Annotated in this window: 53 protein-coding genes and 3 tRNA genes (2 of these 56 running past the window's edge); 27 read left to right on the top strand and 29 right to left on the bottom strand. The window is 63.2% G+C overall.

Translation table 11 applies throughout. The features are described from left to right. Nucleotides 1-1,018: the 5' portion of an aldo/keto reductase gene (locus tag AC1D1N_RS15185; RefSeq protein ID WP_477349526.1), read on the bottom strand. 5 nt of this gene lie to the left of the window's left edge; only the first 1,018 of its 1,023 coding nucleotides appear in the window; it begins with the start codon at nucleotides 1,016-1,018; its stop codon lies beyond the left edge, outside the window. A 176-nt stretch (nucleotides 1,019-1,194) separates the two neighbouring features. Here AC1D1N_RS15185 and AC1D1N_RS15180 point away from each other — a divergent pair, with 176 nt between their 5' ends. The 3 genes from AC1D1N_RS15180 to AC1D1N_RS15170 all read left to right on the top strand — a co-directional run bounded on the left by AC1D1N_RS15180 (nucleotide 1,195) and on the right by AC1D1N_RS15170 (nucleotide 3,071). Next, entirely contained in the window at nucleotides 1,195-1,761 is a 567-nt protein-coding gene (locus AC1D1N_RS15180) for an SIS domain-containing protein (protein WP_477349396.1), read from the top strand. A 5-nt stretch (nucleotides 1,762-1,766) separates the two neighbouring features. Beyond that, on the top strand, nucleotides 1,767-2,510 hold the full coding sequence (locus tag AC1D1N_RS15175) for a creatininase family protein (RefSeq protein WP_477349394.1): 744 nt from the start codon (nucleotides 1,767-1,769) through the stop codon (nucleotides 2,508-2,510). A gap of 78 nt (nucleotides 2,511-2,588) precedes the next feature. After that, on the top strand, nucleotides 2,589-3,071 hold the full coding sequence (locus tag AC1D1N_RS15170; RefSeq protein WP_477349392.1) for a hypothetical protein: 483 nt from the start codon (nucleotides 2,589-2,591) through the stop codon (nucleotides 3,069-3,071). An 18-nt stretch (nucleotides 3,072-3,089) separates the two neighbouring features. Here the strand turns inward: AC1D1N_RS15170 and AC1D1N_RS15165 are convergent, their stop codons facing one another. The 3 genes from AC1D1N_RS15165 to AC1D1N_RS15155 all read right to left on the bottom strand — a co-directional run bounded on the left by AC1D1N_RS15165 (nucleotide 3,090) and on the right by AC1D1N_RS15155 (nucleotide 6,889). After that, a complete protein-coding gene (locus AC1D1N_RS15165; RefSeq protein ID WP_203279388.1) occupies nucleotides 3,090-4,007 on the bottom strand; it encodes a carbohydrate ABC transporter permease in 918 nt (305 codons plus the stop codon). A 9-nt stretch (nucleotides 4,008-4,016) separates the two neighbouring features. Further along, on the bottom strand, nucleotides 4,017-5,132 hold the full coding sequence (locus AC1D1N_RS15160) for a carbohydrate ABC transporter permease (protein ID WP_142868055.1): 1,116 nt from the start codon (nucleotides 5,130-5,132) through the stop codon (nucleotides 4,017-4,019). 92 nt (nucleotides 5,133-5,224) lie between these two features. Continuing rightward, entirely contained in the window at nucleotides 5,225-6,889 is a 1,665-nt protein-coding gene (locus tag AC1D1N_RS15155; RefSeq protein WP_477349389.1) for an ABC transporter substrate-binding protein, read from the bottom strand. Between the two features lie 271 nt (nucleotides 6,890-7,160). On the opposite strand from AC1D1N_RS15155, the gene AC1D1N_RS15150 reads away from it, so the two are divergent. Genes AC1D1N_RS15150 through AC1D1N_RS15135 form a run of 4 tightly spaced genes read left to right on the top strand, consistent with a single transcriptional unit; the run spans nucleotide 7,161 to nucleotide 10,114 of the window. Further along, on the top strand, nucleotides 7,161-8,213 hold the full coding sequence (locus tag AC1D1N_RS15150; protein ID WP_477349387.1) for an ABC transporter ATP-binding protein: 1,053 nt from the start codon (nucleotides 7,161-7,163) through the stop codon (nucleotides 8,211-8,213). 41 nt (nucleotides 8,214-8,254) lie between these two features. Beyond that, nucleotides 8,255-8,707, top strand: a complete 453-nt coding sequence (locus AC1D1N_RS15145) for an RbsD/FucU family protein (RefSeq protein ID WP_477349385.1) — start codon at nucleotides 8,255-8,257, stop codon at nucleotides 8,705-8,707. Between the two features lie 4 nt (nucleotides 8,708-8,711). Next, the gene (gene rbsK, locus AC1D1N_RS15140) at nucleotides 8,712-9,641 is read left to right on the top strand and encodes a ribokinase (protein ID WP_477349383.1); all 930 of its coding nucleotides are present in this window, start codon (nucleotides 8,712-8,714) and stop codon (nucleotides 9,639-9,641) included. 26 nt (nucleotides 9,642-9,667) lie between these two features. Then, nucleotides 9,668-10,114 carry a hypothetical protein gene (locus tag AC1D1N_RS15135; RefSeq protein ID WP_477349381.1) on the top strand — a complete coding sequence of 149 codons (447 nt, stop codon included), beginning with the start codon at nucleotides 9,668-9,670 and terminating at the stop codon, nucleotides 10,112-10,114. A gap of 131 nt (nucleotides 10,115-10,245) precedes the next feature. On the opposite strand, the gene AC1D1N_RS15130 is transcribed toward AC1D1N_RS15135, so the two are convergent. From AC1D1N_RS15130 to AC1D1N_RS15120, 3 genes are all read right to left on the bottom strand, one after another. Next, entirely contained in the window at nucleotides 10,246-10,629 is a 384-nt protein-coding gene (locus AC1D1N_RS15130; protein ID WP_477349379.1) for a hypothetical protein, read from the bottom strand. A gap of 459 nt (nucleotides 10,630-11,088) precedes the next feature. After that, nucleotides 11,089-11,151, bottom strand: a tRNA-Asp gene (locus tag AC1D1N_RS15125). Nucleotides 11,152-11,268: 117 nt separating this feature from the next. Further along, a tRNA-Asp gene (locus AC1D1N_RS15120) sits at nucleotides 11,269-11,345 on the bottom strand. A 218-nt stretch (nucleotides 11,346-11,563) separates the two neighbouring features. Between AC1D1N_RS15120 and AC1D1N_RS15115 the strand changes: the two genes are divergently transcribed. Beyond that, nucleotides 11,564-11,639, top strand: a tRNA-Val gene (locus tag AC1D1N_RS15115). A 124-nt stretch (nucleotides 11,640-11,763) separates the two neighbouring features. Here AC1D1N_RS15115 and AC1D1N_RS15110 read toward each other — a convergent pair. Continuing rightward, nucleotides 11,764-12,381 carry a hypothetical protein gene (locus tag AC1D1N_RS15110; RefSeq protein WP_352559807.1) on the bottom strand — a complete coding sequence of 206 codons (618 nt, stop codon included), beginning with the start codon at nucleotides 12,379-12,381 and terminating at the stop codon, nucleotides 11,764-11,766. A gap of 117 nt (nucleotides 12,382-12,498) precedes the next feature. On the opposite strand from AC1D1N_RS15110, the gene AC1D1N_RS15105 reads away from it, so the two are divergent. Continuing rightward, nucleotides 12,499-13,341, top strand: a complete 843-nt coding sequence (locus AC1D1N_RS15105; protein ID WP_477349377.1) for a M15 family metallopeptidase — start codon at nucleotides 12,499-12,501, stop codon at nucleotides 13,339-13,341. 76 nt (nucleotides 13,342-13,417) lie between these two features. Here the strand turns inward: AC1D1N_RS15105 and AC1D1N_RS15100 are convergent, their stop codons facing one another. The 6 genes from AC1D1N_RS15100 to AC1D1N_RS15075 all read right to left on the bottom strand — a co-directional run bounded on the left by AC1D1N_RS15100 (nucleotide 13,418) and on the right by AC1D1N_RS15075 (nucleotide 18,730). Next, nucleotides 13,418-13,618 (bottom strand): hypothetical protein, encoded by a 201-nt coding sequence (locus tag AC1D1N_RS15100; protein ID WP_436259693.1) that lies wholly within the window; start codon nucleotides 13,616-13,618, stop codon nucleotides 13,418-13,420. A gap of 170 nt (nucleotides 13,619-13,788) precedes the next feature. Continuing rightward, nucleotides 13,789-14,559 (bottom strand): SDR family oxidoreductase, encoded by a 771-nt coding sequence (locus AC1D1N_RS15095; protein WP_436259694.1) that lies wholly within the window; start codon nucleotides 14,557-14,559, stop codon nucleotides 13,789-13,791. Nucleotides 14,560-14,572: 13 nt separating this feature from the next. Continuing rightward, nucleotides 14,573-15,568, bottom strand: coding sequence for an ABC transporter permease (locus AC1D1N_RS15090; protein ID WP_436259695.1), 996 nt, complete (start codon nucleotides 15,566-15,568; stop codon nucleotides 14,573-14,575). A gap of 152 nt (nucleotides 15,569-15,720) precedes the next feature. Beyond that, nucleotides 15,721-16,761 (bottom strand): sugar ABC transporter substrate-binding protein, encoded by a 1,041-nt coding sequence (locus AC1D1N_RS15085; protein ID WP_112561391.1) that lies wholly within the window; start codon nucleotides 16,759-16,761, stop codon nucleotides 15,721-15,723. A gap of 41 nt (nucleotides 16,762-16,802) precedes the next feature. Further along, nucleotides 16,803-17,567 carry an ATP-binding cassette domain-containing protein gene (locus AC1D1N_RS15080; RefSeq protein ID WP_112561392.1) on the bottom strand — a complete coding sequence of 255 codons (765 nt, stop codon included), beginning with the start codon at nucleotides 17,565-17,567 and terminating at the stop codon, nucleotides 16,803-16,805. Further along, nucleotides 17,564-18,730, bottom strand: a complete 1,167-nt coding sequence (locus AC1D1N_RS15075) for an ROK family transcriptional regulator (RefSeq protein WP_477349374.1) — start codon at nucleotides 18,728-18,730, stop codon at nucleotides 17,564-17,566. Before AC1D1N_RS15075 ends, AC1D1N_RS15080 begins: the two co-directional genes overlap by 4 nt. A gap of 209 nt (nucleotides 18,731-18,939) precedes the next feature. Between AC1D1N_RS15075 and AC1D1N_RS15070 the strand changes: the two genes are divergently transcribed. Beyond that, on the top strand, nucleotides 18,940-20,121 hold the full coding sequence (locus AC1D1N_RS15070) for a M24 family metallopeptidase (RefSeq protein ID WP_477349372.1): 1,182 nt from the start codon (nucleotides 18,940-18,942) through the stop codon (nucleotides 20,119-20,121). A gap of 45 nt (nucleotides 20,122-20,166) precedes the next feature. On the opposite strand, the gene AC1D1N_RS15065 is transcribed toward AC1D1N_RS15070, so the two are convergent. The 8 genes from AC1D1N_RS15065 to AC1D1N_RS15030 all read right to left on the bottom strand — a co-directional run bounded on the left by AC1D1N_RS15065 (nucleotide 20,167) and on the right by AC1D1N_RS15030 (nucleotide 27,659). Continuing rightward, the gene (locus tag AC1D1N_RS15065; protein ID WP_436259697.1) at nucleotides 20,167-20,922 is read right to left on the bottom strand and encodes an ABC transporter permease; all 756 of its coding nucleotides are present in this window, start codon (nucleotides 20,920-20,922) and stop codon (nucleotides 20,167-20,169) included. After that, on the bottom strand, nucleotides 20,919-21,719 hold the full coding sequence (locus tag AC1D1N_RS15060; RefSeq protein WP_477349370.1) for an ABC transporter ATP-binding protein: 801 nt from the start codon (nucleotides 21,717-21,719) through the stop codon (nucleotides 20,919-20,921). Before AC1D1N_RS15060 ends, AC1D1N_RS15065 begins: the two co-directional genes overlap by 4 nt. Nucleotides 21,720-21,787: 68 nt before the next feature. Beyond that, nucleotides 21,788-22,816, bottom strand: coding sequence for an ABC transporter substrate-binding protein (locus tag AC1D1N_RS15055; RefSeq protein WP_477349524.1), 1,029 nt, complete (start codon nucleotides 22,814-22,816; stop codon nucleotides 21,788-21,790). Nucleotides 22,817-22,903: 87 nt separating this feature from the next. Continuing rightward, nucleotides 22,904-23,341 carry a VOC family protein gene (locus AC1D1N_RS15050; protein ID WP_112561397.1) on the bottom strand — a complete coding sequence of 146 codons (438 nt, stop codon included), beginning with the start codon at nucleotides 23,339-23,341 and terminating at the stop codon, nucleotides 22,904-22,906. A gap of 2 nt (nucleotides 23,342-23,343) precedes the next feature. Beyond that, nucleotides 23,344-24,087 (bottom strand): FadR/GntR family transcriptional regulator, encoded by a 744-nt coding sequence (locus tag AC1D1N_RS15045; RefSeq protein WP_477349368.1) that lies wholly within the window; start codon nucleotides 24,085-24,087, stop codon nucleotides 23,344-23,346. Continuing rightward, complete coding sequence (locus AC1D1N_RS15040) at nucleotides 24,084-25,520, bottom strand: FAD-binding oxidoreductase (RefSeq protein ID WP_477349366.1); 1,437 nt, start codon at nucleotides 25,518-25,520, stop codon at nucleotides 24,084-24,086. The genes AC1D1N_RS15045 and AC1D1N_RS15040 overlap by 4 nt, the downstream gene beginning before the upstream one ends. A 250-nt stretch (nucleotides 25,521-25,770) precedes the next feature. After that, the gene (locus AC1D1N_RS15035) at nucleotides 25,771-27,048 is read right to left on the bottom strand and encodes a M23 family metallopeptidase (protein WP_477349364.1); all 1,278 of its coding nucleotides are present in this window, start codon (nucleotides 27,046-27,048) and stop codon (nucleotides 25,771-25,773) included. Nucleotides 27,049-27,191: 143 nt separating this feature from the next. After that, entirely contained in the window at nucleotides 27,192-27,659 is a 468-nt protein-coding gene (locus tag AC1D1N_RS15030; RefSeq protein WP_192253484.1) for a peroxiredoxin, read from the bottom strand. Nucleotides 27,660-27,754: 95 nt separating this feature from the next. Here AC1D1N_RS15030 and AC1D1N_RS15025 point away from each other — a divergent pair, with 95 nt between their 5' ends. Beyond that, nucleotides 27,755-31,138 (top strand): hypothetical protein, encoded by a 3,384-nt coding sequence (locus AC1D1N_RS15025; RefSeq protein WP_436259703.1) that lies wholly within the window; start codon nucleotides 27,755-27,757, stop codon nucleotides 31,136-31,138. A 6-nt stretch (nucleotides 31,139-31,144) separates the two neighbouring features. On the opposite strand, the gene tyrS is transcribed toward AC1D1N_RS15025, so the two are convergent. Continuing rightward, the gene (gene tyrS / locus AC1D1N_RS15020) at nucleotides 31,145-32,398 is read right to left on the bottom strand and encodes a tyrosine--tRNA ligase (protein WP_436259704.1); all 1,254 of its coding nucleotides are present in this window, start codon (nucleotides 32,396-32,398) and stop codon (nucleotides 31,145-31,147) included. Nucleotides 32,399-32,665: 267 nt separating this feature from the next. Here tyrS and AC1D1N_RS15015 point away from each other — a divergent pair, with 267 nt between their 5' ends. From AC1D1N_RS15015 to AC1D1N_RS15000, 4 genes are all read left to right on the top strand, one after another. Further along, entirely contained in the window at nucleotides 32,666-33,400 is a 735-nt protein-coding gene (locus AC1D1N_RS15015; RefSeq protein WP_436259705.1) for a glycosyltransferase family 2 protein, read from the top strand. After that, entirely contained in the window at nucleotides 33,393-33,728 is a 336-nt protein-coding gene (locus tag AC1D1N_RS15010) for a lipid-A-disaccharide synthase N-terminal domain-containing protein (protein WP_112561406.1), read from the top strand. Before AC1D1N_RS15015 ends, AC1D1N_RS15010 begins: the two co-directional genes overlap by 8 nt. A gap of 35 nt (nucleotides 33,729-33,763) precedes the next feature. Beyond that, nucleotides 33,764-35,407, top strand: a complete 1,644-nt coding sequence (locus tag AC1D1N_RS15005) for an ArnT family glycosyltransferase (protein WP_436259706.1) — start codon at nucleotides 33,764-33,766, stop codon at nucleotides 35,405-35,407. A gap of 143 nt (nucleotides 35,408-35,550) precedes the next feature. Then, entirely contained in the window at nucleotides 35,551-36,273 is a 723-nt protein-coding gene (locus tag AC1D1N_RS15000; protein WP_477349361.1) for a phosphatase PAP2 family protein, read from the top strand. Nucleotides 36,274-36,315: 42 nt separating this feature from the next. On the opposite strand, the gene AC1D1N_RS14995 is transcribed toward AC1D1N_RS15000, so the two are convergent. After that, complete coding sequence (locus AC1D1N_RS14995; RefSeq protein ID WP_477349359.1) at nucleotides 36,316-36,966, bottom strand: FMN-binding negative transcriptional regulator; 651 nt, start codon at nucleotides 36,964-36,966, stop codon at nucleotides 36,316-36,318. Nucleotides 36,967-37,123: 157 nt separating this feature from the next. Next, nucleotides 37,124-37,798 carry an alpha/beta hydrolase gene (locus AC1D1N_RS14990; RefSeq protein ID WP_477349357.1) on the bottom strand — a complete coding sequence of 225 codons (675 nt, stop codon included), beginning with the start codon at nucleotides 37,796-37,798 and terminating at the stop codon, nucleotides 37,124-37,126. 240 nt (nucleotides 37,799-38,038) lie between these two features. Between AC1D1N_RS14990 and AC1D1N_RS14985 the strand changes: the two genes are divergently transcribed. From AC1D1N_RS14985 to sufA, 7 genes are all read left to right on the top strand, one after another. After that, nucleotides 38,039-39,202, top strand: coding sequence for a cysteine desulfurase family protein (locus AC1D1N_RS14985; RefSeq protein ID WP_436259709.1), 1,164 nt, complete (start codon nucleotides 38,039-38,041; stop codon nucleotides 39,200-39,202). A gap of 188 nt (nucleotides 39,203-39,390) precedes the next feature. Next, nucleotides 39,391-40,908, top strand: coding sequence for a Fe-S cluster assembly protein SufB (gene sufB / locus AC1D1N_RS14980; RefSeq protein ID WP_192253508.1), 1,518 nt, complete (start codon nucleotides 39,391-39,393; stop codon nucleotides 40,906-40,908). A gap of 27 nt (nucleotides 40,909-40,935) precedes the next feature. Next, the gene (gene sufC / locus AC1D1N_RS14975; RefSeq protein WP_112561411.1) at nucleotides 40,936-41,691 is read left to right on the top strand and encodes a Fe-S cluster assembly ATPase SufC; all 756 of its coding nucleotides are present in this window, start codon (nucleotides 40,936-40,938) and stop codon (nucleotides 41,689-41,691) included. A gap of 19 nt (nucleotides 41,692-41,710) precedes the next feature. Next, complete coding sequence (sufD, locus tag AC1D1N_RS14970) at nucleotides 41,711-42,979, top strand: Fe-S cluster assembly protein SufD (RefSeq protein ID WP_477349354.1); 1,269 nt, start codon at nucleotides 41,711-41,713, stop codon at nucleotides 42,977-42,979. A 103-nt stretch (nucleotides 42,980-43,082) separates the two neighbouring features. Further along, a complete protein-coding gene (locus tag AC1D1N_RS14965) occupies nucleotides 43,083-44,324 on the top strand; it encodes a cysteine desulfurase (protein ID WP_436259711.1) in 1,242 nt (413 codons plus the stop codon). 5 nt (nucleotides 44,325-44,329) lie between these two features. Continuing rightward, nucleotides 44,330-44,722 (top strand): SUF system Fe-S cluster assembly protein, encoded by a 393-nt coding sequence (locus tag AC1D1N_RS14960; RefSeq protein WP_477349352.1) that lies wholly within the window; start codon nucleotides 44,330-44,332, stop codon nucleotides 44,720-44,722. Between the two features lie 105 nt (nucleotides 44,723-44,827). After that, on the top strand, nucleotides 44,828-45,208 hold the full coding sequence (gene sufA, locus AC1D1N_RS14955) for a Fe-S cluster assembly scaffold SufA (RefSeq protein ID WP_013532156.1): 381 nt from the start codon (nucleotides 44,828-44,830) through the stop codon (nucleotides 45,206-45,208). 191 nt (nucleotides 45,209-45,399) lie between these two features. Here sufA and AC1D1N_RS14950 read toward each other — a convergent pair whose 3' ends face one another. Beyond that, complete coding sequence (locus AC1D1N_RS14950) at nucleotides 45,400-45,897, bottom strand: GFA family protein (RefSeq protein WP_436259712.1); 498 nt, start codon at nucleotides 45,895-45,897, stop codon at nucleotides 45,400-45,402. Between the two features lie 82 nt (nucleotides 45,898-45,979). Between AC1D1N_RS14950 and AC1D1N_RS14945 the strand changes: the two genes are divergently transcribed. Continuing rightward, nucleotides 45,980-46,303 carry a TfoX/Sxy family protein gene (locus AC1D1N_RS14945; protein WP_112561415.1) on the top strand — a complete coding sequence of 108 codons (324 nt, stop codon included), beginning with the start codon at nucleotides 45,980-45,982 and terminating at the stop codon, nucleotides 46,301-46,303. A gap of 204 nt (nucleotides 46,304-46,507) precedes the next feature. On the opposite strand, the gene AC1D1N_RS14940 is transcribed toward AC1D1N_RS14945, so the two are convergent. Both AC1D1N_RS14940 and AC1D1N_RS14935 read right to left on the bottom strand, forming a co-directional pair. Then, nucleotides 46,508-47,425: a pseudouridine-5'-phosphate glycosidase gene (locus AC1D1N_RS14940; protein WP_436259713.1), complete on the bottom strand. Its 918-nt coding sequence runs from the start codon at nucleotides 47,423-47,425 to the stop codon at nucleotides 46,508-46,510. 70 nt (nucleotides 47,426-47,495) lie between these two features. Next, entirely contained in the window at nucleotides 47,496-48,440 is a 945-nt protein-coding gene (locus AC1D1N_RS14935; RefSeq protein WP_436259714.1) for a carbohydrate kinase family protein, read from the bottom strand. Between the two features lie 381 nt (nucleotides 48,441-48,821). Here AC1D1N_RS14935 and recA point away from each other — a divergent pair, with 381 nt between their 5' ends. The 4 genes from recA (at nucleotide 48,822) to AC1D1N_RS14915 (ending at nucleotide 54,648) form a co-directional block, all read left to right on the top strand. Next, nucleotides 48,822-49,922, top strand: coding sequence for a recombinase RecA (recA, locus tag AC1D1N_RS14930; protein WP_112561417.1), 1,101 nt, complete (start codon nucleotides 48,822-48,824; stop codon nucleotides 49,920-49,922). Between the two features lie 259 nt (nucleotides 49,923-50,181). After that, a complete protein-coding gene (alaS, locus tag AC1D1N_RS14925; protein WP_477349349.1) occupies nucleotides 50,182-52,848 on the top strand; it encodes an alanine--tRNA ligase in 2,667 nt (888 codons plus the stop codon). A gap of 10 nt (nucleotides 52,849-52,858) precedes the next feature. Then, nucleotides 52,859-54,172 (top strand): SDR family oxidoreductase, encoded by a 1,314-nt coding sequence (locus AC1D1N_RS14920; RefSeq protein WP_477349347.1) that lies wholly within the window; start codon nucleotides 52,859-52,861, stop codon nucleotides 54,170-54,172. After that, nucleotides 54,169-54,648, top strand: coding sequence for a DUF2269 family protein (locus tag AC1D1N_RS14915; protein WP_436259717.1), 480 nt, complete (start codon nucleotides 54,169-54,171; stop codon nucleotides 54,646-54,648). Before AC1D1N_RS14920 ends, AC1D1N_RS14915 begins: the two co-directional genes overlap by 4 nt. Nucleotides 54,649-54,669: 21 nt before the next feature. Here AC1D1N_RS14915 and AC1D1N_RS14910 read toward each other — a convergent pair whose 3' ends face one another. Next, nucleotides 54,670-55,210 carry the 3' portion of a glutathione S-transferase family protein gene (locus AC1D1N_RS14910; RefSeq protein ID WP_477349344.1) on the bottom strand. Its footprint extends 86 nt past the window's final position, so only the last 541 of its 627 coding nucleotides appear in the window; the start codon falls outside the window, past its right edge; the stop codon is at nucleotides 54,670-54,672.

Raw genomic sequence — 55,210 nt, 5'->3', positions numbered from 1 at the left:
CCACCGGCGCGTCGGCCCTCATCAGGCCTTCCTGCTTGAGATCGGCCCAAAGTGCCGCGGGCAGCTTGGCGTCGAGCAGTGCGCGGTTGCTTTCAACCTCGGCCGGCCGCTGGCCGCCGGGGATGACCGACACCACGGACGGGTGCAGCAGCGGGAACTGCAGCGCTGCCTCGATCAGCCTGATGCCATGGCGCTTGCAGACCGCCTCGATGCGCCCGACACGATCCATGATGTCGTGTGGCGCCTCGGAGTAATTGTAATAGGCGCCTGGCTTCGGCCCGGTCGCCAGTATGCCGGAATTGTAGGGGCCACCGAGCACGATGCCGATGCCGCGCTTTTCACAGAGCGGCAGGAAGGTGGCAAGCGCTTCCTGCTCGAGCAGCGTGTAGCGCCCGGCCAGCAGGAACAGGTCGAAATCGCCGCGCTCGGCCAGCGTCTGGCAGACCTCCCATTCGTTGATGCCGCCGCCGAACGCCTTGATCACACCCTGGTCGCGCAGCGCAAGCAGTCCGTTGTAGCCCGAGGCCATGAACTCCTCGATACGCTGGTCGGACGCTTCCTTGCTGCCATGGGTGAAGATGTCGAGGTCATGGACGAAAAGGATGTCGATGCGGTCGACGCCGAGCCGTTCCAGCGATGCCTCGAACGAGCGCATGACGCCGTCATAGCTGTAGTCGTAGATTTCGCGGCGCGTCGGCGTGTCGAAGAACTTGCCGATGCCGGTGCGCTCTTCCGGTGGGCAAACGCTTAACAGGCGGCCGACCTTGCTCGACAGCACATAGTCGTCACGGCTTTTGCCGCGCAGGAAGGCATTGAGGCGTGTTTCGGCGAGACCTAAGCCATAGAGCGGCGCGGTGTCGTAGTAGCGGCAGCCGGTCGCCCACGCCGCTTCCAGCGTGGCATTGGCATCCGCGTCGGGGACGGCGCGGTAGAGGTTGCCGAGCGGCGCGCTGCCGAAGCCGAGTTCGGTGAAGTCGATGCCGCCATTGCCGATGCGGTCGAAATGCCGTGTCTTCATGTCGCTTGAGATTTCCTGGATTGATTTGTCTGACATGACACTATCACGCCGGTGGCACAGCAAAAGCCGCGGCGGCTGTTGGACACGCATTTTCGCGGTGATAGCATGAACAAAAACAAGCCTTTCCCGGCAAATGCGCAACCGGAAATCCCGGCCACAACCCTGGCGGAACCCTGATGACGAATGCCGGCTCGGATATGTTCGCGACCGCCCTGCAAGAGCTGGGCGCCGTGCTGGCGCGCGTCGACGAAGCCGGCATCGACACTGCTTGCGCAACGCTTGCCCGCGCGCAAAAAATCGTCGTCTATGGCTGCGGCCGCGAGGCCTTGCAGCTCAAGGGCCTCGCCATGCGGCTCTATCACCTTGGGCTCGACGTGTCGGTGGTCGGCGACATGAACACGCCCCCTCTTGGCCCGGGCGATGTCTTCCTGGTCAGTTCCGGCCCGGGCGAGACCACGACGGTGCTCACCTTGATGCAGGTTGCCCGCCAGGCCGGCGCGACGGTGCTGCTGCTCACCGCCGAGGCTGCGGGCAGTGCGGCCGCACTTGCCGACTTCACCTTGCTCATCCCGGCGCAGACCATGGCCCGCGACCAGGGGCCGCAAAAGACATCGCTGCTGCCGATGGGCTCGGTCTTCGAAGGCGCTTTGTTCCTGCTGTTTGAGGTGATGGTGCTGAAGCTCAAGGGGCTGACCGGCCAGTCGTCCGAAGCCATGCGCGCGCGCCACACCAACTTGGAGTAGGCGCGATGCGCTACGAATTGATGCTGCCGCACCAGATCCGCAAGGCGATCGCCGAGAACTGGCCGGTCGCCCTCCCGCTCGGCGTGCTCGAATATCATGGCGAGCACATGGCCGTCGGCATGGACACGCTGGCCGTCATCAAGACGCTGGAGCTCTACGAAAAGGAAGCCGACATCGTCATCCTGCCGTCCTTCTATTACGGCGCGGCGAGCTATGCGGTGGCAGCACCCGAAGGCAGCGGTTCGGTGCAGGTTGGCGGCAATCAGCTGGCGCCGTTCGGCGAGGAACTGTTCTACAGCCTGCTACGCATCGGCTTTCGCAACATCCACGCGATCATCCACCACCAGACCGAGAATTTCGCGGCGGGGATGCCGACCGATCTCGCCTTCAAGACTGCCGGCCGCCAGGCGATCTTCCGCTTCCTCGAGAAGCAGCGCGGCGAGGGCTGGTGGGGCTCGAACGAGATGGCCGACTATTATTCCGAGCACGCCGCGGGCGAGAATTTCTTCAACTGGGTGCAGGTGCATTCGCTGATGTCGGCCGCCATGAACGGCAAGTACCCGTTCGACCATGCCGGCATCGGCGAGACCTCCCTGATGCTGGCGCTGTGCCCGGAAGCAGTCGATGCCGGACATTTCGCAGACAACACGAGCTGGTACACGGCAAGTGCGCCGGAGGCGTCCGCCGAACTCGGGCAAAAGGGTGTCGCCATGATCCTCGATCACCTGCGCGCCATTTTGAAGCCCTGACCAATAGCCGGGCGTGCAGGCTTAGCATCGTTACGGCTTTTTCACCTTCCGCCGCCATCGTCGGCTTGGAGGCATGGCATGGACGAGATCAGCAGGGACGGGCGGTTGCGGCACGACATTCCGATGCATGTCGCCAAGCGCCTGTTTCTCGGGCTTGCCGGCCTGTTCTGCATTGTCATGCCGACATGGGAGCTCTATCGCGGCGTCTGGCCGTTGAGCGTCGCCAGCCCGTTCTTTCTCTTCATTATTTTCGGCGCCTATGCCGTCGGCATTCCGCTTGTATATGCGGCCATCTTCAGCCCGGCGGTGCGCTGGATCGTCCGCCGCGGGCGTATCGACATCGTGCTGCGCAACCCGATCTTTCTGCGCCGGCATCATGTGCTGCCGGGCGACATAGCCAGCTTCAGTCTGCGGACAATCGAATGGGACAGTGGAGGTCCAACCTACACGGTCGTTTTGACGACCGTGAACGGCGAGCGATTTGAGACGCGCGACTTCGAAACTACCAAGACCGCGGAGATGTTCCGAGACCGGATAAAATCGGTGCTCACGGGAGCATAGGCCCGCCTCAGCAACGGCTTACTTCACCGCGCCCGCCGTCATGCCCATGATAAGATACCGCTCCAGCGCAATCCCGATCACCGCCAGCGGCGCGATCGCCGCGGTGGCGAGCGCCGCCATCGACCACCAGTTGATGCCTTGCGAGCCGGTTTGGCTCGCCACCATCACGGGGATGGTCTTGGCATCGGTCGAGGTCAGCAGCGCGGCGAAGAAGTACTCGTTCCAGCACAGCACCATCGCCAGGATAAAGGCAGCGACCATGCCAGGGAGCGCAATCGGCATGACTATGCGGAAAAAGGCGCCCCAGATCGACAGCCCATCGACCAAGGCGGCTTCCTCGAGCTCGACGGGGATCGAGTTGAACTGGTCGCGCATGATCCAGATGACGATCGGCAGCACCATCAGCGTGTAGAGCAGGATCAGCCCGATGCGGGTGTCGAGCAGGCCGACTTCGCGGTAGAGCACCAGGAAGGGCAGGGCCAGCACCACCGGCGGCAGGATCAGCTGCGACAGGAAGAAGAACGAGATGTCCTCGTTCTTGAACCAGGCGAACTGGTAGCGGTAGCGGGTCAGCCCGTAGGCAGCGAGGCTGCCGATGACGATCGCAAGGCTCGATGCACCGACCGAGGTAATGACGGAATTCATGAAGCGCTTGAAGAATTCCTCGCGCACCGTCGAGGTCTGGAAGATCGAATCCGGCGACAGGCCGAGCGAGCGCCAGCCCTTCCAGTCCGGCTGGAAGTCGACGAACGGGATGAGGTGGCCCTGGGTGACGTCGACGGCCGTCTTGAACGAGGTGGTGATCGTCCAGTAGATCGGGAACAGGCAGATGAAAGCCCAGAACGCCAGCGCGCCGTAAATGAACACGCGATTGGCCAAAAAGCCCACCGGCGAGCGGATTTCGGAAGCGACATAGTCGGTGGTCTGGACGCTCATGATCCCCTGTCAGTTCACGTTGCGCACGAAGCGGTTGGCGAATTTCAACAGCCAGGTCACGAACACGACGATGATGACGAGATAGGCCATCGCCAGCATGGTGCCGTAGCCGACATTCGAACGGTCGCGGTACTCGCGGTAGATGAAGCTCGAGACCGAATCCGTGGCGCCGCCGGGGCCGCCGGAGGTGACGGTGATGATGATATCGGCAAGCTTCAGCTTGAAGATGATGCGCAGGATCACCGCCGTCACCGACACCGGCAGCATCAGCGGGAACGTGACCTGCCAGAAGGTCTGCCAGGTCGTGGCGCCGTCGACGCGTGCCGCTTCCAGCACGTCGCGCGACATCGCCTGCAGGCCGGCCAGCAGCATGATCATCATGAACGGGATGAAGGTCCAGGCATCGAGCACCATGATCGAGATGCGGGCGGTGATCGGGTTGGAGAAGAAGGCGGGGTTTTCCCAGCCGAGATGACGCGCCAGTGTCGCCGCCGGTCCGAAACGGTACTCCATCAGCGATTTGCCGATCATCCACGACACCGCCACCGGCGACAGCATCAGCGGCATCAGGAAGACGACGCGGAAGAACTTGCGTGCCCGGATCTGCGCGTTGAGCAGCAGCGCCAGGCCGAAGGCGATGACGTACTCGACCAGCACGGCGAGCACATAGAGCACCATGTTGAACAGCGCATTGCGATAGTAGGGGTCGGCCAGCATCTGCCAGAAATTGTCGAGGCCGTTGAACTTGCGGCCGGCGAAGGACGACAGGTTCCAGTCGGTCAGCGCGATGTAGAAGCCGAACAGCGTCGGGAAGATCACCATGGCGATGGTGAACAAAAGCGCCGGCAGCAGGAACAGCGCGCGCTGGCCGTCCTCGCCGCGCGTCAGCACCTGGCCGACGCCAAGCGCCACGCCCCACAGAATGTAGGCGTAGACGATGGGGCGCCAGGTCTCGAAACCGAGCGTGGTGACTTCGCTCTTGTAGAGGATCTGCAGCGCGATCACCGCCAGCAGGCCGAGCGTGGCTAGCGCCATCACGGCAAAGCCAAGCTGCTTGCGGCTTGGCGAGATCAGATCGGCTGGACCGGCGTTTGCCGGCCATGCATTGGTGGTCTGGTCAGCCACGCGTCCCGTCCGTTCAAAACTATGCCTGCGACCGGCCCGAGCCGGTCAGGTCCGGCGGCTCTGCGCCGCCGGACCCATTTCACGATAACAGTCTACATGCCGAGCGAGGCCTTGTAGAGCTTGATCTGGTTTTCACGGCCGATCTGGTCGGTCAGCTTTTCCCAGGCCGCGGCAATGGCGTCAGCGCCTTCCTGCGCCTTCATCTTGCCGGCGAATGTGTTGGCCAGAATGTCCTCGGCAGCGGAATAGTACTGGAAGATGCCGGGGATGCGCGGCTCGATCGCCGCGTTCGGATGGTTGTAGCTGTCGGCTTCCGACTTGAGATACGAGGTGATGAACGCCTCGTCGTAGCCTGCCGCCACCCATTCCGGAATGTCGAAATGCGAGTTGCGGTAGGGCTGGAAGCCCGACGGATACATCGCCGTCCAGATCGACAGGTCCTTGCCGCCGAGATGGGCGGCGGCCGACCATGCCGCCTTCTTCTTCTTTTCGTCGCTATCGACTCGGGCCATGACATAGACGCCCCAGCCGAGATAGGCGCAGTTCGGCGCATAGTTCGGGCCGCTGGCGAGCTTGTCCCAGGCGCCGGTCTTGGAATTGTAGACATCGTCGGATCCCGGCAGGATCGAGAAGCCGGTGATGTCGCCTACGACCGAGCTATCGTTGGTCTTGACGTTGGAGCCGACGTCACCCCACCAGGTGACCATCGAGCCAGTGCCGGCCAGGAACTGCTGGAAGGCGGTGGTGTTCGGATCGGCATTGATCTGGTCGGCCGGTTCCGAAGGCAGTGCGTCGATGACGTCCTGGATGGCGCGCACCCAGGCTGGATTGTTGACGCGCGGCTTCATCGTGTCGGCATCGAACAGCCAGGCCTTGTCGTCTGGATGCTTGGCATAGGCGGTGGCGCGGCTACCGAGAAAGTAGAAGCCGAAACCGCCCCAGGCCTTGGGCGCATCGAGATAGCCAAACACGTCCTGGCCCTGGAACTGCTTGCCCTTGAGGAATTTTGTCACCGCCTGGACTTCCTGCCAGGTCTTCGGCACGCCCCATTCGGTGGTCGCTCCGCCATCCTTCCAGGCCTTGGCGAGGTCGGCATCGGCAAACACGTCGGTGCGGTAGTTGAAGTTGTGCGCATCGCCGTCGACGGTGACGCGGTACTGCTTGCCGTCCCACGTGCCGACCGGCGGCTGCAGATAGGCGACGACATCCTTCATGTCGATCTGCTCTTTGACCCAGTCCGGCATTTCGGAGGTCAGGCCCTTGCCGCAGACATCGCCTTCGAACGGCGCGCCCATCTCGATGATGTCGAAATCGACGGTGCCGGTGGCGATCGACTGCTGCAGGCGGGCATTGTAGTCGGCCTGCGCCAGGTCGATCCAGCTGATCTTGGCGCCGGTATAGGCCTCCCACGGCTTAAGGAAACCGCGGAACAAAACATTGTGAAGGTTCTGGTTGTTGAGGCCCATGAAGGTGAGCTCGACGCCGGCGAATTCGCCTTCCTTGACGTTGGCCTTGGTGGCTTCCAGGCAGAGTTCGCCGACCTTCTGGAAGTCGGAATCCGTCGGCTGGCCTTTGCCGACGCCGGGGATCTGCAGGATTTTGGAGCGCAGTTCGCTGGCGGCGGCAGCCGGGCGCGTGAAAGCGCCGAGCCCGGCGCCGGAAGCAGCGGCGATTGCGGCCATCGAGGCCGCACCTTTGAGTATGTCACGCCGGGTCGCACCCGCGCGGACGAGTTTTTCGTACAGACCGACTCTCATCTATTCCTCCCAGAACACAGTCGTGAATTGAAATACCAATCCTCAGACGCCGAAACGTCGACGGTTCTCCTTTATCACACGGGGACGTGGGACCCCACCCTGCGTCGCCTGAAGCTCCGATTTTCGGGAAAAAATCCGACTGTCGGATTGGCACTCGCCACTATTCGCGTAATCGATTACCTTGTCAACACGAATGACTTTTTATCTATAAGATACTGACTTGCCCTTGCCGTTGGCAATGGCTAGCTTCACCGCGAGGAAAGGGGGGACGATGGCTCAAGTCGCGATCACCAATGTGGCCAAGGCGTTCGGAACCGTCAAGGTCCTGCACGAGGTCAGCGTCGAAATCGCTGATGGCCAGTTCGTGGTGCTGGTCGGCCCGTCGGGCTGCGGCAAGTCCACGCTGCTCAGGATGGTGGCCGGGCTGGAAACCGTCTCCGGCGGCACGATCGCCATCGGCGAGCGCATCGTCAACAATCTGCCGCCGGCCAAACGCGACATCGCCATGGTCTTCCAGAACTACGCGCTCTATCCGCACAAGACGGTGGAGCAGAACATGGCGTTTGCCCTGAAGCTGCGCGGCACCGACCCGGCCGTGGTCGCCGAGCGGGTCAAGCGCGCCGCCGACATTCTCGACCTCAACCCCTACCTGAAACGCTATCCGCGCCAGCTCTCCGGCGGCCAGCGCCAGCGCGTCGCCATGGGCCGCGCCATCGTGCGCAACCCGCAAGTGTTCCTGTTCGATGAGCCGCTCTCCAATCTCGACGCCAAATTGCGCGTGCAGATGCGCACCGAGATCAAGGAACTGCACCAGCGGCTGAAGACCACCACCATCTACGTCACCCACGACCAGATCGAGGCCATGACCATGGCCGACAAGATCGTGGTGATGCGCGACGGCCGCATCGAGCAGGTTGGCGCGCCGTTGGAATTGTTCGACCGGCCGGCCAATCTGTTTGTCGCCGGCTTCATCGGCTCGCCGTCGATGAACCTGCTCAAGGGTGTGGTGAGGAAGGGCGACGAGGTCGAGATAGCGGGAACGCTGTTCCCGATCGCGGCCGGCAGCGCCGTCAAGGAGGGCCAGTCCGTGGTCTATGGCGTGCGGCCCGAACATCTCGAAATCCATGCCGACGGCGTGCCAGCGAAGATCTCGGTGGTCGAGCCGACCGGCTCCGAAACGCTGGTCTTCGTGCGCTTCGGCGACGGCGAGATGGTGGCGCTGTTTCGCGAGCGCCACGACTTCAAGCCCGGCGACCCGCTCAATCTCAAGCCGCGCCTCGACCAGGTCCATCTCTTCGACGCTGAGACCGGCAACCGGCTCTGATTTCCAATCGACTTTGACCAACCTGTTTGACGAGGACTGCCATGCTCAAAGGGATCAACCCATTGCTAAACGCCGATGTGCTCCAGGCGCTGAGGGCAATGGGGCACGGCGACGATCTGATCATCGCCGACACCAACTTCCCCGCCGATTCGGTGGCGCGCCAGACCGTGCTCGGCAAGCTGCTGCACATCGATGCGCCGGCGGCCGATGTGGTCAAGGCGGTGCTGTCGCTCTATCCGCTGGACACTTTCGTCGACGACGCGGCCGCCCGCATGGAGATCGTCGGCAACCCCAACGAGATCCCTCCGGTGCAAAAAGAGGTGCAAAAACAGATCGACAAGGCCGAGGGCAAAGCCTGGCCGATGATTTCGGTCGAGCGCTACGCCTTCTATGAACGCGCCAAGAAGGCTTATTGCGTCATCCAGACCGGCGAGCGCCGCTTCTATGGCTGCTTTGCCTTCCGCAAGGGCGTCGTGCCGCCGGATGCGGAGTAGCACAATGGCGTCCGGCAAGCCTGTCGTCATACTGGGCGTCTTCGTCGCCGATACCGCCTACCGCGCCGATCGCCAGCCGCGCATGGGCGAGACCATTCTTGGCAATTCCTTCAAGCTGGGGCCCGGCGGCAAGGGCTCGAACCAGGCGGTGGCAGCCGGCAAGCTCGGCGCCGACGTCACCTTCCTGACGCGGCTTGGCGTCGATGCTTTCGCCGACATGGCCAAGGCGACCTGGAAAGATGCCGGCGTGAAATCCGCCATCATCGATACGCCGCAGAGCTATACGGGTGCCGCCTATATCTTTATCGAGGAGACCACCGGCAACAACGCCATCATCGTCAGTCCCGGTGCGGCGATGCTGATCTCGCCTGAAGACATCGAGGCCAATGCCGGCCTAATTGGCGGGGCCGGTGTCTTCGTCACCCAGCTCGAACAGCCGATCGACGCTGCACTGCGCGCACTCGAGATCGCGCGCGGGGCAGGGGTGATCACCATCCTCAATCCCGCGCCGGCGGCCAAGCTGCCGGACCGCATCTACACGCTTTGCGACTATATCACCCCCAACGAAACCGAGGCCGAGGAACTGACCGGCATCAAGGTCGCCTTCATCGACGACGCGCGCCGCGCCGCTGACAGCCTGCTCCAAAAGGGCGTCGGCTCGATCATCATCACGCTCGGCGAAAAAGGCGCGCTGCTGCACACAGCAAACCGTTCCGACCATGTCCCCGTGGTCAGCGCCGGCCCTGTGGTCGAAACCACGGGTGCGGGCGATGCCTTCAATGGCGGCCTGGCCGCGGCGCTTGCCAAAGGTGTGGAACCGCTGCAAGCGGTCCGCTTCGCCTGCGCCGTCGCCGGCATTTCGGTGACGCGTCCGGGCACAGCGCCGTCGATGCCGACGCTACAGGAGGTCGAGGCGCTGCTGGCCAAAGGGTGACTGCGGACAGCGCAAGGAGGTGTTCGATGCTCTGGGTTGCACTGGTCATCGGCGCCTTGCTTGCGGGAAAGTGCCTGTCATTCGTCTCGACGCTTGCCGAGACGGCGACGAAAATGGCCGGCTCTGCTCCCGAGCCCAATTCCTATCAAGCCGACATGACCCCGTCTTGGCTGATGAGCCTGATCGGCATCTGCTTCATCGAGTTGGTCGGAGCGGTTTGCGGCATCTGGTATTATGAGGGATGGATCCTTGGCCTCGTCGCGCTGACTGCTGCGATCGCCCTCCCCGCGATTTTCAACGTCGCCGTGCCGCCGCGTTCTGGATCGATCGTTTATCTGCGCAGCGCTGCATTCACGCTGGCGAACCAGGCCAGCCACGTGGCAGAGGACGGCGATGCTAAGCATGCCCTGGCGGCAAAGGAGATGATCGGCCTGCTGCTTGCAGCCCGGCCCGATATTGCGCGATATCTTTGAATGAATGCCTTGGCATTCAGACTTGCGGCCACTTCAAATCAGCGAACTGATTGAGAAGTGGCGCGAGTGACGGGGCCTCGAACCTGCGCTGCTGGCGAAGGTTTGATCTCGACCACGTCCCATATAGGGCCTTACCAGTCTGGATCGTCGTCGAGCCAATATGCATCGAGACAGCCGAATTGGCGCGGCATGCCAAGCCGCCGTCTCGCGTCAAAAGCCATCTCCGAACGAGTCCACTGTGAATTGCTCTCTGTCACATCGGGCAAGATTGTGTACCCGTCCGCGATCAACCGCAGCCTCATTTCCTCGAAGTGCCTTTTGAAACCATTCTTGATGCGGCTTTGCGGGTAGCGCCGTCCCTGCATGCATTCCTGGCTCAGGATGCCGGAATACATCTGAGCGCTGATCGTTCTCAGTGCGTCTTCGGAGATTTGCTTGTTGGTGTCCTTGGACCAGCATCGGCCTTCCGACGCCACCAGCGTCGCTGCCAACAAGCCTGCCAGAAACCGCGCCACCTTGGTCCCTTCCGGTCAGGGTGGCATATTAGCCACAGGTAATGTTAATCGGCAATCCGGTCTTGCGCCATTGGCATAGATGTCCGGTAATGGGTCACCGTGTCTGGCACCGCAATTGCACTGTCAGCAACGCCGGGGGCATCCATCGCTCCTGGCAAGCCGGGGGGCGATTGGGGCCCGCTGCTTCTCAAAATGAAGCGGCGGGCTCTTAGGTGCCGATTTAAAAAGCCGCCTGAATCGCCGAAACATTGGGTGTTGGGCCATTATGTATTTTCCGCAATTTCTGGTGGGCATGTTCGCAACGTCGTTCGTCGTTGCGATCTGGGCCGACATGGCAACTGGCTCCGTCTGGAAGGCGCTCGGCTGGGCTGTTCTTGCAATGGTTATCCTTCAGCTCGGATACATCGGTCTGGTCGTCCGCCTGATCTACAGGCGGGAATCGGAAGTCGTCGAGGGAAGTGGTGCGAGCGGGGCTCGAGCCCGCGACCTCCGGCGTGACAGGCCGGCACTCTGAGCTACACCGGGCGCTGCCATTGATCGCTGCAAGGCGATCGATCTGAATCAATGCATCCAAGGAGACATTTTGACATCAACGTCGACATTTCTCCGGCACCAAGGATCGTGACCCTTGAAGAGAAATGGCGCGAGTGACGGGGCTCGAACCCGCGACCTCCGGCGTGACAGGCCGGCACTCTAACCAACTGAGCTACACCCGCGCATGGACGAGCACGTGTCAGCCGTGTTCGTCGTTGGGGCGGTGGATAAGGGGTTCGCCACCGGGTGTCAAGCGTACCCGGACAGCATAACAGCAAACAGGAGAAGGTTTTTTGACGGGCGGCACTTTGCCCGGGAAAACCGCTATGCGGCTAAGCTCGCACCTGCTCATTTGGCCTTGCGAAGCCGGTTGCGACCGCTTAAAGGTCCGGCCCGGAGCGGGCGATTAGCTCAGTTGGTAGAGCGCTTCGTTTACACCGAAGATGTCGGCGGTTCGAGCCCGTCATCGCCCACCATATCCCGCACGCCGGCCCAGGCCTCGACGTCCATCGCTTTCACGTTCGCAACTCAGCTGCGTATGATCGGTGGCAGGACGCGGCCACAACCGGCCGCGCCCGCGTTTCTGCCGGTGTTACCAGTCTACTGCCTGATGTAGCAGCTCTTCTTCACGCGGCGGATGGGGTCCTCGCCAAAGGCGTCGAGGCTGCATCTAACGCCGTTCCTGAAAACGCCTTGCGTGAACTGACCGCGCGCGCCGTAGCGGACCAGTTTGCGGCCACGGAAATCGCAGTACTGATTCTCCCTGGCGCAGGCCACCCACCTGCCGCGACCCTGGCCGTAGTCGTCGTCACCGTAATTGTCATCGTCATTGTCGCCATAATCGTTACCGCCGCCGCGCCTCACGATGTAGCAGGCCTTGTCGCGGCCGGGCGCGGGATCGCCAAAGACGCGATTTGAGCAGGGCACGGCGGGACGGTCGAAAAAGCGGGAGGTGGTCTGGCCGCGCGCGCCATAGACCACTTCGGCTGGATAGGGCAGGCGGCAGATGCCACCCTCGTCAGCGCATCGCTGCATGCGCTGGGCCGACGCGGTGGCCGGGAAAAGAATAGAGGCGGCCGAGACAAGGCCAACCAGGCAAATGAATGTGAACGCCATCCGGATCAGGGCGCTGGAGGTTTTTGACACGATTTGTCTCCCTTTTTGATTCACGCGCCATCTTACAGCAGCCTTGCCAAACGCAAGATGAACGAAAGCCATTGCCAACAGCCGGCATGAGCTGATTTCCCGTTTTCTGGCCGGGGAGCTGCCGCCATCATTCCGGATTTGATAAGGGTCCTGGTCAGCAATCGATTGGTTCTCCGGAGAGGCAGGACAATGATCGACGATCCCAAGCGCCTGCTGCTTCAGCTGATGATCGTGTTGGCAATTTGTGGCACCGGGCGCCTCGCCTATGCGACAGAGGCCGGCGGCGGTGTCGACCAGCCGGCTGCCAAGGCGGCCTTGCTCAAGGCCTATCCCGGACTCTTCACCATCTCGGGTAATGTTTTGATCTGGACCGACGGCACCACGATGGTGTGGGACGACGGCAAGGCGCGCGACGCCGAGGGGCTGCTGGAGAGTCCCGACATCGAAGACATGTTTCGCTACGTCTATCCGACGGCAGCGGAGGGCGCGCTGGTCCCGGCGGAGGATTTCGATCCCGGCCGTATCCGCAACGAAGCTTTCTTCGAGAAGCTTTACGGGGCAAGCGCCGCGGAAGTGGGCAAGCACATCGCCAACGTCAAATGGCTGCCGAAACTTGCCAAGAAAACCGTGCAGGTCACCAGGATTTTCGGCATCAACGACCGGTTGGGCAAGGTCTCGGATGCTCTGGAGGCGATGCCCGCGGAGCTAAGCCGTTACGGGCTCAAGCCTGGCGGCGGCTTCGTCTGGCGGCCCATCGCCGGCACCGACCGGTTGAGCGTCCACTCTTTCGGCGCAGCCTTCGATATCAATGTCGGTTTCTCCGACTATTGGTACAACAACAGAAACAAAGCCGACCCGAAGGCCCACATTGCGTTCAGGAACCGGATTCCGCTGCAAATCGTGGAACTGTTTGAGAAAAACGGCTTCATCTGGGGCGGGCGCTGGTATCACTACGACACCATGCATTTCGAGTACCGGCCCGAATTGCTGCTGTACAAGAACCCGGCTGATCGCGCTGGCAGTCAGCCGTAAGGAGCATGCGCCGGGCCGGAACCCGCCGATGTCGCCTTTATGCGCGCCAATAACGAAGTCCCAGGTTCGTGGCGACTTACCGGCCGTTGGCGGTCGCGGCACTACAAACCCGGCGAAGATCGGCACGGATGTTTTCGGAGTTCAGCAACTCGGTGGCTTCCGGAAAGCCCTCGGCCAGCAACGTGGCAACAATCTCGGCCGGCGACTGGTGGAAACCATCCTCGGCCAAAGCATGCGCCCGCTGGTAGATATGGCTGGTTCTGGTCTTGTCTGCCATTCACAAGTACCTCCCTTGATAGGCACTTGATGAACAACTTTCGAGAAGTATTCGGGTTCCATGCAACTTAGAAGGGAAGTTGGCCGACGCAGGGAACGCTGTATCTTTCGCTGAAGTGACCTCTCGTCGTCAGGAGGCGCAGTCCGGTCCGTTGCCCATCGATGCAAGGATCACGGCGGCAGCAGCCGGAAATCCTTGCCTTCGGGCAGCAGCTGGCCGCCGTCAACGATTATGGTCGTGCCGGTGACGTAGCTGGCGTCGTCGGAGGCGAGGAACAGGAAGGCATTGGCGACGTCGCGCGGGCTGCCGAGGCGGCCGAGCGGAATCGAGTCTTCCATGTTCTTGATGTAGGCGGCGCCGCGATGCAGCTCGATCGCCTCGGTCAGGATGTTGCCGGGCTCGACGCCGTTGACCGTGATGCCGTAGCCGGAGAATTCCAGGGCCGCCGAGCGGATGAAGCCGTTGATGCCGGCCTTGCTGGCGGCGTAATGGCCGTGGCCGGGGCTGGTGACATGCGGGCCGGTGATCGACGAGGTGTAGAGCATGCGTCCATAGCCTTGCGCCTTCATTGGCGCCAGCGCCGCCAGCGTGGCGTTGAAGGTGCCGCGCAGATTGACCGCCATCACCCGGTCCCAATCGTCCGGGCTGGTGTTTTCGATGAGCTGCCAGGGATAGATGCCGGCATTCTGCACGACGATGTCGAGGCGATCATGATGGCTCAGCGCCAGCGCTACCGCGGCTTCGGCATCGGCCATCAGCGAGATGTCGGTGCGAATGAAGGCAGCGCCGAGCTCGTCGGCGGTCGCCTGGCCTGCCTCGGCCTCGCTGTCGGCTAGGATCAGCCTTGCGCCTTCCTCGGCAAAGCGCTGCGCAATGCCTTTGCCGATGCCGCGCGCGCTGCCGATGATCAGCGCGACCTTGTCTTGCAGCCGTCCGCTCATTCGAGCCGTCCTTTCATGCGAGTCTTTGGCGAATGGTTTGCTTGAAGGCGTCGAGCAGCACGGCGGCGAGCACCAGCAGGCCGTGGATCACCTGGGTAAAATTGGCTGGCAGGCCCATCAGGTTGATCGCTGTGTTGATCGAGGACAGCAATAGCACGCCGGCATAGACACCGGGCAGAGTGCCGACGCCGCCTTTCAGGCTGACGCCGCCAATGACGACGGCGGCAAAGGCGTTGAACAACAGCCCGGTGCCGAGATTGGCGGTGGCGCCGGAAGTGCGGATGGCGAGCAGCCAGCCGGCCAGCCCAGCAATGGCGCCGGCAAGCACGAAGGCGATGACCAGATTGCGGTTGACGCGGATGCCGGCACGGAAGGTCGCGGTCTCGTTGCCCCCGATCATCACCAGGTGGCGGCCGAACGGCGTCTTGGCCATGATCAATGAGAAGAGAATGAAACTGGCGACGGCGATCCAGGCGGTCAGCGGCAGGCCGGCGAGGCGCTGGATGCCGAACCAGCGTATGGCCGGCGCCAGATCCTGCGCCGAGCGGCCGCCGGAGATGACCAGCACAAGGCCGCGCACCCAGATGTAGGATGCCAGCGTGATGATGAAGGCGCTCATCTTCACCTTGACCACGAGATAGCCGTTGAAAGCGCCGATGATGCCGCCGACGACCAGTGCAATGAGCAGCGAAACCGGAACCATCAGCCATTGCGGACTGAGTTGTATGCCCATGCCGATGCCCGACGAACAGAACAGGATGCCGACCGTCATGGCGCTGAGCGCCGCCACCGATTCCACCGACAGGTCCATGTGGCCCGCAATGATGACAAGCGACAGGCCGATCGACATCACGCCGAGCACGCTCGAAGCCTCGATGATGTTGGCGAAGATGCCGAGCTGGAAGTAGTTCGGGACAAAGATGGAAAAGACGATCAACACAAAGACCAGCATGAACCAGACGAGGTTGTCGAGGACGAACTCCAGGGCTTTGCGGGTGCGCGGGTTCATGGGGCTGATCCGGTTGGCGCCCCCGCGAAATCAAATTGATTTTGTCGGGCTAGGGCGCTGCTTCAAATTCGCCACAGCGTCCTTGTCAGACGCGGCGTTGTGAAAGGGCAGGCTCCGGACAGCCTGGGCGGCCCGGAGCGCTTGGCAAGCGGCTATTCGACCGGCTTGATGGTTTCCGTCGGCGGCTTCTGGTTGCCCCAGAAGGCCGGATTGTCGACGTTTTCCTTGGTGATGGCGGCGCCCGGGATCTTGATGTTCGGGCCCCAGGCTTCCTTGGTCACGGTCGACTTCAAGCCGAGCACGTCATACTCGCCGGGCTTGATTTCCTGCTTGCCGGCGATCTTGTCCATGAACATGGCGACGGCAGCAGCCTGCGCGTAGAGCGGCTGCTCGACTTCGACATTGAGCCAGCCCTTGCGGATCAGGTCGAGACCGACCGGAGCGCCGTTCGAGCTCATCAGCATGACGTCCCCCGGCTTCTTGCCGGCGGCCTCGAGCGAGGCGACGGCAGCGACCGAGAGGTGCGCGGCATGGCTGAAGATCAGGTCGATGTCGGGGTTGGCCAGCATCTGGTCGGCCACGATGGTGCCGGCGTTGCTGGCTTCCCACTGCATGGCGGGCAGCGAGATGATCTTGACGTCCGGGAACGCCTTCATCTTCTCCTCAAAGCCTTTCTGGATGTCGAGCGTGTAGGGGTCACCGGGATCGCCGAGCACCTGCAACACCTTGCCCTTCACCGAACCGTTCTTGGCTTTCAGAAGCTTTTCAGCCTGCTCGGCTGCGACGTAGCCGATCTCCACGGTGCCAGCCACCGAGGTGAAGTCGGACGGGGTCGAGGTGATCTGGCGGTCGAACTCGACCACCGGGATGCCGGCGGCACGGGCTGCTTCGATGGACGGCTTCAGCGCATTGAAATCGACGGCGGCCAGGATGATCGCCGCAGGCTTCAACGCAATGACGTCGTTCATCTGGGATTGCTGCGCGTCGGTCTTGTTGTCGGCGTTGAGTGTTTTCACCTCATAGCCGACCTGCTTGAGGAACAGCTCCAGCGCGCTCACCGAGCCGGTCTGGAATTCATCGAGCAGGGTCGGAACCATATAGTAGACGGTGCCCTTGGTCTGGGACATTGCCGGCGTGAGCGAGGCAAGAGCCAGTGCCAGGATACCGAAGACAAGAACCAATATTCGCTTCATGTCGTTCGCTCCTCTTTTATACCGGACCCCTCTTTTGTCCCTCAACCTGCCGGTCCGGCACCGGCAAGCGTCTCACCGGTGATCATGTTGATCACCGCATCGGGACTTGTTTTGTTGCGTGCGACATCGCCGGCCACGACGCCTTGCCGGATCACCACGATCCGGTCGGCGACCTGGAAGGCCTGCTGCATGATATGGGTAATGATGACGACGCCGATGCCCTGGTTGGCCACCTGGCGGATCATCTCGAGGCCGCGCCTGGTCTGTTCTACGCCAAGGGCCGCGAACGGCTCGTCGAGCAGCACGAGCTTGCCGCCCCAATGCACGAAGCGGTTGAGCTCGATCGCCTGGCGCTGGCCACCCGAGAGGTGCTCGACATTGGTGCGCAGTGACGGAATGCGGGTGCCCGCACTGGCAAGTGCCTTGCCGACGACGGCTTCCATGGCGCGCTCGTCGAGGATCGGAATGCCGAGCACCTTGCGCGTGATCTCGCGGCCCATGAAGAAATTGGCGACGACATCGACATTGGTGCAGAGCGAAAGGTCCTGGTAGACGGTCTCGATGCCGGCAGCCTTGGCCTCGGCCGGCGTTTTCGCCAGAAATTCCTTGCCCTCGAACAGCATGCGGCCGGAGCTCGGCTCGAGGCCGCCGGCGATGATCTTGACCAGTGTCGACTTGCCGGCGCCATTGTCGCCGAGCAGTGCCACGACCTCGCCCTTGCCGATCGAGAAGCTGATGCCTCTCAGCGCCTGGATGGCGCCGTAATTCTTGGTGACGTTTTCGAGTACCAGCAGCGGTTCGGTCATGCCGCCACTCCCTTGCTGTGCAACAGGTCTGATCGGCGCTCGCGCTCGGCGATGAACATCTGGCCAAACCGCGGCGACAACACACCGGAGACTGCCAATGCGGCAGCGCCCCGCAGCACCGAATGCTGGCCACCGGTCGCCACCGTCACGCGCGGGGTCTTGCGGTCGCGCCGCGCCGAGACCGAATTGGGAAGCTGTCCTGCCGCGCCGACCAGCTTTTCGAGCAGGTCGGTGGGCGCAAGCCCGCCGAGGATGACGGTTTCGGGATCGAACACATTCTCGATGGTGACGATCGTGTTGCGGAAGATCGGCGCAACTTCGGCCACCCATGCGGCGTCGCTGATGTTGCGGCGGCGACGTGCTTCGAGCGAGAGATACCGTTCGAGGCAGCCATGGTTGCCGCAGGGACAGAGTTCGCCGCCGGGAACGGCGGGGATGTGTCCGATTTCGCCCGCATTTCCCCAGGCGCCGCGCATCACCGCGCCGTCATGGACGATGACGCCGCCAAGGCCGACGCCGAAATAGAGGTAGTAATATTCGGAATAGCCAGCCCCAAGGCCATAGAGGCGCTCGCCCATGGCAGCTGCCGCCATGTCGGTCTCGAAGAAGGCCGGCAGCCCGGTCGATACCGCCAGCCGCTCCGGCAGCGCGACATCCTTCCAGCCGGCCATGGTCGTGGGGCCGACGAAGCTCATCGATTCCACGCCGAAAGGCCCGGGCAGCGCCATGCCGATGCCAAGCACGCGGCCGCCGGGCCGCAATGCAGTCAGTTCGGGCACCATGGCGCCGATCAGGTCGAAGGCATGGTCGGGCGTTGCATGCGGCGCCTCGCGATGCGTGCTTTCGATGACATCGCCGCTGAGATTGATCAGCGCAGCGTCGATGCCGAGCGGGGTGAGGTGGATGCCGACGGCATAGCCGCCTTCAGGGTTGATACGGAGCGTAGCCGGCGGCAGTCCGCGCCCGCGCGGCTCTTCGCGCAGCGACAGCACATAGCCGTGCTCTTCGAGCTCGCGAACGATGGTCGATACGGTCTGGACGGTGAGGCCGACGCGGCTGGCAATGTCGCCGCGGGCAATGGGGCCGTGCAGGCGGATGGACTCCAGCACGATGCGCCGGTTGTAGGGCCGTCCGAACTCCTGGTTGGTTCCCCGCAGTGCCATTTCCCTCTCCCTAGGAGAGACGAGACTTGCACAGGCAATTTATTCAGTCAAATGGAATTCAAAAATAATTTGTGACGGTCCCGGACGCGGTGCAGGACCTGTCCCATGCGCTGTGCTGGCCGATTGCAGCCGGGTTAAAACCACCGCAATGGTGAATGACGTCAGGCGGGCGCGGGGCTTCGCCCGGCCGATGATCCAGCAGGAAACCGATGATCGAATTGCCTTTTGCGCGCGACGAGTACCAGCAGCGGCTCAAAAAAATCCGCGCCGAGATGGCCAAGCGCAGGATCGAACTGCTTATCGTCAACGACGTCGCCAACCAGCATTACATCACCGCCTATGACGGCTGGTCGTTCTACACGCCGCAAGTGGTTCTGGTTCCGATCGATGAGGAGGCCGAGCCGGTCTGGATCGGCCGCGCCATGGATGCGGCCGGCGGCCTGCTGACGGCCTGGATGAAGCCTGAGAATGTGATTGGCTTTCCCGAAGACCATGTCCAGCGAGCCGATCGTCATCCGATGGACTGGATCGCTGCCTGGGTTGTCGCCAAGGGCTGGGGTGGCAGACACATCGGCATCGAGCTTGAAGCTTACTATTTCTCGCCGAAGGCCCATGCCCGGCTCGTCGCCGGATTGCCAAACGCGAAATGGCAGGACGCCGATCTCCTGGTGAACTGGATCCGTGCGGTCAAATCGGAGCCCGAGATCGCCTATCTGCGCAAGGCGTCGACGCTAGCCGAAGCAGCGGTCGCACGAGCCTTCGAAGTGATCGTGCCAGGCGTGCGCGAATGCGATGCGATCGCCGCCATCCAGGCAGCGCAGATTGCCGGCAGTCCTGATTTTGCCGGCGATATCACGGCACTGCCGCCGACGATCCTCGGCGGCGAAAATGCTTCGGCGCCGCACATCATGTGGAGCGACAGGCGGTTCGGGAAGAACGAGACGATCGCGCTGGAACTCGCCGGCGTCTGCCGCCGTTACGCCGCCGGGCTCGCCAGGACGATGCAGCTCGGCAAGACACCGACGCGTGTCGCGGACACCGCAAAGGCGGTGATCGAAGGCATGGGAGCGGTGCTCGATGCGGTCAGGCCAGGCACATCGGCCGAAGCGGTCGAATCCGCATGGCGCAAGGTTATCCAGCGCTACGGGCTGAAGAAGGAATCGCGCATCGGCTACTCCATCGGCGTCGCCTATCCGCCGGACTGGGGCGAGCACACGATCAGCCTTCGGCCCGGCGACAAGACGGTGCTGCAACCCGGCAATGTCGTGCATTCCATTCTCGGCATGTGGATGGATGGCTGGGGCATCGAGGTCAGCGAGACCATTCTGGTGACCGAGACCGGCAACGAGACGCTGACCAAATTCCCGCGAGACATCCATGTCAAATCCTGAGCAGCCGGCTGTGATGGGCGGCACCGCGATCCCGCCTGACGGCGATCAGTATCTGATCGCCAGGCGTTCGATCAGCACGACGAGGCAGAACAGCACGATCGACAGGCTCGAGGACAGCACGATCGCCGCGTAGAGGCGGTCCGACTGGTAGTTGAAGGACGCCTGGATGATCAGTGCGCCGAGCCCTTTGTCGGAGCCGATCCATTCGCCGACAATGGCGCCGATCACGGCGGTCGCCGAGGCTATCCTGAGCGATGAGAACAGCATCGGCAGCGCGCGCGGCAGGCGCAGGCTCCAGAACACTTCCCAGCGTGTCGCCGACAGCACGCGGAACAGCTCGTGCTCGTTGCTGCTGGCCGAATCCAGGCCGCGGATCATGTTGACCAGCGTCGGGAAGAAGCAGATCACCGCCGCAATGACGATCTTCGGCGTCATGCCCAGCCCGAAGATCAGCATGATGATCGGCGACAGCGCCAGGATCGGAATGGTGTTGAAGAACAGCACGATCGGAAAATAGGCGGCCTGCAGCACGCGGTTGTGTACGAACAGCACCGCCAGCAGCACGCCGGCGAGATTGCCGATGGCAAAGCCGGCCAGCGCCTCGATCAGCGTCGGCCAGAGATTGCCGAGCAGCAGGGAAAAGCTCTTCTGGAAGACGCCGAGTATGGCTGTCGGCGTCGGTACGATATAGGCCGGAACGCCGAGCCAGGGCAGCAGGAACTGCCAGGTGAACAGAATGGAGGCGGCGCCCAGGACGGGCAGCGCAATCGCCAGCGCGGGTGGCAAAGGCTCCTGTCTCATGAGGCCAGTTCCAGGGCTTTGCGCAGGTCCGCCATGGCGGCAACGATTGCCGGATCCTCGCGCGAGCAGCGGTTGCCGTCTTGCTTGAACGGCCACATGTCGAGATCCTTGACCAGACGTCCGGGATCGGCGGCCAGCACGATCACCCGCTCGCCGAGATAGGCGGCCTCGGCGATCGAATGGGTGACGAACAGGATAGTCGTGCCGGTGCGCCGCCACAGCGCCAGCAGCTCGTCATTGAGGCGGTCGCGGGTGATTTCGTCGAGCGCACCGAACGGCTCATCCATCAACAGCAGCTTTGGTTGCCCGAGCAGGGCGCGGGCGATCGCCACGCGCTGCCGCTGGCCGCCGGAAAGCTGGTGCGGCAGGCGCTCGCCAAAGCCGCCGAGACCCATCAACTCCAGCAACTCCTCTGAGCGGTCTTCGATCTGGCGCGTCAGGCTGCCTTGCCCAACACCGAGCGGCAAACGCACATTGTCGCGCACGCTGCGCCAGGGCAGCAGTGTCGAATCCTGGAAGACGAAGCCGACATCCCGGCGAGAGCGCACCGCATGCGGCGTGTCGCCAAGCACGCTGATCGTGCCGCCGAGTGGGTCGAGCAAATCGGCAACGACCCTGAGCAAGGTCGACTTGCCGCAGCCCGATGGTCCGAGGATCGACAGGAACGAGCCGGCCGCAACCGTGAGGTCGAGGCCGGAGAGCACTTTGACGGCCGAATGCCGGCCGCCATAGCCGACATCCAGCCTCTGAGCCTCGATAGCGATCGCCGTTAGATCAGCATGACGTTTGATCGTCATGCTGATCTAACGCTTTGCTGGAGCATGATCTTTTCCAAAACCCGGTTCCCACTTTTTGGGATCATGCTCTAGGCCGCGGGCGCGTCGAGCTTGGGCCGCTCTGCGGCCGAGAGTTCGAGGATTTTTGTGGTGTAGACATCGGCTGCGGCGGGGCGTCCGTTGGGGTACTGGCCGACCTTGTCCAGCAGCGCCAGCTGCTCCTCGATCGAGGCCGGGTCGAAAGTTCCCCAGCCATCCTTGGCCGTCGCGCCATCGAAGGAAAGCTTCAGCACCAGATTGACGGTCTTTTCTTCCCAGCCGAGATCCATTTCCGGATAGGCGGCGACCATTTTCTTCACCGCTTCCTGCGGATTGGCATGCACCCAGCCCCAGCCCTTGCCGACGGCGCCGATGAACTTGGCCAGCGTCTCGGGATCCTTTTCGATCGCCGCGTCGGTTGCGAAATAGACGTCGGCGTAGGAACTCAGCCCGAGATCGCGAACTAGGAGGTCGATGCGGTCGTCGCCGACGACGCTCAGCGCCTGCGTGTTGGTGATCCAGCCGCCGATGGCGTCGACATCGCCGCGCACCAGCGGCGCCTTGTCGAAGCCGACATTGACGACCGTGACGTCAGCGGGGTCGATGCCGTTCTTGGCCAGGATCTCGTCGATGACGAAGCGCGCCGTCGGCTGGATGCCGATTTTCTTGCCCTTGAGGTCGGCAACGCCACGGATCGGCTTGGCCGGCTTCGAGGTGAAGGCATAGGGGCCGGTGCGGAAGCCGCAGGCGATGATCTTGACCGGCACGCCGCTGGCGCGCGCGGCAAAGAGCTGCGGCGTTTCGGAGAACTGGCCGAGCTGGGCCGAACCCGAGACGACCGGCGGCACGGTCGCGGAATTCGGACCGCCCGGGCTGAACTCCACGTCGAGGCCGGCGTCTTTGAAATAGCCGTTGGCGACGGCGGCGATGTCGCCGATCTGTCCGTTCGACACCAGCCAGTCGTACTGGATGACGACCTTGCCGGCCGCCTTGGCGCCCGGCGTCAGCACCAGCTGCATCCCGGCCGATGCGGCTGCCACGGCGGCAATGCCGGATGTCACGAAGCTGCGGCGGTTCATGTTGTATCGCTTGTTCCCACTCATTTTTCGCTCCTGTTGCAAGCGTTGCTCTGTTCATTGCGCACCGCTCCCACGGCGCGCTGTCGTCTACGGCTGTTCGTCGTGGTAGTCGCCGGGGCCGCCGTCGAGCCAGGCGTATAGTTCCCAGAGTGTGTCGTCCGGGTCGGTGAAATAGGCGCAGCGCGCGTTCCAGACATAGTTTTCCGGCGGGCCGTGGAACGGCACGCCCCTAGCGTTGAGCTCGCCGTGCAAACGGTCGATATCGGCTGGCGTATCGAGCTTGACCGCCACGCAAACCTTGTGCGCATGACGCGGCGATCTGAGCTTCGACACGCCGGTATGCTGGCTGATGTGGTCGATCTCCCACGCCGCGAGCGTGACGCCCTCGCCATGAAAATCGGCAAAGCCTTCGGCGCGGCGGCGCAGCCGGAAGCCGAGTTTGTCGACATAGAAATCCACGGTCCGGCCGATGTCCTCGACCAGCAGGCAGACATCCGAAATCGCGTAAGCGCCTCCGAGCGGCATGGCTAAATCCCTTTGCTGGCGGGCAGGCGCCGTGCGGCCGGCAACTTGACGCCGACGCGCTCAGCCGCGCCGATGATGTGGGCGCGCATGGCCGCTTCCGCCGCTGCGGGATCGCCGGCAACCAGCGCCTCGTAGATGCGCACATGCTCGCCGACATTGATCTCGACCAGATCGTGCAGCGGGTTGGTCTGCCGCGCGTAGTGGATCGAGCGGCGGATCTGTTCGCAGACGAAGGAAATGAAGGTGTGGATGTAGTTGTTTCCGGTGGCGCGCGCGATCTCACGGTGGAACAGAAGATCGGCGTCGATGCTGCCTTCTTCCCAGCGTTCCTCGCCGCTCATGCGGTCGAGCGCCGCCTTGATGGCGTCGAGATGCTCCTGGCCACGCCGTTCGGCGGCAAGCGCTGCGGATTCGGCTTCGAGGATGCAGCGCAGCTCGAACAGCCGCTCCATGTTCTGGCCTTCTTTGAGCGCCTCGCCGTCGATGCGGATCGACGCCCGCTGCTCCGGCGCCAACACGAAGGCGCCGATGCCTTGCCGCGCCTCGATCATGCCGTCGGCCCTGAGCTGCGCGATCGCTTCGCGCACGACATTGCGGCTGACGCCGAATTTCTCCGAAAGCTCCTGTTCCGTCGGCAGCCGCGTGCCCGGACTGAGGTCGCCCGATTCGATCTCGCGGCCGAGGAATGTCGCGACGCGATGCGGCAGCGTTTCGACAATGCCGATGGCGGCCAGTCTTTGCTTCATGGAGCGGTCTCCGTTGCCGGCAGAAGGCAGCCGGGATTCATCAGGCCCTGCGGGTCGAGGGCGTTCTTCAACGTGCCGATGAGCCGGCGATGGGCAGGCGCCAGGCCTGCCATGAAGGTGCGGTGGCGGGTGCGGCCGATGCCGTGCTCGGCGCTGATCGAGCCGCCGAGCGAATTGGCGATCCGGTAGAGCCCGGCGGTGATCTCTGTGCCTCGGATGCGGGCCTCGCTTTCGGCAAGGCCTTCCGGCGGCAGCACGTTGAAATGGATGTTGCCGTCGCCAGCATGGCCATAGGCCAGCGGCAGCCATCCCTGATGATCCTGCGCCACGAAGCGGCGCGCCCGATCGATGAGGGCAGGGATATCCGAGATCCTCACCGAAAGATCGGTGCGCACATGATAGCCACGCTTGGCCTGCCCCTCGACCAGCCCTTCGCGGATTGCCCAGAAGGATTTTGCCTGGGCGCTGCTTTCGGCAAGCACGGCATCGATGACTTGACCACTTTCCATGGTCTCGGCCAGGAAATCGACCAGAAGGGTGCGCAGGTCGATCGCAGCACTGGCCGACAGTTCGATCAATACATGGACGGGCGCTTCGACCGGCGACACCATGTTGACGTCGATCAAGCGCGCCAGCGCGATGCATTCCGAACCGATGATCTCGAAGGCCGACATCAGATCGGCCAATGCGCGGCGTGCCCGCCGAAACAGCGCGATTGCCGCTTCGAACGAGGCAAGGCCGAGATAGGCGGTCTCGGTCCGGACCGGTTTTGGAAACAGTTTCAGTTCGACGCCTGTGATGATGCCGAGCGTCCCTTCCGAGCCGATGAACAGCTGCTTCAGATCATAGCCGGTGTTGTTCTTGCGCAGGCCGGAAGAGCCGTTCCACAACTCGCCGTCCGGCAGCACCACTTCAAGGCCGAGGATGAGATCGCGCGCCATGCCGTAGCGCAGCACGTTGATGCCGCCGGCGTTGCTGGCCGCATTGCCGCCGATCTGGCAACTGCCCTGGGCGCCAAGCGCCAGCGGAAACAGGCAGTCCTGTTCGTCGGCAGCGTCCTTCACGGTCTGCAGGATGCAGCCGGCATCGGCCTGCAGCACGAAATTGTCGGCGTCGACGCGGCGGATGGCGTTCAGCCGCTCCAGGCTGACGACCACTGAGCCGGCGGTCTCGATATCGATCGCGCCCGCCACCAGGCCGGTATTGCCGCCTTGTGGGATGATGCCGAGCCCGAGCGAGGCGCAGAGCCGCACCACCGCCTGGACCTCGGCCACCGAAGCCGGCCGCAGCACGGCCAGTGCTGCGCCATGGTGATCGCCCGACCAGTCGCCGAGATATTTCGCCATGCCGGCGGCATCGACGGTCACGCCGTTTGGCCCGACAGCGTCCTGCAGGGCACCGATAGCATCTGGCGAAAGAGCATGGATGGTCATTAGCGGCTGTCAGATGATGTTGGGCTATAGGGTGATACATATCATCCTACAACTGAAGCCGAGTCAACGAGGCGCCGCCGGGAGCGGTGGACAAATCATAGCGGCATGGGTGCTTGGGTGGCTTTCGGTTGGATGCTTCACGCCGAAAGGCATGGCGAACTGTTATGGCTCCAGCGCGACGTCCGGGCGCGGAAGTCAGTGAGGCAGGGTGCCGAGAACGAGGTCGGCTAGCAACTCGTCGCCTTGACCCTCAGAGGTACTGCTCGACCTTCTTGCCGACGGTCAGGAAGCGGAGCGGGTCGATGGCTTCGCCATTGTGGCGGACTTCATAGTGCAGATGCGGGCCGGTGGAGCGGCCGCTGCTGCCGGTCTTGCCGACAATGTCGCCGGCGGCGAGCTTCTGACCGACGGCCACATCGATTTCGCTCAAATGCCCATAGCGGGTGGCAAAGCCGTTGCCATGGTCGACCTCGACCATGCGGCCATAGCCGCCGTTCCAGCCGGCCTTGGTGACCACACCGGCAGCGGTGACCTTGGCCGCCATACCGATCGGCGCGCGGAAATCCATGCCCGAATGCAGGGCCGCGGTGCCAAGGATCGGGTCGGTGCGTACGCCGAACGGGCTGGTGACGGAGTGGCCGGGGGCGGGATTTGCAAGCGGCAGCCGCCGCGCCTCTTTCTTCAACTGGTCGAGCGTATCCAGCGCGTCGTCGAGTTCCTTGACCTTGCTGTCGAACATCATTGAGGAGTCCAGCGGGATCAACGGTCCGCCGACATCGCTTTCGTTTTTGCCGAAATCGCTGTCGACCGGCAGGCCGGCCGCCTCGAGCGCCTGGGTGATGGCATCCGCGTTCTTGTAGGCATTGTCGGCAAGCGTGGCGATACGGGTGAGCTGCTGGCTCTCGATGGCCTTGAGCGATTCGTTGATCGAGACGAACAGTTTGTCGGCACGGTCCGCCGCCGTTTCGCTGGGCAGCGGATCGGAGCGGGTCGACCACAAAGAGAACGGCCTGGTATCGCCCGAGCCGAGGCTGGCGACCGAATAGGCCAGGGGCTCGCCGCCCGTCAGTTCGGCATGCTCGTCGGGCTTGGCGGCCRCATCCGCGACAGGCGGCGTTCCGACTTCATTTTCCGCCCGTTCGAGAATCGGCCCGAGGCGACCATGGCGTTGGCTGAGCTGGCTCTGCCGATCGAGGAGTTCGCTGACTTTGGTTTCCATCAGTTTCTGGTCGAGAAGCTGGCGGCTGGTGATGCGGTCGACCTGGGCGCGCAATGCCGAGATGCGATCCTCATAAGCCTGCTGCATGCGCGCCTGCCGCGCCGTGGTGGCGCCGATCAGATCGTCGCGCAGCACCAGGTAGGAGGTTGCCAGCAGATAGCCGATGGCGATTGCCGCCAGTGCCGAGCCAAGAAAGGCGACGAGCCACGGCCGAATGGTGAAATGTCGGATTTCATTGCCCCGCGCAATGATGACCGTATGGGGCTCCTTGCGCCTGCCGAAGACCGCTGACTGACCGGTTGGGTTCACGGGACCAAGCTTTCATTACGACACCAACGAAGCCTGATTACACATTATTAGGGTTAACAAAGCTTTGCCGTGGTGCCGGCCGGCAAGGATTGCGCGCAAAACGAGTGGCGGGTTGCGGGCAGGGTGGTGAGATCGGCGGCGTGTCAGAGCGCGCGCACCGCCTCCAGCACCGCTTCGGCATGACCTTTTACTCGGACCTTGCGCCAGATGCCGGCGATCCGGCCGTCCTTGCCGATCAGGAACGTCGCTCGTTCGACGCCCATATAGTTGCGGCCATACATCGTCTTTTCGACCCACAGATTATAGGCCTCGATCACTTTGCGCTCCTCGTCGGCAACCAGGTCGACGGTGAGATCGTATTTGGTTTTGAATTTGTCGTGCTTCTTTACGCTGTCAGGCGATAGGCCGATCACGACGGCGCCGGCCTTTTCGAACTCCGGCTTCAGCTGGGAAAAGCTGATCGCCTCATTGGTGCAACTTGTGGTGTCGTCCTGCGGATAGAAGTAAAGTACGACGGGTTTTCCCCGCAACGCGGCAAGGCTGAGCGAGCCGCCGCCATCGCGCGGCAGGTCGAATTGCGGAGCAGCGTCGCCAATGTCGAGATCAGCCATATCGATGCCCTTGTTTGAGGTTACGCGCCAGGCTGCATCGTTATAGTGTCGAGCGGGGATTCGTCCACGATCGAATTCGTACAACGGAAAATTGCGTGGATCAGGAAGAACCGCAGCCCGAGAAAATCCGGTTCAGGCGTGACGAGATCACCGACCTGGGGACTTTCCCGTCTGCCTGCAGCGTGCCGCCGCTCGGCAAGGCGCGGATGGGCCGTGGCTTTCGCATCCTTGCCCGCCTGTTTGCCGGCGTCGCAGCCTTGGTGCTGCTGGCCGCCGCCGCCGTCTATGTCATCGGCGCCACCGGAATCGGCAGCGAGCGGCTGCGGGCGGAAGCCGAAGCGGCGATCGAGAAACTCGCCGGTTTCGACGTCAATGTAGCCGTCGGCCCGGCCCGGCTGACACTGGACGGATCGAGCTTCATTGCGCTGCAGGTCAAGGACGTCAGCGTCAAGACCGCCGACGGCAAGCCGATGGCCGACGCCGGGCGTGTGCGTTTCGGCATCCGGCTGATACCGCTGCTCTCGGGCGAGGTGCGGCTGACCAGCGCCAGGATTTCCGACGCCCACATTGTCACCGCGGCAATGCCGTCGGGCGGCGACTGGACAGCCGAGTTGCGCAATCAAGACGGCCTCATCGATCCGGAAAAGCTGGCCGCCGCTGTCTTCGGTCACGTCAACCATGCGCTCGATGCCGTGCGCGAGGATTCGATGCGCCGGATCGATCTCAAGAATGTCGAGTTCGAACTGCCCGAGGCCGGCTCGGTCAAGCTGGTCAACATCGCCAATGCCACCGTGCTGCAGTCGGGCCCGGGCAGCATGGAGTTCTCCTCCGAGGCGGATATCGATGGCCGGGCGCTCAGGGTCACCGCTGCCGCCACCCGCGATACGACCTCCCTGCGGGTCACTGCGTTGAATGCGGCCATCGACATGGCGGCCATTCCACAGACAACGCCAGAGGCAGGTGGGAAAACCGGCGCGATCGCTTTGAAGCTGACGGGGACCGAAGGCTCGGGCGAAAGCGATTCCCGGCTGACGGCCTCGCTGTCGCTAACCGGCTCGGTGCTCGACCTCGGCACACGCGGGCTTTTGCCGGCCGATGTCGATGTCGACGCCACGCTTGTCTCCGGATCCAACAAGATCGATGTCGGCAGGCTGGTTTTGAAGACCGGCCGTTCGACTTTCAATTTCGCCGGTTCGATCGGGCCCAAGCCGGCGACCGGCGCGGCCGGTGAGGAGCCTTCCTACCGCTACGACCTGACCAGCGACGGATCGACGCTGGCGCCGGCGGTATCGCCCGAGCCGGCACTGAATTTCTTCGCCCGCATCGCCGGCGTCTATCAGACGAGGAGCCGCAAGCTCGTCGCCGAGCAGATCGGCATCAGGTCGGGATCGGGCAGCGAGGTGCTGGGCACAGCCGCACTTGCCTTCATCGACAACGGGCCGCCAGGCATTTCGCTGTCGCTCAACGTCCACGACATGCCGGTCTCACACGTCAAGCAATTGTGGCCCTGGTTTTCCGCCAAGAATGCCCGGCTGTGGGTGCTGCAGAATCTGTTTGGCGGCCGTGTCGTCGACGCCAGCCTGCAGTTCCAGGTCGTGCCAGGGCGGCTCGGCAACGGCGTGCCGCTTTCGGCTGACGAGGTGTTCGGCCGGTTCCAGATCGAGGGCTCGCGCTTCGACACCGCCGGCCGCATCCCGCCGATACGCGATGCCGTCGGCGTCGTTTCGTTCCACGGCAACGATGTCGACATAGCTCTGTCCTCGGGCAGCGTCTATATGCCGAGCGGCCGCACCGTGGCGGCAAGCAATGGCACGCTGTCGGTGAAGGCGGCGAACCACCCGCCGGTGATCGGCGCGCTCGACATCGACGTCGCCGGCGAGGCGCCGGCCATCGCCGAACTCGCTTCCTACGAACCGATCAACGCAATGCGCCATGTCGGTATTGCGCCGGACGACCTGTCCGGCACGGTGACCGGTCACGTCAAGGCCGACATTCCGCTGCAGTCCGGTGTCGACACCTCGAAGCTCGATTGGCTGGTGACACTCGACTACAAGGACCTGTCGCTCGCCAAGCCGTTCGAAGACCAGACGATAACCGAGGCCGATGGTTCGATCGAAGTCGGGCCCGACAAGGCGGTGATCTCGGCCGACGCGAAGCTGAACGGCATTCCGGCTGAACTCGATCTGATCGAGCCGCTCGGGGATGACGGACCGCCGCGCAGCCGCAAGGTGGCGCTTGTGCTCGACGACAAGACACGCGCCACCGCCATGCCTGGCCTGTCGCCGCTGATTTCGGGAACCATCAAGGTGGCGATCGACAAGAGCGGCGACGGCAGCCAGAACGTCGCGGTCGACCTGACCAGCGCCAGGCTGGATATTCCCTGGGCAGGCTGGAGCAAGGGGCCGGGCATTCCCGCCAATGCCACTTTCACCATGGCGAAGTCGGGCGATACGACAACGCTGTCCGATTTCGACCTTGATGGAAAGAGCTTTTCGGTGAACGGCGATGTCGTCCTGGTCAAGGGCGCGCTGTCTTCGGCGCGCTTCAGCAAAGTCGCTTTGAACAGGGGTGACGACGTCGCGGTGACGGTGAAGCGGTCGGGCAAGGGCTTTGCCGTTGACGTCAGCGGCAATGCGCTCGACGCCCGCTCGCTGATCAAGCAGTTCACCTCCGACGTCGATACCGCCACCAAGACCACCGGCACGGATGCGGTTTCGGTCAGCGCCGATGTCACTTCGCTGACCGGGTTCCACGACGAGGTCCTGTCCAATCTGAAGCTCGACTACAGCGCCGCCGGCTCCAAGGTGAACGGGCTCAAGGTCAGCGCCACGGCAAGTTCAGGCGCCGCCATCACCATCAGCAACACTGCAGGCAATGGCGTGCGCGCGCTCAATATGAAGTCGGCCGACGCCGGCGCCATATTGCGCTTCCTCAACATCTACGAACACATGGAAGGCGGCTCGATCACGCTGGCGCTCAGCGGCGCGGCCGACGGGCCGATGCGGGGTCAGGTCGACTCAAGCAACTTCTTCATCGTCAATGAACCGAAGCTCGCTTCGATCGTATCGACGACGCCGGCGGGCGACAGCCGCAGCCTGAACGAAGCGGTCAAAGGCAAGATCGACACTTCGCGGGTAAAGTTCGAGCGCGGCTTTACCGAGATCGACAAGGGAAGCGGTTACCTGAAGCTGGCCAATGGCGTCCTGCGCGGTCCGCGCATCGGCACCACATTCCAGGGCACGCTCTACGACCAGAACAACAATATGGACATGACCGGCACGTTCATGCCGGCCTATGGCCTCAACCGCATCTTCGGCGAATTGCCGCTGGTCGGCGCTCTGCTCGGCAATGGCCGCGACCGCGGCCTGATCGGCGTCACCTACCGGCTCAAAGGCAACGCCAACAAGCCGGTGCTGGACATAAACCCGCTATCGGTGATCGCGCCGGGCATTTTCCGGTCGATCTTCGAATACCGCTGAGGCCCGTCAGGTTGGCCGCACCAGAACGTGCTTTTTCTTGCCCAATGAAAGCTTTGCGACGTTTTCCGGACTGAGATCCCGAGCTGTCACCATCCTGCGGTCATCCGACACTGGCTGGTCGTTGAGGCGCACGGCGCCACCCTGGATGTGACGGCGTGCCTCGCCGTTGGACCCGGCAAGGCCCGCGGTGACCAGCAGCGACAGGATGCCGATGCCAGCCTCCAGCGCCGCGCCATCCACCTCGACGCTCGGCAGGGTTTCGGCGGTCACACCTTCCTCGAAAGTCTTGCGAGCGGTCTCCTCCGCCGCTTGCGCCGCTTCGCGGCCGTGCACGATCGCCGTGGTTTCCGTCGCCAGCACCTTCTTGGCCTCGTTGATCTCGGAACCGCCAAGGGCGGCCAGCCGCGCGATCTCCGGCAGCGGCAGGCGGGTGAAGATCTTCAGGAAGCGCTCGACGTCGGCATCCTCGGTGTTGCGCCAGTACTGCCAGAAATCATAGGGCGAGAAGAGGTCGCCATTCAGCCAGACCGCGCCCTTGGCGGACTTGCCCATCTTGGCGCCTGACGATGTCGTCAACAGCGGTGTGGTCAACGCATAGAGCTGCGGCGTGCCCATGCGGTGGCCGAGATCGACGCCGTTGATGATGTTGCCCCACTGGTCCGAACCGCCCATCTGCAGCCGGCAGTCATGGCGGCGGCTGAGCTCGACGAAATCGTAGCCCTGCAGGATCATGTAGTTGAATTCGAGGAAGGACAGCGACTGTTCGCGCTCGAGCCTGAGCTTGACGCTGTCGAAGGTGAGCATGCGGTTGACCGAGAAGTGGCGGCCGACATCGCGCAGGAACTCGACATAGTTGAGCTTCATCAGCCAGTCGGCATTGTTGACCATGATCGCGTCGTTGGCGCCATCGCCGAAGCGCAGGATGCGGCCAAAAATGCGCTTGATGCCTTCGATGTTGGTGGCGATCGCCTCGGGTGTCAGAAGGCTGCGCTGGTCGTCGCGGAAGGACGGGTCGCCGATCATCGAGGTGCCGCCCCCCATCAGCGCGATCGGCCGATGGCCGGTCTCCTGCATCCAGTAGAGCATGGTCGCCGAAATCAGATTGCCGATATGCAGGCTGGTCGCGGTGGCGTCGTAGCCGACATAGGCGGTCACCGTTTCCTTCGCGAAAAGTTGATCCAGCCCGGTTTCATCCGAGATCTGATGGATGAAACCGCGCTCGCTCATGACGCGCAGGAAATCGGATTTGAAGGCAGACATTGTTTCTTCCTGAAAGCGCCGGACCCCAACTGCCCGGCGTGATACGAACGCGGGCGTTTAGCATCCAAGCGGCCGAAGCAAAAGTGGTTTCCGGTTTGCGTCCGCAGAGACGGCATATGCTGCGCTGCCGCGCGCGCTTGCTTCATCGTGCCGGCTGGCGTAATGAGGCGCCGCGCCAACGGGTTCATGCAACCTTCGATCCGCTGGAACGGCACCGCACGGCATCCGCCAAAATGCCATATCCTGTGACAGAGCCCGACGCGACATATGCCGGACGCATTGATATCCATCGTCATTCCCTGCCGCAACGAGGCGGCGAACCTGCCGCTTCTGATCGATGAGATCGAGGCCGCCATGACCGGGCGCGACTTCGAAATCATCGTCGTCAATGACGGTTCGACCGACGATACGGCTTCCGTGCTTGCCGCCGAGGCAGCCAAACGCCCGTTTCCGCTTCGTCAGCTGCGCCACGAAAAATCCGCCGGCCAGTCTCTTTCGGTGCGCTCGGGCGCCTGGGCGGCGCGCGGCGCCATCGTGGCCACCATCGATGGCGACGGCCAGAACGATCCCCAATATATCCCCGTGCTGGTCGACGCGCTGCGCCAAGCCGGGCCGGATTTCGGCGCCGCGCAAGGTCAGCGGCTGAAGCGCCGCGACAGCAAGATCAAGCAATTGGCGTCGCGTTTCGCCAACTGGCTGCGTGGCGCGATCCTGCATGACGACACCCGCGACACCGGCTGCGGCCTGAAGGCGATCCACACCGATATCCTGCGCAAACTGCCGTTCTTCGACGGCACGCATCGTTTTGTTCCGGCGCTGGTCATCCAGGAAGGCTACCGCGTCGTGCACTGCGACGTCGTCGACCGCTCGCGGCGCCACGGCAACTCGAATTACGGCATCTTCGACCGCGGTCTGCAGGGCGTGCTCGATCTCGCCGGCGTCTGGTGGCTTCGGCGCCGGCGCCGCAGGATGCCAAAGGTAGAGGAAATCACGCATGGCTAACGTGTTTCAGGAACTGGCGACCTGGCTGCATCAGGTTTTCATCAAGCAGTTCGACGCCTGGATCCTGCTCGGCTTCGTCGCCCAGTTCTTCTTCACCATGCGTTTCGTCGTGCAGTGGCTCGCTTCGGAAAAGGCCAAGCGCAGCGTCGTGCCGGTCGCTTTCTGGTTCTTTTCGCTGTTCGGCGGCGGCCTGTTGCTGATCTATGCCATCGTGCGCCAGGACCCGGTGTTCATCGCCGGCCAGGCGATGGGCATGTTCATCTATGTCAGAAATCTCTGGCTCATCGCCAATGAGCGCAAGGCGGCGGCGATGACAAAGGTCGACTGAAGAAAGTCTGGTCAAGGCAGGATCCGGTGGTTGCAATGAACAGGAACTACGTCCTGCTTTTCCTGTTCAGCCTGCTGCTGACGGCTAGTGGGCTGGCTTCGCTGCCGCCGATCGACCGCGATGAATCGCGTTTCGTCCAGGCCACCAAGCAGATGGTCGAAACCGGCGATTATGTCGACATCCGCTTCCAGGACATGTCGCGCTATCAGAAGCCGGTCGGCATCTACTGGCTGCAATCGGCGGCGGTTACGCTGAGCGGCGAGGGGGCTGCCGCGCCGATCTGGGTCTATCGCCTGGTCTCGGCGCTGGGCATCGCCATTGCCGTCGTGGCGATCGCCTGGACAGGCGCCAGTCTTTTCGGCGCCAATGCCGGCCTCGCGGCCGGGCTGATCATGGCAGCGATCTTCGCCACCGCCTTCGAAGGCCGCGACGCCAAGACCGACGCCATGCTTCTGGCCTGCTGCGTTGCGGCGCAAGGCGCCCTGGCGCGGATCTACACCGCCTCGCCCCGCAACGACCCGGTGGCCGGCCATCTCTGGTGGATATTCTGGGTGGCGCAGGGCATTGCGATCCTTATCAAGGGACCGATCGCGCCTCTGTTGTCGGCGCTGACAATTGCCACGCTGTTTGCGTTCGAGCGCGATGGGCGCTGGTTGAAAAACCTGAAAGTCGGCCGCGGCCTTTTGATCGTGCTGTTAATCGCACTGCCCTGGCTCGCGCTGATCACCTGGAAGAGCCATGGCGCCTTCCTGCAGCAAGCGGTCGGCAAGGACATGCTGGGCAAGGTCGCCTCAGGCGAGGAATCGCACGGCATTCCGCCCGGCTTCTATGTGCTGACCTATTCGCTGTTCATGTGGCCGTTCGGGCTGATCGCCGTCGGCGCCGGACTGCAGGCGCTCAACCGCCTGCGCGACGATCCGCGCCTGCGCTTTTGTCTTGCCTGGTACATCCCGTTCTGGCTGGTGTTCGAGCTGATCCCGACCAAGCTGCCGCATTATGTGCTGCCGGCCTATCCAGGCATGGCGCTGCTGGTCGGCTGGCTTCTGACCCTGCAGCCGGAGGACGCCAATGCGCCGCTCAAGCGCTGGCAGTCATGGCTTTGGTGGTCGACCGCCTTCGGTCTTGGCCTGGTCAGCATCGGCCTGGCCGTTGTCTCGGTTGGCGCGCCGATCTATCTCGCCAAGGCATTCTCGTGGTGGAGCATTCCGACCGCACTTGCCGCGCTCGTCACCGGCTATCTCGCCTTCCCCCGCCGTTTGCAGGTGCCGCTCCCCCGCATCGGTGCGATCGCGGCCGGCGCCGGCATCACTCTTGGCTTGCTGTTCGGGATGATTGCCCCGTCGCTGAAGCCGATCTGGCTGAGCCCGGCGATCAAGGCCGCGGTCGACGCGAACCGTCCCTGCGACACCACCGTGCTTGCCTCGGCGCCGTATCACGAACCGAGCCTTGTCTTCCTGGTCGGGACCAAGACGATCCTGACCGATGTCGACGGCGTCGCCGGACACCTGCTCGGCGATCCGGCCTGCGCGCTCGGGCTGGCGCCTGTCGACGACGAGAAGAAGCTGAACGACATGCTGGCCGCGCAAGGCAAGACGGCCAACCGCCTCACCGAGATCGACGGCCTCAATTATTCCTCGGGCGACAGGCTGTCGCTTGGCCTCTACCGGGTGGCCAAGTGAAAACCCCCGTGACGCCATCTGTGGTGTTTCGTCGGTCGCGCGACAATCTCCTCGACACGATGCGCATCGTGCGGCGGCGCCTGGCAACGCGCCCGGCCCGCTACCCGAAAATCCTGTGGTCGGTCTGGGCTGTGGCCTGGCTTTTGCTGACGATCGCGGTCTCGATCCGTTTTGACGACGCAGCAGGGGCGATGGTGAGGCAGTGGCCGCCCGGCTTCAAACGCTTCACAGAATTTTTCACCGTCTTCGGTCTGGGCGGCTGGTATCTCATCCCGTCGGCACTGGTGCTGCTTGCCGCGAATCTGACGGATTGGCGCAGTCTTTCCAGGCGCGCGCGGATGACCCTCTACAACTGGACCTCTTTTGCATTCATAGTGGTGGGTTCGATCGCGGCGTCCGCTCTGGTCGTCAATGTGCTGAAATATGGCGTCGGAAGAGCCAGGCCGATGAATTTCAGCAAGCTCGGCGATCTGTCGCTGCATCCTTTTGCCATGGAGGCGAGCTTTGCCAGTTTCCCGTCGGGCCATGCCACGACGATGGGCGTCATTTTCGGACTGGCGTTGCTAATGTTACCACAGCGCAAATGGATGCTGCTGGCCGTGACCCTGGCCATCGCGTCGACCCGGATTTTTGTCGGCGCACACTATCCGAGCGACACCGTCGCCGGCTTCGGTCTCGGTTGTGCCGTTGCCATCGCTACCGCGCTGGTCTTTACACGGCTGGGGTTTATCTTCCGCCACACGACAAACGGATTGCCGGTTCCTAAAACGACGTTTCGGCTGTTCCGGCGGGCTCGCAAACCAGACCGCAACGGTGCATCGCGGCAAACCAATCTCGGCATTGGGGCAACCGGGGCAAACCCCTGAATTGCCTGCGCCCTTGCATCCAGCGATATATAGCCGCTGCGGCTATTGGCTGTCGATGCCGCCCCAGCTCCGCACCAGCCGGGCCATGTCGGGCGCGCCGGCGGCTTCCTTCTCCAGCCCTTCGGCGACACCGACGCGATCGGCGACAGGGCGGTTCTGGCTGACCTTCCACTTGCCGCTGATCTCGGCGATTTCGATCTCCAGCCCGATAATGCCCTTGATCTGCGACTGGATGTAGCTTGGCGGCGCATCGGTGACCGCCCAGGGCGCCTCACGCGCGCCTTCCTGCGACAGCGTCAGATCGGAAATCTGCTGCGCGATCCACTGCGCATCGTCGATCACTGTGACCATCCCGCGCACCTGGACGATGGCATAGTTCCAGGTCGGCACGACCTTGCCGGTCTCGCGCTTGGTCTCATACCAGGACGGCGTCACATAGGCGTCGGCGCCCTGGAACACCACCAGCACGGGCGATGCCGGATTGTCGGCCAGCAGGCGCCATTGCGGGTTGGCCTTGGCAAGGTGCGCGCGCAGCTTGCAGTTCGGCCCGGCCTCGATATCAAGCAGGAACGGGATGGCGTTGGCGACGGGGCCGTCCTGTCCATTTGAAATCAGCAGGCCAAGCGGGTGCGAACGGATGAGCCCGTGCAGGACGTCCTGCCGCGTCTCTATGAAATGAGGAGGTTGGTACATGATCGGTCACGCCCTCATCGGTTTCCAGAACCTGGCATTCTGCACCGTTCAGGCAGGCCATGCTACATGTCAGGCGTGCCAGATCATATGGATCAGCGTAAAACGGCATTCGTGCCCGTCACGGGCACGAAGGTGAACGATGCCGGATCCGGGAACCTTAGCGCAGCCGCTTCGGCCGTGGATCCGTCAATTCGCCGGCCAGGCGCCGGTCGAGATAGTCGGCGCATTCCTCGAGCAGCAGCTCGGAATCGTTGGCGAAGAAATGGTTGGCGCCGGGCAAGGTCTTCTGCGTGATGGTGATGCCCTTTTGCGTGTGCAGCTTGTCGACCAGGCCCTGCACATCCTTGGGCGGCGCCACCTTGTCGGCATCGCCATGGATGATCAGGCCCGATGACGGGCAGGGCGCCAGGAACGAGAAATCATAAGTGTTGGGCTGCGGCGCGATCGAAATGAAACCCTCGATCTCGGGACGGCGCATCAGAAGCTGCATGCCGATCCACGAGCCGAAGGAATAGCCGGCGACCCAGCAGCTCTTGGAATCCGGATGCAGCGACTGCACCCAGTCGAGCGCTGCGGCCGCATCCGACAATTCGCCGGTGCCGTGGTCGAATTCGCCCTGGCTGCGGCCGATGCCGCGGAAATTGAAGCGAAGCGTGGTGAAATCGCGCTTCTGGAACATGTAGAAGAGGTCGTAGACGATCTTGTTGTTCATCGTGCCGCCGAACTGCGGGTGCGGATGCAACACGATGGCGATCGGCGCGCTCTTTTCCTTGGAAGGCTGGTAGCGGCCCTCCAGGCGGCCGGCCGGACCGGTGAAAATGACCTCAGGCATAAAATACTCCACGTGGCATAAGAATGCGCGGCGCCCGGAACAACTCTTTCCTCTGGCCTTGACGCAGGGCGAGCGTCTTCTTAGAAGCTAGTTTAGAATTGTTCAAAACTGGATAGCCAGCCGTGACGGCTCGGCCATCCCCGCCGCAAGCCGCGTAAATAGGACGTCTTGCCTTGCAATTTCAAGGAAATAACGCGCTATCCCTGCGGAATGGGTTTTGACGGGATCGATTGAGCGAAAATGGCCGCAGCACGCGCCTATCTCGACTACAATGCCAGCGCGCCGCTCATCACCGAGGCGCGTGAGGCGATGATTGCGGCGCTCGACCTCGTCGCCAATCCGTCGTCGGTGCATGCCGAGGGCCGCGCGGCGCGCCGGCTGATCGAGAACGCCAGGCGCGACGTGGCGGTGCTGGTCAATGCGAAACCCGAACATGTCGTGTTCACCTCAGGCGCGACCGAGGCTGCCTCGACGCTTTTGACGCCGGATTGGCAGATGGGCCGCGGCACTGTGCGCATGAGCCGGCTCTATGTCTGCGAAGCCGATCATCCTTGCCTGCTCAATGGCGGCCGTTTTCCGGCCGCGCAGGTGACGCGGATCGGCGTCGATGCTAACGGCATCGCCAATCTCCCTCAACTGACAGCCGCTCTGGCCACGCATGACAAGGCTGAAGGCCTGCCGCTGGTGGCAATCCATGCCGCCAACAACGAGACCGGCGTCATCCAGCCGGTCGAGGCCATCGCCGCAATCGTCAAGGCAGCTGGCGGCATTCTGGTGGTCGACGCCGTGCAGGCGGCAGGCCGCGTTTCCATCGATATGTCAGCGGCTTACGCCGACTATCTGATTCTGTCTTCGCACAAGATTGGTGGTCCCAAAGGCGTCGGCGCGATTGTTGCCGCAGCCGATCTGATGATGCCGAAGCCGCTGATCAATGGCGGTGGCCAGGAAAAGGGCCATCGCGGCGGCACCGAAAACCTGGCGGCCATCGCCGGCTTCGGCGCCGCAGCGCGGCAGGCTCTGGCTGGTCTGAACGGCGTCGATGCACTCGCGCAACGCCGCGACGAGGTCGAAACGATCATTAAAACACTGGTGCCGGACGCGGAAATCTTCGGAACCGGCGCGCCAAGGCTTGCCAACACGACATTCTTCGCTATTCCCGGCACCAAGGCTGAGACGGCGCAGATCGCTTTCGATCTGGCCGGCGTGGCGCTGTCGGCAGGATCTGCCTGTTCGTCGGGCAAGGTCGGGCCAAGCCATGTGCTGAAGGCCATGGGTTACGGTGACAGCCTCGGTGCTTTGCGCGTGTCCATCGGCCACGCAACGAGTGCCGGCGATATCGAACTGTTCCGTACTGCGCTGGCGGGAATAGCCCAGCGCCGGGCGGGCAGGGAACAAGCCGCCTGAGGCGGCGAAAAGAAATTCAGGCCTCGCGGCCTGGTAGAGCCGTGCGTTGAGAAGTGGCCGGGTGAATTCCGGGTCGAAACGCACTATATGGAACTTACGCCGCTTCCGGTGCCTCCAGGGGCAGCCGTTGGCGATGCCATAGTTTGAAAACTGTCGGGCCTTGACCCCGGCGTGGATGGAGAACGCTTATGCCTGCTGTGCAGGACACGATCGATCGGGTCCGAAAGATCGACGTCGACCAGTACAAATACGGATTCCAGACAGAGATCGCGATGGACAAGGCCCCCAAGGGCCTGAGCGAAGACATTATTCGCTTCATCTCGGCCAAGAAGGATGAACCGTCCTGGATGCTCGAATGGCGTCTGGGAGCCTATCGGCGCTGGTTGACGCTGGAAGAGCCGACCTGGGCGCGCGTCCACTATCCGAAGATCGACTTCCAGGACCTCTATTACTACGCGGCGCCCAAGAGCACGCCCGGCCCGACTTCGCTCAGCGACGTCGATCCCGAATTGCTGAAGGTCTACGAAAAGCTCGGCATTCCGCTCAGGGAACAGGAAATCCTCGCCGGCGTGCAGAAGACCGACGCGTCCGAGCTCGAGGAGCCCAGCGACAATGTCTACAAATCCGGCCGTGTCGCCGTCGACGCGGTGTTCGATTCCGTCTCCGTCGTCACCACCTTCAAGAAGGAGCTGGCGCAGGCCGGCGTCATCTTCTGCTCGATCTCTGAAGCCATTCGCGAGCATCCGGAACTGGTGCAGAAATATCTGGGCTCGGTCGTGCCGACCTCCGACAATTTCTACGCCACGCTGAATTCTGCCGTGTTCACCGACGGCTCGTTCGTCTTCGTGCCCAAGGGCGTGCGCTGCCCGATGGAGCTGTCGACCTATTTCCGCATGAACGAGAAGAACACCGGCCAGTTCGAGCGCACGCTGATCATCGCCGAGGAGGGGGCTTACGTCTCCTATCTCGAAGGCTGCACGGCGCCGCAGCGCGACGAGAACCAGCTGCATGCCGCGGTGGTCGAACTGGTCGCGCTCGACGATGCCGAGATCAAGTACTCGACGGTGCAGAACTGGTACCCCGGCGACGCCGAGGGCAAGGGCGGCATCTACAATTTCGTCACCAAGCGCGGCGACTGCCGCGGCGACCGATCGAAGATCTCGTGGACGCAGGTCGAGACCGGCTCGGCCATCACCTGGAAATATCCAAGCTGCATCCTGCGCGGCGACGATTCCTCCGGCGAGTTCTATTCGATCGCGGTGTCGAACGGCTATCAGCAGGTCGATAGCGGCACCAAGATGATCCATCTCGGCAAGAACACGTCGAGCCGCATCATCTCCAAGGGCATCGCCGCCGGCTTCTCACAAAACACCTATCGCGGCCAGGTCTCGGCGCACCGCAAGGCGACCAACGCCCGCAACTTCACCAATTGCGACTCGCTCCTGATCGGCGACCAGTGCGGCGCGCACACCGTGCCTTACATGGAAGCCAAGAACTCGACTGCGCAGTTCGAGCATGAGGCGACGACGTCGAAGATTTCCGAAGACCAGAAGTTCTACGTCATGCAGCGCGGCATTCCTGAAGAGGAAGCGATCGCGCTGATCGTCAACGGCTTCGTCAAGGATGTCATTCAGCAGCTGCCGATGGAGTTCGCGGTCGAGGCGCAGAAGCTGATCGGCATCAGCCTTGAGGGCTCGGTCGGCTGACCGGAGAGATATTCAGGAAAGAAAAGAATGCTTGAGATCAAGAACCTGCACGCCCGCATCGTCGATGACGGCACCGAGATCATCCGCGGCTTGAACCTGACGGTGAAAGCCGGCGAGGTCGCCGCCATTATGGGCCCGAACGGCTCGGGTAAGTCGACGCTGTCCTACATCCTCGCCGGCCGCGAGGACTATGAGGTCACCGAAGGCGACATTCTCTACAACGGCCAGTCGATCCTCGAAATGGACCCGGCCGAGCGTGCCACTGCCGGCATATTCCTCGCCTTCCAGTATCCTATGGAGATACCGGGCGTCGCGACCATGGAATTCCTCAAAGTGGCGATGAATGAGCAGCGCAAGGCGCGCGGCGAGGAACCGCTGAAAATCCCGGAATTTCTGAAGCGGGTGAAGGAAGCGGCCGCCTCGCTCAACATGGACATGGCGATGCTGAAGCGGCCGCTCAATGTCGGCTTCTCCGGCGGCGAGAAGAAGCGCGCCGAAATCCTGCAGATGAAGCTCCTGGAGCCGAGACTCTGCGTGCTCGACGAGACCGATTCCGGCCTCGACATTGATGCACTGAAGATCGTCTCCGACGGCGTCAACGCGCTGCGTTCGCCGGACCGCGCCATCGTCGTCATCACCCACTACCAGCGCCTGCTCGAGCACATCGTGCCGGATAGCGTGCATGTCCTCTACAAGGGCCAGGTGATCAAGTCCGGCGACAAGTCGCTGGCGCTCGATCTCGAAGCCAATGGCTATGCCGGCGTGATCGGCGAAGCCGCGTGAGATGCCAGAGGCTAGACTGATGAACATGCACTCGACACCCCAGCGCACCCAGGCCGAGACGGCGCTGATCGACGCTTTCGGCGAGCGGCTGTCTCTGCTGCCGGGCGACGGCGCGGTGACGCTGAAGCGCGACGACGCCATCGAGGCGATCAAGCACGGCCTGCCGACCCGGCGCATCGAATCCTGGCACTATACGGATCTGCGCCGCCTGCTGACATCGGTGCCAGCATTCGATTCTACGGCCGCCACCAAAGCGTTGCCGCCCATCGTCGAAGGCTCCGCCATCCTGGCCGTGCTGAACGGCGTCTCCGGCGCGAAATTCCCCGCGATCGAAGGCGTGACCGTCCAGCGCCTGTTGGAAAAGCTGACCGACGGCTCGATTGCGCCGGGCCTCGATCCCTATGGCAGCGATGACGCCATCGGCGCGCTGAACACGGCCTTTGTCGCCGACGGTTATTTCGTCGACATCGCCGATGGCGTAGCGCTGGAAAAGCCGATCGAATTGCAGAACCTGCAGGCCGGCGGCCAGGTGCATGTGCGCTTTCCCGTGCGTGTCGGCGCCGGCGCCAAGGCTGCTATCGTCGAGCGTCAGGCCGGCGAGGGCGCGGCATTGGGCAGCTCGGTCAGCCAGCTGGTGCTGGGCGAGGGTGCCGAGGTGACCTGGCTGATCGTCCAGGAACAGCCGGAAACGGCCACCCATCTCGCCCAGTTCAAGGCACATCTCGGCAAGAATTCGAAGCTGACCGTGTTCTTCATGAATGCCGGCGGCAAGCTTGTGCGCCAGGAGATCGTGGTCAGGACGACCGGCGAAGGCGCCGACTTCAAATTGCGCGGCATCAACCTTTTGGCCGGCGACACCCATACCGACGTCACCATGGTGCTCGACCATGCCGTGCCGCACACGACCTCGACGGAAGTGATCCGCAATGTCGTGACCGGAAAGGCGCGCGGCGTCTTCCAGGGCCGCATCAACGTCCATCAATACGCGCAGAAGACCAACGCCAAGATGGCCTGCAACACGCTGCTCCTGTCGGACGACGGCGAGTTCTCGACCAAGCCGGAGCTGGAAATCTTCGCCGACGACGTCGTCTGCGGCCATGGCGCGACCGTCACCGAGATCGACCACAACCATTTGTTCTATCTGATGGCACGCGGCATCGACGAGAAGAGCGCCCGCGGCCTTCTGGTGAAAGCGTTTGTGGCCGAAGTGATCGAGGAACTGGACGACGAGGCGATCGTCGAAGCCTTGGAAACAAGGCTGGACGACTGGTTCGTGGCGCATGGGTAGCGCATGACCTTCTCCCCTTGTGGGAGAAGGTGGATCGGCGCGCAGCGCCGAGACGGATGAGGGGTGCGTGACGAAGTGAGGCGGTGCCTCAAGAGAGCTTGTAATGGACCAGAAAATCGAAACCACCCCCTACGACGTCAAGGCGATCCGCCGCGACTTCCCGATCCTGTCGCGCGAAGTCTATGGCAAACCGCTGGTCTATCTCGACAATGGCGCCTCGGCGCAGAAGCCGCAGGTGGTGCTCGACACGATCCAGCACGCCTATTCCCAGGAATACGCCAACGTCCACCGTGGCCTGCATTTCCTTTCCAACGCTGCGACCGACGCCTATGAAAAGGCGCGAGAAACGGTGCGCCGTTTCCTCAATGCGCCGAGCACCGACAACATCGTCTTCACCTCGAACACGACCGCCGCCATCAACACCGTCGCCTATGGCTATGGCATGCCCAATATCGGTGCGGGCGACGAGATCGTGCTGTCGATCATGGAGCATCACTCCAACATCGTGCCGTGGCATTTCATCCGCGAACGCCAGGGCGCCAAGCTGGTTTGGGTCCCGGTCGACGATCTCGGCGTCTTCCACATCGAGGAATTCGAAAAGCGGCTCACCGACCGCACCAAGCTCGTCGCCATCACCCAGATGTCGAATGCGCTGGGCACGGTGACGCCGATCAAGGAGATCGTGCGCATCGCGCATGCCCGCGGCATTCCGGTGCTGGTCGACGGCAGCCAGAGCGCGGTGCATATGCCGATCGACGTCCAGGATCTCGACTGCGACTTCTTCGTCTTCACCGGCCACAAGGTCTACGGGCCCTCCGGCATCGGAGTGCTCTACGGCAAAAAGGACATTCTGCAGGGCATGCGCCCCTTCATGGGCGGCGGCGAGATGATCGAGGAGGTGACGGAAGACATCGTCACCTACAACGAGCCGCCACACCGTTTCGAGGCCGGCACGCCGCCGATCGTGCAGGCGATTGGCCTCGGTGCAGCACTGGAGTACATGGAAAAAATCGGCCGCGAGCGCATTGCCGCCCACGAGGCCGATCTCAAGACCTATGCGCATGAGCGGCTGCGCGCCATCAATTCGCTGCGCATCTTCGGCGACGCGCCCGACAAGGGCGCCATCATCTCGTTCGAATTGCAGGGCATTCATGCCCATGACGTGTCGATGGTGATAGACAGGCAAGGCGTTGCGGTCCGCGCCGGCACCCATTGCGCCCAGCCGCTGTTGAAACGCTTTGGCGTAACCTCCACATGCAGGGCATCGTTCGGCATGTATAATACCAGGGCCGAAGTCGACGCTTTGGCCGAAGCGCTTGAGAAAGCGCGCAAGTTCTTTGGATGACGACCATGGATGATGTGAGCCACACCACCGAGACCGCGTCGGAAGCAGCGATCAATCCGCTGGTTTCCGCCTCGGCCATTCCCGCCGAGGAACTGGCGCGGCTGACCGACGACATCGTCTCGGCGCTGAAGACGGTCTACGACCCGGAAATTCCGGCCGACATCTACGAACTCGGCCTCATCTACAAGATCGACATCGAGGACAACCGCGCCGTCAAGATCGACATGACGCTGACCGCGCCCGGCTGCCCGGTGGCTGGCGAAATGCCGGGCTGGGTGGAAAACGCCGTCGGCGCCGTCGAAGGCGTCTCCGGCGTCGAGGTCAACATGACCTTCGACCCACCTTGGTCCCCCGACCGTATGTCGGAAGAGGCGCAGGTGGCAGTGGGCTGGTACTAGGCTGACAGGGTTTGGCGCACTTGCACCAGTGGTAAAACTTCACCATTTTAGGTGAGGAATCATTCGGCAGGCCTTGAACCTGCATGGAATGGAAGAGGAAAAAGAATGGGACGCTTCGCCGTCATCACGATGACCGAAAAGGCCGCCGACCGGGTGCGCGAGATCGTTGCCACGCGGGATAACGCGCATGGCATTCGCCTCGGCATCAAGAAGGGCGGCTGCGCCGGCATGGAATACACCGTCGACCTGGTGACCGAGCCCAACACCAAGGACGACCACATCGAGCGCGACGGCGCTCACGTCTATGTGGCGCCCGAAGCTGCGCTGTTCCTGTTCGGCACCGAGATGGATTTCGAGCAGACGACGCTGCGCACCGGTTTCACCTTCCACAACCCGAACCAGAGCTCGGCCTGCGGCTGCGGCGAATCGGTCGAATTGAAGCCGGCCGATCTGAAGGCGCTGGCCGAAGCACGCGCATCGGCCTGAAACGTCTTTCTTCCTTCGCCCCGTTCACGGGGAGAAGGTGTCACGAAGTGACGAATGAGGGGCAGCGCCAGCCTCTCCAGAGTTAGCGCCGCCCCGCTGCCGGCGTTCGTCATTCGAAAAGCCAAGCAATTGGCTTTTCGTCCGCTGCGCGGACCACTCCTTACCTCCCCGTAGAACGGGGAGAAGAAATCCTACTTCACCCACATCTTCGTCCGCTTGTGCCAGTCGGCGATCGATTCCTCCGGGTAGACGTCGAATGTCTTATCCTTTTTGCCGATCTCCGGCTCGACCCAGTTCGCCTTGTATTTCAGCATCAGATGCACCTTTTCCGGCGGCTTCGGCAGTTCGCTGTCGATTGCCGAGGCGAAGGGATGCACCAGATCCGGCCAGGTCGGATCGTAGAGCCACAGGGCCGAGCCGCATTTCCTGCAGAAATTGCGCTCGCCCGACGAGATCTCGCATTGCGGATGCTCGTCATCCTCGATCTCGGCACGAAAGACACCGAGGCTGCGCTTGCCCTTGATCTTGAGTGTCTTGTAGTCGGCGCCGAGATTGATGGCGAAGCCGCCGCCGCCCTGCTGCTTGCGGCAGATCGAGCAGTAGCACAGCATGAACGGCACCGGCGTGTGGCTTTCCACCTCGAAATGGACGGCATCGCAGCGGCAGGATCCCTTGAGCAGAAGCGGCATGGCAAAACTCCGACGAATTGGCTTTCAACGTGTCAGATGGTTTTGGTTGCGGCCATGACAAGACCGATGACATGATTGCGGCATGGACAATGAACGCATTGCCGAACTGTTCGAAGGGCTCGGCCCGGTCAGCATCCGCCGGCTGTTTGGCGGCAAGGGCATCTATTTCGATGGCGTCATCGTTGCCATCGTGCTGCGCGGCGAATTGCTGCTCAAGGCCGACGAAGAAAGCGCGCCCGACTTCGAAGCTGCCGGCTGCAAGCAGTGGACCTACACCGGCTCGCGCCACGGCAAACTGGTTGCCATGCCTTACTGGAGCATCCCCGACAGCGCCTTTGACGATCCCGACGAGATGATTGTCTGGGCGCGCCGGGCCTATGAGGCAGGGCGGCGAGCAGGGAAGTGAAGCTGTTACCGCCGAGTTTCTTCCTACCCCCCTCTGTCCTGCCGGACATCTCCCCCGCAAGGGGGGAGATCAGATGTCATGTCGGCCTTCGCCAATCACCAACGTTGAAAGTGGGAGCCAGCGCCTAAGCTGCCAATCTCCCTCCTTGCGGGGGAGATGTCCGGCAGGACAGAGGGGGGTGCTGTCCYGCCGGCGTTGGCGGCACTACAGCGCCTTCGCGATCCGCGCCGCCAGCCGCGCATTGTTTTCCACCAGCGCAATGTTGGTCTTCAAGCTCCGGCCGCCGGTCAGTTCCAGGATTTTTCCCAACAGGAACGGCGTCACCGCCTTTCCCGTCACATTCTGCACTTCCGCCGCCTTCTGTGCGGCCTCGATGTAGCCGGCCATCTCGTCGGCCGGGATTTCGTCATCCTGCGGCACCGGGTTGGCGATCAGCATGCCGCCGCCGAGCCCCAGCGCAGCCCGGGTCTTGTAGAAATGCGCAATCTCTTCCGGCCTGTGCAGGGTCAGCGGCGCGCGGAAGCGCGACTGGCGCGACCAGAAGGCGGGCATGGTTTCGCAGCCATGGCCGATCACCGGCACGCCGCGCGTCTCCAGCACCTCCAGCGTCTTTTCGATGTCGAGGATGGCCTTGGCGCCGGCCGAGACGACGATGACCGGCGTGCGCGCCAGTTCGTCGAGGTCGGCCGAGATGTCGAAGCTCTTTTCCGCGCCCTTGTGGACGCCGCCAATGCCGCCGGTGGCGAACACTTTGATGCCGACCATATTGGCCGCGATCATGGTGGCGGCGACGGTGGTGCCGCCGGTGCGTCCCTCAGCAACCGCAAAGCCGAGATCGGCGCGCGACAGCTTCATGGCGTCGCCGGTCATGGCCAGCGACTCGCGCTCGCCGTCCGACAGCCCGATCTTGATGCGGCCGGCGACCACGGCGATCGTCGCCGGCACCGCGCCATTATCCAGAATGATCTTCTCGACATTGGCGGCCATGGCGCCATTGTCGGGGTAGGGCATGCCATGGGTGATGATGGTGCTTTCCAGCGCCACCACCGGCCGGCCGGCGGCGATTGCCTCGGCAACTGGCGGGTGGATGTCGATGAAGGGGCGGGCGCTTTGCGGGGTCATGACGGTCTCCGGCCCGGCGCGCCGCCCGTCCCCTTGGACGGCGCGCTCCGGCAATGGCAATTGGCCGTCCTCATGCCATTTCCTGCGCGTCGGGCACAAGAGCCAGCGCCTCGGCAAAAGTCGCGGCGGTGAAGGCCGGCACCGCGTCCGCGCTTTCGATGGCGAGCGTTGCAGCGGCTACGCCTTCGCGCAGGGCCTGGCGCAGGGCCAGGCCGCGCAGCAGGGCAGCGATGGTAGCACCGGCCAGCGCGTCGCCGGCACCGGTGACGTCGGCAACCTTCCTCGGCGCCGGCGGCAGGATCAAGAAGGCGCCGGCTTCGTCGAAACCCAGCACCGGGCCATCGCCTGCGGTCACCACGCCACTCCTGAGGCCGCCGCAGCGCAAACCGTCGACGGTCTCGCGCTCGGTCGCATTGGCGCCGACGCCGGCCAGCACCATGGCCTCGCGCCGGTTCATGAAGACCTGCGCGAGCTCCTTCAGCACCGGTGTCAGCCGCACCACCTTGGCCGGCGAAATGGCGATGGCGTAGACCGGCTTGCCGGCGGCGAGCCCCACCAGCCGCTCCAGCGCCGCTGACGGCAGATTGGCGTCGCACAGCACCGCATCGGCCTCGGCGACCACCTCGCGCACCTTGGAGCGGCGGATCTGTTTGGGAAACGCCAGATCGTAGAGCGCCATGTCGGCAAAGCCGGTGATCAGCTCGCCGTCGCGGTCGATCAGCGCCGTGTAGCTTGGCGTGGTGCGGTCGAGGAACACCGCCGACAGGTCGGCAATGCCGGCCTCAGCGATGGCACGCGACACCGTCTCGCCCGCCGCATCGCCGCCGCGCATCGACATCAGCGAGGCCGAAACGCCAAGCCGCGCGAGGCTGCGCAGCGCGTTGAAGACGCCCCCGCCGACATCCTCGCGCATCGTGCCGGGATTGGACGCCGCCGGTACGTAAGCGCCGGACACCTGGCCGCGCCGGTCGATATGGGCGCCGCCCACCGCCAGGATTCTTGCTGATTTCACCATGCCGGCGATATGACCTTTGTTATTCCTGCCGCACAAGCCTCCAGCAATTCCAGGAAAAGTGTGAAACGGTTTTCCGTCCGGAATTGCGTCAAAAGGAGATAGAGTAGTTCGCTGTTTCCATGAAACAGCGAACTGCTCTAGGCTGTGCGACGGAGCTTCGCAGGCAGGCGAGCGATTCGGACGGCGCCAAGCAGCCGGACCGCTTGGCCTAATGCGGAATACATTTAGAAACGAACGGATGAGACAAAAAAAGAACAAATCTGGATAAAGATTGTTTTTCAGATATTTGACCCCTCTTGCCAAACGAGAACAAAAAAGGTACAAACTGGGCAGGGATTACGGATTGTCCGGCCTTCATTGACGACCAAGGGGTGATGTATCATGGCTCAGAATTCTTTGCGGCTTGTAGAGGACAAAGCGGTGGACAAATCAAAGGCTCTGGACGCGGCGCTGTCGCAAATCGAGCGCGCCTTCGGCAAGGGCTCGATCATGCGGCTTGGCGCCAATGAGCAGGTCGTCGAGATCGAAACCGTGCCGACCGGATCGCTTGGCCTCGACATCGCGCTTGGCGTCGGCGGCCTGCCGCGCGGCCGCATCGTCGAGATCTACGGGCCGGAAAGCTCGGGCAAGACGACGCTGGCGCTGCACACTGTGGCCGAAGCCCAGAAGAAGGGCGGCATCTGCGCCTTCGTCGATGCCGAGCACGCGCTTGACCCGGTCTATGCCCGCAAGCTCGGCGTCGACCTGGAAAATCTCCTGATCTCGCAGCCCGACACCGGCGAGCAGGCGCTGGAAATCTGCGACACGCTGGTCCGCTCCGGCGCCATCGACGTGCTGGTCGTCGATTCGGTGGCGGCGCTCACGCCGCGCGCCGAAATCGAGGGCGAAATGGGCGATTCGCTACCCGGCCTGCAGGCGCGTCTGATGAGCCAGGCGCTGCGTAAGCTGACCGCCTCGATCTCGCGCTCCAACACCATGGTCATCTTCATCAACCAGATCCGCATGAAGATCGGCGTCATGTTCGGCTCGCCCGAAACCACCACCGGTGGCAACGCGTTGAAATTCTACGCTTCGGTGCGCCTCGACATCCGCCGCATCGGCTCGGTCAAGGACCGCGACGAGGTCGTCGGCAACCAGACCCGCGTCAAGGTGGTCAAGAACAAGCTGGCGCCGCCCTTCAAGGTGGTCGAGTTCGACATCATGTATGGCGAAGGCGTGTCGAAGACCGGCGAGCTGGTCGACCTCGGCGTCAAGGCCGGCGTGGTCGAGAAGTCAGGCGCCTGGTTCTCCTACAATTCGCAGCGCCTCGGCCAAGGCCGCGAGAACGCCAAGCTGTTCCTGCGCGACAATCCCGACACGGCGCGCGAGATCGAACTGGCGCTTAGGCAGAATGCCGGGCTGATCGCCGAAAAATTCCTCGAAAATGGCGGCCCTGAGCGCGGCGAAGACGACGGCTTCGAGGAAGAATCCGGCGCCATGTAGGGCAATGGTCAGAGTTCGGCCATAAATCCAGTCTATTATCCGGTGCTTAAGTACTGAGTTCTTTAGTATCGCGTTCCAAACCGCCGGCCTTCGCGCCGGCGGTTTTTGTTTTTGGATGGTCGACGCGCTGCTCGATTGGCCCAATTCCGTGTTTCTGGACAGGGTGGGGCGTGCCCGCTAAAAGGCCAAGTCGATCTTCTAAAAGCAGAGACCAGTTTCCGCCGGCCGTGCCGGCGGTTTTCGCGAAAAGGCAGCAGTGATGAGTGGCGTGAACGAGATCCGGTCGACATTCCTCGACTATTTCCGCAAGGAGGGCCACGAGGTCGTGGCCTCGAGCCCGCTGGTGCCGCGCAACGACCCGACATTGATGTTCACCAATGCCGGCATGGTGCAGTTCAAGAACGTCTTCACCGGCCTGGAGAAGCGGCCCTATTCGCGCGCCACCACCGCGCAGAAGAGCGTGCGCGCCGGCGGCAAGCACAACGACCTCGACAATGTCGGCTACACCGCGCGCCACCTGACTTTCTTCGAAATGCTCGGCAACTTCTCCTTCGGCGACTATTTCAAGGAGCGCGCCATCGAGCTTGCCTGGAACCTGATCACGAAAGAATTCGGGCTGAACAAGGACAAGCTCTTGGTCACCGTCTATCACACCGATGACGAGGCGGCTGGCTTCTGGAAGAAGATCGCCGGCTTCTCCGACGACCGCATCATCCGTATCCCGACCTCGGACAATTTCTGGGCGATGGGCGACACCGGACCGTGCGGTCCGTGCTCGGAGATATTCATCGACCGTGGCGAGCACATCTGGGGCGGCCCTCCCGGCAGCCCGGAAGAGGATGGCGACCGCTTCCTCGAATTCTGGAACCTGGTGTTCATGCAGTATGAGCAAGTCACCAAGGAAGAGCGCATCGACCTGCCGCGCCCATCGATCGACACCGGCATGGGCCTGGAACGCATGGCCTCCATCCTGCAAGGGGTGGAAAGCGTTTTCGAGACCGATCTGTTCCGCCACCTGATCGATGCAGCGTCGTCGGCGCTCGGGCAGGGGCCTGACAAGGAGACGGTCGCGTCCTTCCGCGTCATTGCCGACCATCTGCGCTCCTCCTCCTTCTTGGTCGCCGATGGCGTGCTGCCGTCGAACGAGGGCCGTGGCTACGTGCTGCGCCGCATCATGCGCCGTGCCATGCGCCATGCGCAGCTGCTCGGCGCCAAGGAGCCGTTGATGTGGAAGCTCGTGCCGGCGCTGGTGCGCGAGATGGGCCAGGCCTATCCCGAACTGCTGCGCGGCGAACAGCTGATCACCGAGACGCTGAAGCTCGAGGAAACCAGGTTCCGCAAGACGCTGGTGCGCGGCCTCGGCCTGCTCTCGGAAGCGACTGAAACGCTTCATGCCGGCGACATGCTGGACGGAGAGACCGCATTCAAGCTTTACGACACCTATGGCTTCCCGCTCGATTTGACGCAGGACGCGCTGCGCCAGCGCAGCATCTCGGTCGACCTTGCCGGCTTCACCCACGCGATGGAGCTGCAGAAGGCCGAGGCGCGCAAGCATTGGACCGGCTCCGGCGAGGCCGCGACCGAGACGGTGTGGTTTTCGGTGCGCGAACAGACCGGGGCCACCGAATTCCTCGGCTACGAGACTGAAGCTGCGGAAGGCCTCATCCAGGCGCTGGTCAAGGACGGCAAGACCGTCGACAGCGCCGGCAAGGGCGACGCCGTGGCGGTGGTCGTCAACCAGACGCCGTTCTATGGCGAATCCGGTGGCCAGATGGGCGACACCGGCGTCATCTCCGGCGAAGGTTTCTCGATCGAGGTTTCCGACACGCAGAAGAAGGCCGACGGTCTGTTCGTGCATCTGGGCAAGGTGGCAAGCGGCACCGTCAAAACGGGTGCCGCCGTCGAGCTGAAGGTTGATCATGCGCGCCGCACCAGGCTGCGCGCCAACCATTCCGCGACGCACCTGATCCACGAGGCGCTGCGCGAGGTGCTGGGCACCCATGTCGCGCAGAAGGGCTCGCTGGTGGCGCCCGAGCGGCTGCGCTTTGACATCTCGCACAACAAGCCGATCTCGGCGGAAGACCTCGAAGAGGTCGAGCGCATGGCCAACGAAATCGTCGTCCAGAACAGCCCGGTGACGACCCGCCTGATGTCGGTCGACGATGCCATTGCCGAAGGCGCCATGGCGCTGTTCGGCGAGAAATATGGTGACGAGGTGCGTGTCGTGTCGATGGGCACCGGCCTGCACGGCGCAAAGGCCAACCGGCCCTATTCGGTCGAGCTCTGCGGCGGCACCCATGTCCGGGCAACCGGCGATATCGGTCTGATCCGCGTCGTCTCCGACAGCGCGGTCGCCGCCGGCGTGCGCCGCATCGAGGCGCTGACCGGCGAAGCCGCGCGCAAACATCTCGACGAACAGGACAGGCGTCTGAAGGCCGTCGCCTCGACATTGAAGATCTCGCCGGCCGACGTGCCGGCGCGTGTCGAGACGCTGCTTGAAGAGCGCAAGAAGCTCGAGAAGGAGCTGAGCGAAGCGCGCAAGAAGCTGGCACTGGGCGGCGGCGCCGCGGCCGGCGCGCCCTCAGAGAACGAGACCGTCGCCGGTGTCGGCTTCCTCGGCAAGGCCGTTTCCGGCGTGTCGCCTAAGGATTTGAAGCCGCTGGCCGATGCGGGAAAAACCTCGCTCGGCTCGGGCGTCGTCGTCTTCGTCGGCGCCGGTGAGGACAACAAGGCAAGCGTCGTCGTCGCCGTCACCGACGACCTTGTCGGCCGCTTCAGCGCCGTCGATCTGGTGCGCGTTGCGTCCGCCGCCTTGGGCGGGCAGGGCGGCGGCGGCCGGCCCGACATGGCGCAGGCCGGCGGCCCGGATGCCTCGAAGGCCAATGATGCGATCGCCGCGGTCAAGGCGGCGCTGGAGGCAGCCTGAAAGCCATCCTATGCCCGATAGCCCCGGCAACAAGGTGCTCGTCCTCGGCGGCTACGGACTGATCGGCGAAGCCGTCGTCGCCCGCCTTGTTGGCGACGGGCATCAGGTGGTCGGCCTCGGCCGCGACATCAGGGATGCCGAGCGGCGCTGGCCGGCTGTGCAGTGGATTGCGGCCGACATGGCGCTGCTGCTTGCCGCTGAAGACTGGCTGCCGATGGTCGCCGGCATGGATGCGGTGGTGAATGCCGCAGGCGCCTTGCAGGACGGCCCGCGCGACCGCCTCGACGCCATCCACCGCGGCGCCGTAACCGCGTTGGTCACCGCCTGCGAACAGGCCGGTGTCAGCCGCATCGTGCAGATCTCCGCCATCGGTGCCGATCCCGCCTCGGCAGATGTTTTCTTCAGCACCAAGGGTGAAGGCGACAAAGCCGTCGCAAATTCCACGCTGGAGTGGACCATCCTGCGCCCGGGCCTGGTGATCGCGCCCGCCGCCTATGGCGGGACGGCACTTTTGCGCGCCCTTGCGGCTTTTCCCAGCTTTGTCCCTGCCGTCATGGCGCGCCAGCCGATCCAGACCGTGGCCGTCACGGACGTCACTGAGGCCGTGTCGCGCGCGGTTGCCGGATCCCTGCCGCCGCGTCTTTCCGTCGATCTCGTTGAAGCCGAGGCGCGCTCGCTCGCCCATGTCTTGGTAGCCTTCCGGGCATGGCTTGGTCTGCCGCCGGCCCGCGTGGTGCCGATGCCGGCGTTTCTCGGTGGGATCGCGGCTGTTGTTGCCGATGGTCTCGGCCGGCTTGGCTGGCGCTCGCCTCTGCGCAGCGCAGCCCTTGCCGCGCTGGCGCGCGGCGTGACCGGGAGTGCCCGGTCCTGGAACGAGATATCGGATCACAAGTTGCAGCCGCTGGAAGCGACGTTGGCCGCCATGCCGGCTCACGTCCAGGAGCGGTGGTTCGCCCGCCTCTGGCTGCTGAAACCGATCGTGTTCGGCGTGCTGTCACTGTTCTGGCTGGTGTCCGGAATTGTCGGCTTTATCAAACAGGATGTGGCCGCCGACATTCTGGTCTCGCATGGCCTGTCGCCGGCGCTCGCGCTCGGGATGGTTCTTGCCGGGAGCGTGGCCGACATCGCTGTCGGGGCCGCTGTTCTCGTGCGGTCCTTGGCGCGCCTCGCACTGATGGGGATGATTGCCATCACGCTGGTCTATCTTGGCGCAGCAACCGCGCTTGCGCCCGATCTGTGGCTCGATCCTTTGGGAGCAATCGTGAAGGCTGTTCCCGCACTGTGCCTTGCCCTGGTGGCCTTGGCGATTTTGGACGAGCGATGAACCTCTGGGTCGACCTCCTGCGCTGGGCGCATATCATCGGCGCCACGGTGTTGTTCGGCACCGGCGCCGGCATCGCCTTCTTCATGCTGATGGCGCAGCGCACCGGCCGCGCCGAACTCGTTGCCCATGTCGCGGACACCGTCGTCATCGCCGATACGATTTTCACCGCAACCGCCGTTATCGTGCAGCCGATCACCGGCGTGCTGCTGGCGCAGGCCGTGGGCTGGCCGCTTTCCGAAGGCTGGATCGTGCTGTCCCTGCTGCTTTATGTCGTGACCGGCCTGTTCTGGCTACCGGTGGTCTGGATCCAGATCCGCATCCGCAATCTGGCGCGGCAGGCGGCCGCTGATAACGCACCGTTGCCGGCCGAGGAAAAGCGCCTGTTTCGCATATGGTTTGCCTGCGGCTTTCCGGCCTTCGCCGCCGTGCTTGCCATTCTCTGGCTGATGGTCAGAAGACCCGAGATCGGGTTTTAGCCCGTCGCCCTCTGCAGCCGCTCAATCGGCCTTTTCGGTCACGGCAAAGGCGTTCCGGCAGGCGATTCCGTCCCACCAAGCCTGGATGTCGGCGAACGCGGCAAGCAGCTTTTGCCCCTCGGGGACCTTGAGGAAATAGGCGATGATGGATGCCGCATGCAGGTCGGCCAGCGTCGGCTGATCGCCGAGCAGCCACGGCCCCGGCGCTTTGAGGGCGGTAAGCACCCTGAGCACCGTTTCGGCCTGGCGCAGTCCGTTGGCGATCAGCGCCTCGTCGGGCGCTTCCTTCTCCAGCCGCTCGACAGCGACGTCCCAGACCATCGACCTGTAGGCATAGGCGTCGAGCATGCCGATGATCTGGTTCATCCGCGCGCGGCCATGCGGGTCTTTCGGCTGCAGCGCCGGGCCGTCGAACGCCTCATCGACATAGCGGGCGATTGCGCTGGTCTCGAACAGTCGAAAGCCGTTGTGCTCGAAGGCAGGGATGCGGCCGAACGGGTGATGCTCCAGATACCAGGCCGGAATGCCTTCGGCAGCGAAGATGTCGAGCGGCACGAGTTGA

The sequence above is a fragment of the Mesorhizobium sp. P2_B5 genome, from assembly GCF_056404775.1.
The sequence above is the reverse complement of the archived record's forward strand: the minus strand, read 5'-3'. Positions and strand labels throughout refer to the sequence as shown.

Excerpts from the sequence above, each read along its gene's own strand:
- AC1D1N_RS15110 (WP_352559807.1), bottom strand. The coding sequence starts at position 12,381 with ATGGCTTTCGTTCATCTTGCGTTTGGCAAGGCTGCTGTAAGATGGCGC.
- AC1D1N_RS14985 (WP_436259709.1), top strand. The coding sequence starts at position 38,039 with ATGGCCGCAGCACGCGCCTATCTCGACTACAATGCCAGCGCGCCGCTC.
- AC1D1N_RS15100 (WP_436259693.1), bottom strand. The coding sequence starts at position 13,618 with ATGGCAGACAAGACCAGAACCAGCCATATCTACCAGCGGGCGCATGCT.
- sufD (WP_477349354.1), top strand. The coding sequence starts at position 41,711 with ATGAACATGCACTCGACACCCCAGCGCACCCAGGCCGAGACGGCGCTG.
- AC1D1N_RS15030 (WP_192253484.1), bottom strand. The coding sequence starts at position 27,659 with ATGGCTGATCTCGACATTGGCGACGCTGCTCCGCAATTCGACCTGCCG.
- sufC (WP_112561411.1), top strand. The coding sequence starts at position 40,936 with ATGCTTGAGATCAAGAACCTGCACGCCCGCATCGTCGATGACGGCACC.
- sufA (WP_013532156.1), top strand. The coding sequence starts at position 44,828 with ATGGGACGCTTCGCCGTCATCACGATGACCGAAAAGGCCGCCGACCGG.
- AC1D1N_RS15105 (WP_477349377.1), top strand. The coding sequence starts at position 12,499 with ATGATCGACGATCCCAAGCGCCTGCTGCTTCAGCTGATGATCGTGTTG.
- AC1D1N_RS14950 (WP_436259712.1), bottom strand. The coding sequence starts at position 45,897 with ATGCCGCTTCTGCTCAAGGGATCCTGCCGCTGCGATGCCGTCCATTTC.
- rbsK (WP_477349383.1), top strand. The coding sequence starts at position 8,712 with ATGGCGTCCGGCAAGCCTGTCGTCATACTGGGCGTCTTCGTCGCCGAT.
- AC1D1N_RS15065 (WP_436259697.1), bottom strand. The coding sequence starts at position 20,922 with ATGAGACAGGAGCCTTTGCCACCCGCGCTGGCGATTGCGCTGCCCGTC.
- AC1D1N_RS15005 (WP_436259706.1), top strand. The coding sequence starts at position 33,764 with ATGAACAGGAACTACGTCCTGCTTTTCCTGTTCAGCCTGCTGCTGACG.
- AC1D1N_RS15180 (WP_477349396.1), top strand. The coding sequence starts at position 1,195 with ATGACGAATGCCGGCTCGGATATGTTCGCGACCGCCCTGCAAGAGCTG.
- AC1D1N_RS15015 (WP_436259705.1), top strand. The coding sequence starts at position 32,666 with ATGCCGGACGCATTGATATCCATCGTCATTCCCTGCCGCAACGAGGCG.
- AC1D1N_RS15045 (WP_477349368.1), bottom strand. The coding sequence starts at position 24,087 with ATGAAGCAAAGACTGGCCGCCATCGGCATTGTCGAAACGCTGCCGCAT.
- AC1D1N_RS15135 (WP_477349381.1), top strand. The coding sequence starts at position 9,668 with ATGCTCTGGGTTGCACTGGTCATCGGCGCCTTGCTTGCGGGAAAGTGC.
- AC1D1N_RS14965 (WP_436259711.1), top strand. The coding sequence starts at position 43,083 with ATGGACCAGAAAATCGAAACCACCCCCTACGACGTCAAGGCGATCCGC.
- AC1D1N_RS15075 (WP_477349374.1), bottom strand. The coding sequence starts at position 18,730 with ATGGCACTGCGGGGAACCAACCAGGAGTTCGGACGGCCCTACAACCGG.
- AC1D1N_RS14990 (WP_477349357.1), bottom strand. The coding sequence starts at position 37,798 with ATGCCTGAGGTCATTTTCACCGGTCCGGCCGGCCGCCTGGAGGGCCGC.
- AC1D1N_RS15090 (WP_436259695.1), bottom strand. The coding sequence starts at position 15,568 with ATGAACCCGCGCACCCGCAAAGCCCTGGAGTTCGTCCTCGACAACCTC.
- sufB (WP_192253508.1), top strand. The coding sequence starts at position 39,391 with ATGCCTGCTGTGCAGGACACGATCGATCGGGTCCGAAAGATCGACGTC.
- AC1D1N_RS15155 (WP_477349389.1), bottom strand. The coding sequence starts at position 6,889 with ATGAGAGTCGGTCTGTACGAAAAACTCGTCCGCGCGGGTGCGACCCGG.
- AC1D1N_RS14915 (WP_436259717.1), top strand. The coding sequence starts at position 54,169 with ATGAACCTCTGGGTCGACCTCCTGCGCTGGGCGCATATCATCGGCGCC.
- AC1D1N_RS15055 (WP_477349524.1), bottom strand. The coding sequence starts at position 22,816 with ATGAACCGCCGCAGCTTCGTGACATCCGGCATTGCCGCCGTGGCAGCC.
- AC1D1N_RS15170 (WP_477349392.1), top strand. The coding sequence starts at position 2,589 with ATGGACGAGATCAGCAGGGACGGGCGGTTGCGGCACGACATTCCGATG.
- AC1D1N_RS15085 (WP_112561391.1), bottom strand. The coding sequence starts at position 16,761 with ATGAAGCGAATATTGGTTCTTGTCTTCGGTATCCTGGCACTGGCTCTT.
- AC1D1N_RS15165 (WP_203279388.1), bottom strand. The coding sequence starts at position 4,007 with ATGAGCGTCCAGACCACCGACTATGTCGCTTCCGAAATCCGCTCGCCG.
- AC1D1N_RS15010 (WP_112561406.1), top strand. The coding sequence starts at position 33,393 with ATGGCTAACGTGTTTCAGGAACTGGCGACCTGGCTGCATCAGGTTTTC.
- AC1D1N_RS15145 (WP_477349385.1), top strand. The coding sequence starts at position 8,255 with ATGCTCAAAGGGATCAACCCATTGCTAAACGCCGATGTGCTCCAGGCG.
- AC1D1N_RS15040 (WP_477349366.1), bottom strand. The coding sequence starts at position 25,520 with ATGACCATCCATGCTCTTTCGCCAGATGCTATCGGTGCCCTGCAGGAC.
- tyrS (WP_436259704.1), bottom strand. The coding sequence starts at position 32,398 with ATGTCTGCCTTCAAATCCGATTTCCTGCGCGTCATGAGCGAGCGCGGT.
- AC1D1N_RS15175 (WP_477349394.1), top strand. The coding sequence starts at position 1,767 with ATGCGCTACGAATTGATGCTGCCGCACCAGATCCGCAAGGCGATCGCC.
- alaS (WP_477349349.1), top strand. The coding sequence starts at position 50,182 with ATGAGTGGCGTGAACGAGATCCGGTCGACATTCCTCGACTATTTCCGC.
- AC1D1N_RS14960 (WP_477349352.1), top strand. The coding sequence starts at position 44,330 with ATGGATGATGTGAGCCACACCACCGAGACCGCGTCGGAAGCAGCGATC.
- AC1D1N_RS15070 (WP_477349372.1), top strand. The coding sequence starts at position 18,940 with ATGATCGAATTGCCTTTTGCGCGCGACGAGTACCAGCAGCGGCTCAAA.
- AC1D1N_RS15060 (WP_477349370.1), bottom strand. The coding sequence starts at position 21,719 with ATGACGATCAAACGTCATGCTGATCTAACGGCGATCGCTATCGAGGCT.
- AC1D1N_RS14945 (WP_112561415.1), top strand. The coding sequence starts at position 45,980 with ATGGACAATGAACGCATTGCCGAACTGTTCGAAGGGCTCGGCCCGGTC.
- AC1D1N_RS14995 (WP_477349359.1), bottom strand. The coding sequence starts at position 36,966 with ATGTACCAACCTCCTCATTTCATAGAGACGCGGCAGGACGTCCTGCAC.
- AC1D1N_RS14935 (WP_436259714.1), bottom strand. The coding sequence starts at position 48,440 with ATGGTGAAATCAGCAAGAATCCTGGCGGTGGGCGGCGCCCATATCGAC.
- recA (WP_112561417.1), top strand. The coding sequence starts at position 48,822 with ATGGCTCAGAATTCTTTGCGGCTTGTAGAGGACAAAGCGGTGGACAAA.
- AC1D1N_RS14920 (WP_477349347.1), top strand. The coding sequence starts at position 52,859 with ATGCCCGATAGCCCCGGCAACAAGGTGCTCGTCCTCGGCGGCTACGGA.
- AC1D1N_RS15095 (WP_436259694.1), bottom strand. The coding sequence starts at position 14,559 with ATGAGCGGACGGCTGCAAGACAAGGTCGCGCTGATCATCGGCAGCGCG.
- AC1D1N_RS14940 (WP_436259713.1), bottom strand. The coding sequence starts at position 47,425 with ATGACCCCGCAAAGCGCCCGCCCCTTCATCGACATCCACCCGCCAGTT.
- AC1D1N_RS15050 (WP_112561397.1), bottom strand. The coding sequence starts at position 23,341 with ATGCCGCTCGGAGGCGCTTACGCGATTTCGGATGTCTGCCTGCTGGTC.
- AC1D1N_RS15150 (WP_477349387.1), top strand. The coding sequence starts at position 7,161 with ATGGCTCAAGTCGCGATCACCAATGTGGCCAAGGCGTTCGGAACCGTC.
- AC1D1N_RS15080 (WP_112561392.1), bottom strand. The coding sequence starts at position 17,567 with ATGACCGAACCGCTGCTGGTACTCGAAAACGTCACCAAGAATTACGGC.